Annotated in this window: 49 protein-coding genes and 1 pseudogene (1 of these 50 running past the window's edge); 30 read left to right on the forward strand and 20 right to left on the reverse strand. The window is 61.7% G+C overall.

Annotation, left to right across the window (positions count from 1 at the left end; all coding sequences use genetic code 11):
• The 6 genes from ACF8C6_RS14600 to ACF8C6_RS14625 all read left to right on the forward strand — a co-directional run.
• A partial coding sequence (locus ACF8C6_RS14600) for an Hcp family type VI secretion system effector (RefSeq protein ID WP_392499952.1) occupies positions 1-378 on the forward strand: 378 nt, incomplete at its 5' end.
• 197 nt (positions 379-575) lie between these two features.
• Entirely contained in the window at positions 576-2,681 is a 2,106-nt protein-coding gene (tssI, locus tag ACF8C6_RS14605) for a type VI secretion system tip protein TssI/VgrG (RefSeq protein WP_392499953.1), read from the forward strand.
• On the forward strand, positions 2,681-3,478 hold the full coding sequence (locus ACF8C6_RS14610; RefSeq protein WP_392499954.1) for a DUF4123 domain-containing protein: 798 nt from the start codon (positions 2,681-2,683) through the stop codon (positions 3,476-3,478). Before tssI ends, ACF8C6_RS14610 begins: the two co-directional genes overlap by 1 nt.
• Positions 3,475-7,284 carry a toxin VasX gene (locus ACF8C6_RS14615; protein WP_392499955.1) on the forward strand — a complete coding sequence of 1,270 codons (3,810 nt, stop codon included), beginning with the start codon at positions 3,475-3,477 and terminating at the stop codon, positions 7,282-7,284. The genes ACF8C6_RS14610 and ACF8C6_RS14615 overlap by 4 nt, the downstream gene beginning before the upstream one ends.
• A gap of 18 nt (positions 7,285-7,302) precedes the next feature.
• Positions 7,303-8,370, forward strand: coding sequence for a hypothetical protein (locus ACF8C6_RS14620; RefSeq protein WP_392499956.1), 1,068 nt, complete (start codon positions 7,303-7,305; stop codon positions 8,368-8,370).
• A gap of 89 nt (positions 8,371-8,459) precedes the next feature.
• Positions 8,460-9,140, forward strand: a complete 681-nt coding sequence (locus tag ACF8C6_RS14625) for a hypothetical protein (protein WP_392499957.1) — start codon at positions 8,460-8,462, stop codon at positions 9,138-9,140.
• Here the strand turns inward: ACF8C6_RS14625 and ACF8C6_RS14630 are convergent.
• Complete coding sequence (locus ACF8C6_RS14630) at positions 9,133-10,380, reverse strand: MFS transporter (protein ID WP_392499958.1); 1,248 nt, start codon at positions 10,378-10,380, stop codon at positions 9,133-9,135. The two genes, ACF8C6_RS14625 and ACF8C6_RS14630, sit on opposite strands and share 8 nt — an antisense overlap.
• Positions 10,381-10,601: 221 nt before the next feature.
• Between ACF8C6_RS14630 and ACF8C6_RS14635 the strand changes: the two genes are divergently transcribed.
• The 4 genes from ACF8C6_RS14635 (at position 10,602) to ACF8C6_RS14650 (ending at position 14,326) form a co-directional block, all read left to right on the forward strand.
• Complete coding sequence (locus ACF8C6_RS14635; protein ID WP_392499959.1) at positions 10,602-12,392, forward strand: SLC13 family permease; 1,791 nt, start codon at positions 10,602-10,604, stop codon at positions 12,390-12,392.
• A gap of 61 nt (positions 12,393-12,453) precedes the next feature.
• Positions 12,454-12,888: a thioredoxin TrxC gene (trxC, locus tag ACF8C6_RS14640; RefSeq protein ID WP_392499960.1), complete on the forward strand. Its 435-nt coding sequence runs from the start codon at positions 12,454-12,456 to the stop codon at positions 12,886-12,888.
• A gap of 90 nt (positions 12,889-12,978) precedes the next feature.
• Positions 12,979-13,422 (forward strand): YiiD C-terminal domain-containing protein, encoded by a 444-nt coding sequence (locus ACF8C6_RS14645; RefSeq protein ID WP_392499961.1) that lies wholly within the window; start codon positions 12,979-12,981, stop codon positions 13,420-13,422.
• A gap of 109 nt (positions 13,423-13,531) precedes the next feature.
• On the forward strand, positions 13,532-14,326 hold the full coding sequence (locus tag ACF8C6_RS14650; protein ID WP_277688348.1) for a universal stress protein: 795 nt from the start codon (positions 13,532-13,534) through the stop codon (positions 14,324-14,326).
• Positions 14,327-14,384: 58 nt separating this feature from the next.
• Here ACF8C6_RS14650 and ACF8C6_RS14655 read toward each other — a convergent pair whose 3' ends face one another.
• The 12 genes from ACF8C6_RS14655 to ACF8C6_RS14710 all read right to left on the reverse strand — a co-directional run bounded on the left by ACF8C6_RS14655 (position 14,385) and on the right by ACF8C6_RS14710 (position 31,115).
• Positions 14,385-15,152, reverse strand: a complete 768-nt coding sequence (locus ACF8C6_RS14655) for a ParA family protein (protein ID WP_392499962.1) — start codon at positions 15,150-15,152, stop codon at positions 14,385-14,387.
• A 119-nt stretch (positions 15,153-15,271) separates the two neighbouring features.
• Positions 15,272-16,339: a uroporphyrinogen decarboxylase gene (gene hemE, locus ACF8C6_RS14660; RefSeq protein ID WP_392499963.1), complete on the reverse strand. Its 1,068-nt coding sequence runs from the start codon at positions 16,337-16,339 to the stop codon at positions 15,272-15,274.
• A 356-nt stretch (positions 16,340-16,695) separates the two neighbouring features.
• Positions 16,696-18,114: an FAD-dependent oxidoreductase gene (locus tag ACF8C6_RS14665; RefSeq protein ID WP_392499964.1), complete on the reverse strand. Its 1,419-nt coding sequence runs from the start codon at positions 18,112-18,114 to the stop codon at positions 16,696-16,698.
• 33 nt (positions 18,115-18,147) lie between these two features.
• Entirely contained in the window at positions 18,148-22,596 is a 4,449-nt protein-coding gene (gene gltB, locus ACF8C6_RS14670; RefSeq protein WP_392499965.1) for a glutamate synthase large subunit, read from the reverse strand.
• 245 nt (positions 22,597-22,841) lie between these two features.
• Positions 22,842-24,434, reverse strand: coding sequence for an AAA family ATPase (locus ACF8C6_RS14675; RefSeq protein WP_392499966.1), 1,593 nt, complete (start codon positions 24,432-24,434; stop codon positions 22,842-22,844).
• 9 nt (positions 24,435-24,443) lie between these two features.
• Positions 24,444-25,547 carry a 3-dehydroquinate synthase gene (gene aroB, locus ACF8C6_RS14680; RefSeq protein WP_392499967.1) on the reverse strand — a complete coding sequence of 368 codons (1,104 nt, stop codon included), beginning with the start codon at positions 25,545-25,547 and terminating at the stop codon, positions 24,444-24,446.
• Positions 25,548-25,597: 50 nt separating this feature from the next.
• On the reverse strand, positions 25,598-26,116 hold the full coding sequence (gene aroK / locus ACF8C6_RS14685) for a shikimate kinase AroK (protein WP_392499968.1): 519 nt from the start codon (positions 26,114-26,116) through the stop codon (positions 25,598-25,600).
• A gap of 3 nt (positions 26,117-26,119) precedes the next feature.
• Positions 26,120-28,231 (reverse strand): type IV pilus secretin PilQ, encoded by a 2,112-nt coding sequence (pilQ, locus tag ACF8C6_RS14690; protein WP_392500080.1) that lies wholly within the window; start codon positions 28,229-28,231, stop codon positions 26,120-26,122.
• Positions 28,232-28,286: 55 nt separating this feature from the next.
• The gene (pilP, locus tag ACF8C6_RS14695; protein ID WP_392499969.1) at positions 28,287-28,814 is read right to left on the reverse strand and encodes a type 4a pilus biogenesis lipoprotein PilP; all 528 of its coding nucleotides are present in this window, start codon (positions 28,812-28,814) and stop codon (positions 28,287-28,289) included.
• Positions 28,811-29,434 (reverse strand): type 4a pilus biogenesis protein PilO, encoded by a 624-nt coding sequence (gene pilO, locus ACF8C6_RS14700; RefSeq protein WP_392499970.1) that lies wholly within the window; start codon positions 29,432-29,434, stop codon positions 28,811-28,813. The genes pilP and pilO overlap by 4 nt, the downstream gene beginning before the upstream one ends.
• Complete coding sequence (locus ACF8C6_RS14705; RefSeq protein ID WP_392499971.1) at positions 29,431-30,051, reverse strand: PilN domain-containing protein; 621 nt, start codon at positions 30,049-30,051, stop codon at positions 29,431-29,433. Before ACF8C6_RS14705 ends, pilO begins: the two co-directional genes overlap by 4 nt.
• Complete coding sequence (locus ACF8C6_RS14710) at positions 30,051-31,115, reverse strand: pilus assembly protein PilM (RefSeq protein ID WP_277688337.1); 1,065 nt, start codon at positions 31,113-31,115, stop codon at positions 30,051-30,053. Before ACF8C6_RS14710 ends, ACF8C6_RS14705 begins: the two co-directional genes overlap by 1 nt.
• Positions 31,116-31,299: 184 nt before the next feature.
• Between ACF8C6_RS14710 and ACF8C6_RS14715 the strand changes: the two genes are divergently transcribed.
• Positions 31,300-33,711 (forward strand): penicillin-binding protein 1A, encoded by a 2,412-nt coding sequence (locus tag ACF8C6_RS14715; RefSeq protein ID WP_392499972.1) that lies wholly within the window; start codon positions 31,300-31,302, stop codon positions 33,709-33,711.
• A 49-nt stretch (positions 33,712-33,760) separates the two neighbouring features.
• Here ACF8C6_RS14715 and ACF8C6_RS14720 read toward each other — a convergent pair whose 3' ends face one another.
• The 4 genes from ACF8C6_RS14720 to rpmE all read right to left on the reverse strand — a co-directional run bounded on the left by ACF8C6_RS14720 (position 33,761) and on the right by rpmE (position 37,573).
• Positions 33,761-35,029: a malic enzyme-like NAD(P)-binding protein gene (locus ACF8C6_RS14720; protein ID WP_392499973.1), complete on the reverse strand. Its 1,269-nt coding sequence runs from the start codon at positions 35,027-35,029 to the stop codon at positions 33,761-33,763.
• An 86-nt stretch (positions 35,030-35,115) separates the two neighbouring features.
• On the reverse strand, positions 35,116-36,555 hold the full coding sequence (locus ACF8C6_RS14725) for a M48 family metalloprotease (RefSeq protein WP_392499974.1): 1,440 nt from the start codon (positions 36,553-36,555) through the stop codon (positions 35,116-35,118).
• The gene (locus tag ACF8C6_RS14730; RefSeq protein ID WP_392499975.1) at positions 36,555-37,352 is read right to left on the reverse strand and encodes a thermonuclease family protein; all 798 of its coding nucleotides are present in this window, start codon (positions 37,350-37,352) and stop codon (positions 36,555-36,557) included. Before ACF8C6_RS14730 ends, ACF8C6_RS14725 begins: the two co-directional genes overlap by 1 nt.
• A gap of 8 nt (positions 37,353-37,360) precedes the next feature.
• Complete coding sequence (gene rpmE, locus ACF8C6_RS14735) at positions 37,361-37,573, reverse strand: 50S ribosomal protein L31 (protein ID WP_110683452.1); 213 nt, start codon at positions 37,571-37,573, stop codon at positions 37,361-37,363.
• A 162-nt stretch (positions 37,574-37,735) separates the two neighbouring features.
• On the opposite strand from rpmE, the gene ACF8C6_RS14740 reads away from it, so the two are divergent.
• The 10 genes from ACF8C6_RS14740 to ACF8C6_RS14785 all read left to right on the forward strand — a co-directional run bounded on the left by ACF8C6_RS14740 (position 37,736) and on the right by ACF8C6_RS14785 (position 50,470).
• Positions 37,736-39,955, forward strand: coding sequence for a primosomal protein N' (locus tag ACF8C6_RS14740; RefSeq protein ID WP_392499976.1), 2,220 nt, complete (start codon positions 37,736-37,738; stop codon positions 39,953-39,955).
• 145 nt (positions 39,956-40,100) lie between these two features.
• The gene (gene argS / locus ACF8C6_RS14745; protein WP_392499977.1) at positions 40,101-41,840 is read left to right on the forward strand and encodes an arginine--tRNA ligase; all 1,740 of its coding nucleotides are present in this window, start codon (positions 40,101-40,103) and stop codon (positions 41,838-41,840) included.
• The gene (locus ACF8C6_RS14750) at positions 41,841-42,512 is read left to right on the forward strand and encodes an SPOR domain-containing protein (RefSeq protein ID WP_277688330.1); all 672 of its coding nucleotides are present in this window, start codon (positions 41,841-41,843) and stop codon (positions 42,510-42,512) included.
• Between the two features lie 95 nt (positions 42,513-42,607).
• Positions 42,608-43,138 (forward strand): ATP-dependent protease subunit HslV, encoded by a 531-nt coding sequence (hslV, locus tag ACF8C6_RS14755; RefSeq protein ID WP_277688329.1) that lies wholly within the window; start codon positions 42,608-42,610, stop codon positions 43,136-43,138.
• Between the two features lie 27 nt (positions 43,139-43,165).
• Positions 43,166-44,506 (forward strand): HslU--HslV peptidase ATPase subunit, encoded by a 1,341-nt coding sequence (gene hslU / locus ACF8C6_RS14760; protein ID WP_392499978.1) that lies wholly within the window; start codon positions 43,166-43,168, stop codon positions 44,504-44,506.
• A 56-nt stretch (positions 44,507-44,562) separates the two neighbouring features.
• Positions 44,563-44,934: a DUF971 domain-containing protein gene (locus ACF8C6_RS14765; protein ID WP_277688327.1), complete on the forward strand. Its 372-nt coding sequence runs from the start codon at positions 44,563-44,565 to the stop codon at positions 44,932-44,934.
• Between the two features lie 303 nt (positions 44,935-45,237).
• Positions 45,238-46,917, forward strand: a complete 1,680-nt coding sequence (phaC, locus tag ACF8C6_RS14770; RefSeq protein ID WP_392499979.1) for a class II poly(R)-hydroxyalkanoic acid synthase — start codon at positions 45,238-45,240, stop codon at positions 46,915-46,917.
• A gap of 175 nt (positions 46,918-47,092) precedes the next feature.
• Positions 47,093-47,950, forward strand: a complete 858-nt coding sequence (gene phaZ, locus ACF8C6_RS14775; RefSeq protein ID WP_277688325.1) for a poly(3-hydroxyalkanoate) depolymerase — start codon at positions 47,093-47,095, stop codon at positions 47,948-47,950.
• Between the two features lie 156 nt (positions 47,951-48,106).
• The gene (gene phaC / locus ACF8C6_RS14780; protein WP_277688324.1) at positions 48,107-49,789 is read left to right on the forward strand and encodes a class II poly(R)-hydroxyalkanoic acid synthase; all 1,683 of its coding nucleotides are present in this window, start codon (positions 48,107-48,109) and stop codon (positions 49,787-49,789) included.
• 69 nt (positions 49,790-49,858) lie between these two features.
• The gene (locus ACF8C6_RS14785; RefSeq protein ID WP_277688323.1) at positions 49,859-50,470 is read left to right on the forward strand and encodes a TetR/AcrR family transcriptional regulator; all 612 of its coding nucleotides are present in this window, start codon (positions 49,859-49,861) and stop codon (positions 50,468-50,470) included.
• A gap of 64 nt (positions 50,471-50,534) precedes the next feature.
• Here ACF8C6_RS14785 and ACF8C6_RS14790 read toward each other — a convergent pair whose 3' ends face one another.
• The 3 genes from ACF8C6_RS14790 to ACF8C6_RS14800 form a co-directional block, all read right to left on the reverse strand.
• Complete coding sequence (locus ACF8C6_RS14790) at positions 50,535-51,323, reverse strand: phasin family protein (protein ID WP_277688322.1); 789 nt, start codon at positions 51,321-51,323, stop codon at positions 50,535-50,537.
• Between the two features lie 10 nt (positions 51,324-51,333).
• The gene (locus ACF8C6_RS14795) at positions 51,334-51,780 is read right to left on the reverse strand and encodes a phasin family protein (RefSeq protein ID WP_277688321.1); all 447 of its coding nucleotides are present in this window, start codon (positions 51,778-51,780) and stop codon (positions 51,334-51,336) included.
• Positions 51,781-51,888: 108 nt separating this feature from the next.
• Positions 51,889-52,167, reverse strand: coding sequence for a polyhydroxyalkanoic acid system family protein (locus tag ACF8C6_RS14800; RefSeq protein ID WP_277688320.1), 279 nt, complete (start codon positions 52,165-52,167; stop codon positions 51,889-51,891).
• Between the two features lie 114 nt (positions 52,168-52,281).
• Here ACF8C6_RS14800 and ubiE point away from each other — a divergent pair, with 114 nt between their 5' ends.
• From ubiE to ACF8C6_RS14845, 9 genes and pseudogenes are all read left to right on the forward strand, one after another.
• A complete protein-coding gene (gene ubiE, locus ACF8C6_RS14805) occupies positions 52,282-53,052 on the forward strand; it encodes a bifunctional demethylmenaquinone methyltransferase/2-methoxy-6-polyprenyl-1,4-benzoquinol methylase UbiE (RefSeq protein ID WP_392499980.1) in 771 nt (256 codons plus the stop codon).
• A complete protein-coding gene (locus ACF8C6_RS14810; protein WP_392499981.1) occupies positions 53,052-53,666 on the forward strand; it encodes an SCP2 domain-containing protein in 615 nt (204 codons plus the stop codon). Before ubiE ends, ACF8C6_RS14810 begins: the two co-directional genes overlap by 1 nt.
• Complete coding sequence (gene ubiB / locus ACF8C6_RS14815) at positions 53,663-55,252, forward strand: ubiquinone biosynthesis regulatory protein kinase UbiB (protein WP_392499982.1); 1,590 nt, start codon at positions 53,663-53,665, stop codon at positions 55,250-55,252. The genes ACF8C6_RS14810 and ubiB overlap by 4 nt, the downstream gene beginning before the upstream one ends.
• Before the next feature lie 59 nt (positions 55,253-55,311).
• Positions 55,312-55,710 (forward strand): phosphoribosyl-AMP cyclohydrolase, encoded by a 399-nt coding sequence (hisI, locus tag ACF8C6_RS14820; protein WP_392499983.1) that lies wholly within the window; start codon positions 55,312-55,314, stop codon positions 55,708-55,710.
• On the forward strand, positions 55,703-56,035 hold the full coding sequence (locus ACF8C6_RS14825; RefSeq protein WP_392499984.1) for a phosphoribosyl-ATP diphosphatase: 333 nt from the start codon (positions 55,703-55,705) through the stop codon (positions 56,033-56,035). The genes hisI and ACF8C6_RS14825 overlap by 8 nt, the downstream gene beginning before the upstream one ends.
• A 24-nt stretch (positions 56,036-56,059) precedes the next feature.
• A complete protein-coding gene (gene tatA, locus ACF8C6_RS14830) occupies positions 56,060-56,296 on the forward strand; it encodes a twin-arginine translocase TatA/TatE family subunit (RefSeq protein WP_392499985.1) in 237 nt (78 codons plus the stop codon).
• A gap of 4 nt (positions 56,297-56,300) precedes the next feature.
• Positions 56,301-56,526, forward strand: a pseudogene (gene tatB / locus ACF8C6_RS14835) (Sec-independent protein translocase protein TatB); the annotation flags it as partial.
• 73 nt (positions 56,527-56,599) lie between these two features.
• Positions 56,600-57,379 (forward strand): twin-arginine translocase subunit TatC, encoded by a 780-nt coding sequence (gene tatC / locus ACF8C6_RS14840; protein WP_392499986.1) that lies wholly within the window; start codon positions 56,600-56,602, stop codon positions 57,377-57,379.
• On the forward strand, positions 57,376-57,671 hold the beginning of the coding sequence (locus ACF8C6_RS14845; RefSeq protein WP_392499987.1) for a 16S rRNA (uracil(1498)-N(3))-methyltransferase. Its footprint extends 412 nt past the window's final position; 296 of the gene's 708 nt are visible here — the first part of the coding sequence; the start codon lies at positions 57,376-57,378; the stop codon falls past the right edge of the window. The genes tatC and ACF8C6_RS14845 overlap by 4 nt, the downstream gene beginning before the upstream one ends.

A 57,671-nucleotide genomic window follows, 5' to 3' on the forward strand; every position in this document is an offset into this window, starting at 1 on the left:
GTCATCATCCCGCGCGACCCGCAGTCCGGCCAGCCGACCGGTCAGCGCGTGCACAAGCCGCTGATGATCACCAAGGTGTTCGACAAGTCCTCGCCGCTGATCTTCAACTCGCTGACCTCCGGTGAGCGCCTCTCCAAGTGCCGCCTGGAGTGGTACCGCACCAGCTCCACCGGCACCCAGGAGCACTACTTCACCATCGAGCTGGAAGACGCCGTGATCGTCGACGTGCAGTCGCGCATGCCGAACTGCCAGGACCCGAACATGGCTCACTTCACCCACCTGGAAGACGTCTACTTCACCTACCGCAAGATCGTCTGGACCCACGAAGTGTCCGGCACTTCCGGTTCGGATGACTGGCGTTCGCCGATCTCGGCCTAAGATAAGCCCCGCTCGGGCCGCGGCCTGAGCCCCCTCTCCCATTTATGGGAGAGGGCTGGGGAGAGGGACGCATTTTTGCCCCGCGCGTCACGGCAAAACCGCGGCACATCCCCGACAATGCCCTGGCTCGCAGGTACGCGAGCTGCCCCATCGGCCAGCGCGACTGGCCGATGCCCGTTCGGCAGAAGGAAACACGGATGTTCGCGCCCGCCAATCAGACCCATTTCAGCCTGAGCCTGCCTGCTGTCGACCACGACCTGCAGGTGCTCGAATTCACCGGCCATGAAGCGCTGAGCCAGCCCTTCGTGTTCGAGCTGACCCTGGTCAGCGAACGCCCCGATCTCGACCTCGACGCCCTGCTCGGCCAGACGGCATTTCTCGCTCTGGATGCCCAGGACAACGGCATCCACGCCCTGGTGCACAGCGCCGCGCAAGGCGACTCCGGCCAGCGTCTGACCCGCTACCACCTGACCCTGCGCCCGCAGCTGGCCTGGCTCGGTCACCGGGTGAACCAGCGCATCTTCCAGCACCTGACGGTGCCGGAGATTGTCGCGCAAGTCTTGAGTGAGCACGGCATCCTCGACGGCAGCGGCCAGCGCTTCCAGCTCGGCGCGATTTATCCCAAGCGCGACTACTGCGTGCAGTACGACGAGACGGACCTGCACTTCATCCAGCGCCTGTGCGAGGAAGAAGGCATCCACTATCACTTCCAGCACAGCCAGGAGGGCCATGTGCTGGTGTTCGGCGACGACCAGACCGGTTTTCCCAAGCTGGCCACGACCGCCTACCAGCAGGACAGCGGCCTGGTGGCGGACGAGCCAGTGATCAAGCGCTTCGCCCTGCGCCTGGCCACCCGCACCAGCCGCGTCACCCGCCGCGACTACGACTTCGAGAAGCCGCGCCTGCAGCTCGAAGCCGCCCACAAGGGCGACGCCAAGCCCGACCTGGAAGACTACGACTACCCCGGCCGCTTCACCGAGCGCGCGCGCGGCAAGCATCTGTCCCAACGCGCCCTGGAGCGCCACCGCAGCGACCATCAGCTGGCCGAGGGCGAGAGCGACCAGCCGCTGCTGCGCACCGGCCACTTCCTCAACCTCGGCGAGCATCCGCGCAGCGACTGGAACCAGCTGTGGCTGCTCAACGAAGTGCACCACGAAGGTAAACAACCGCAGGTGCTGGAAGAGTCCATCACCAGTTTTCTCGGTGGCCGCAAGGAAGAAGGCCAAGCCGACGACGGCTTCAACCAGGGCTACCGCAACCGCTTCAGTGCCACGCCCTGGGACATCCCCTACCGCCCGCCGCTAGACCACCCCAAGCCACGCATCCTCGGCAGCCAGAGCGCCGTGGTCACCGGGCCGAAGGGGGAAGAAATCCACTGCGATGAATATGGCCGCGTGAAAGTGCAGTTCCACTGGGACCGCGAGGGCCAGGCCGACGACAGCACCAGCTGCTGGCTGCGCGTCAGCTCCAGCTGGGCCGGCGACCGCTACGGCGGCATCGCCATCCCGCGCATCGGCATGGAAGTACTGGTCACCTTCCTCGAAGGCGACCCCGACCAACCGCTGGTCACCGGCTGCCTGTACCACGCCGAGCATGTGGTGCCCTACGACCTGCCGGCCAACAAGACCCGCACGGTATTCAAGACCCTCAGCTCACCCGGCGGAGGCGGCTACAACGAACTGCGCATCGAAGACCGCAAGGGCCAGGAACAGATCTACATCCACGCCCAGAAGGACTGGGACGAGAACGTCGTGCACGACCAGAAGATCCGCATCGGCCACGAACGCCACGACACTGTGGAGGCCAATAGCTATACCGAGCTCAAGGCCGAGGAACACCGCACCACCCACAAGGACCGCAAGACCGAAATCCGCGCCAACGACCACCTCACCGTGGCCAGCATCCAGCATGTGAAGCTGGGCAAGGGACAATTCGTCGAGGCGGGTAACGAGATCCACCTCTCCAGCGGCCTCAAGGTCGTCCTCGAAGCTGGCGCCGAACTCACCTTCAAGGCCGCCGGCAGCTTCATCAAACTGGACGCCAGCGGCGTCACCCTGGCCGGCCCGCAGATCAAGATCAACTCGGGCGGCGCACCAGGTAGCGGTACCGGTGCGGCCCCCATTTTACCGGGCAAGGTGAAGGCAGCGGATGCAGATGTGCCGGGCGCACTGCTTCGCCAACGGTTACGTGAAGAACTACCTATCGTCGAACTCTGCCAGAAGCCCAAAGGCGGCACACCGCAGCAGTGCCCTCTTACCGACTGCCCATGTCGCAATGCCATGAAGGCTGGAGGTAATGCCTGATGGGAGGCCATTGGCTATTGCTAGAACGAACGGAACAGCTGCTCATCCAGCTCTACCGCTTGGGCGAAGACCCCAATCCAATCCGTCTGTTCGACGACACCGAACTGGCGGATTGCGAGGAAGAAAGCCCGCTTCTAATCGACGCTAAAACCAACCCTTCCTTGCTATCAGCAATGCGCAGCCAACCTAATGATTGGCCTGGCCTGATACTAGAAAGCTTCGGAGAGCTGCCGGATCTGCTATCCCATCTGCGCCACATACTCTTCATCCGCTTCGAGGGTGAGCGCCGCGGTGTACTGCGTTACTCCAGGCCACGCACGGCCAGCTACTTCTTCCCGGCCTGCGATTTTAAAACTCTGGCGCTTTGGCTGGGCCCCATTCAAGCCGTTAACTGGTTCGGCGGCACTTGGCGCGACAGCGCCAGCGACCGCGAAGCCTGGCATCGCCTGGAGAACCATCAGGCAAGCCAATGGCACCCTGACAAGATGCCCCAAAATTTCGCCCTGGCCGCAGCACATGAGCAGGCCTTGCAACGCCAGCAGGGCGAGCATTTTCTCTACCAATGGTGGCAACAAAAGAACGGCACCGGATTTGAAACTGCCTGGCAATACCTGACGGAAGGCATGCAGGCAGGCTTCGTTTCCTCCGAGTCACTGAGCAGCTACCTCGGCCTGCGCAACGCCAACCCGCACATCCATCCACCAGCCTCTCTGCCTCACGGCAACGACAAGGAACGCCTGCAGATACTCGCCCAGTACATGGCCTCGAGTTCGCATGACAAGGAAGTCACCGCATGAGCAACAACGTATGCGCCCTGAGCAAAGGTGCCGCCTGTGAGGCCGGCAAGCTCATCGTCCAGGTAGTCGGCAAGAACCATCCAACTACCCAGAAGTTGGTCATCTACGACGAGGCCAACCAGGTCCAGCAGGAATGGCTGACCCAGCAGGACAAGCCCGAGATTCAGACCAGCGACAGCTTCAGCAGCGTGCTGCATGTCTGGGACTGGGAAAACCAGCCTAAGCGCAATCTCTGGCTGGAGATCGCCGTCAGCGAGGGCGGCCCCATTCGTCTGCCTTTGTTCGAAGGGCTGCAGGTCACCCCCCGACAGCCCGCACACCACATACAGTGGAACCAGATCGTACCCGTCGTGCCCATGACGGCCCTGCCTGGCAGCAAGAACCGCTATGACCTGGGCACGCCGGTCGGCCTGCGCAACGGCTATGTGTACGTTTTCTATCGCGGCAGGCTGTGGCGCGAGCTGGAAGTGCAGGTAACGGGTCAAAAAACCACCTTCCGCGACATTCACGTCGAGCACTATCGACAAGGCGAAGGCTTCAGGAAGGCCCCGCGCAAAGTCATCGGACAGCCTCTGGACGATATCTGGCTACCCGCACAGTGGAACAACACACAACGAGCCGAGCTGCAGCTGTGCTTTTCAGAAGTACAACTGAGTGCGGCTCGTCTCAAACGTCTGGAGCAGGACAAGGTCCTGCGCGGGCAGCGCTGTCAAAGCCCGGATCTGCGGGTCTCGCAGCATGGTCTCAAGCGCATGTTCGGCGGACAACCTGATGGCCAGGACATGCTAGAGGCCTTTGCCGCATTCGATGTGCGGGACTATGCCAACCAGAACGCAGTGGGCAAAGCACGAGCTGTGCGTCTTAATCTGGAGATCAACGCCTTTCCTGTGAACCTGGCTGCGCCGCAGCGCGCTCGTGAACCCGGATATGAGCGACTGCTGGATCACCCAGGCCGCTATATCTGCGACCTCAGCGGTCAATTCCCGATCAAGAGCCGCCAGGTCGCCCAGACGTATGTCGACAGCTGCGAAAGCGGTATTCCCCAGGAAGACACTCGCCTACTTGAACTTGAAGCGTGGAGTGGTTGCCTGACAACGCTTATAGCATCCAAGCAACCCGCCAGTAGTCAGAACAACGCGCCGGGTGAGTCTGCGCTTTGGGAAGCCCAAGCCGCTGCGACCGACATACTGAGCAGCGCACGCAGCCGCCAGCTCTGTAGTGTGCTATTGGATGACCACATGCATCGCATGCGCCACCTGCTTTCACGCATCAATGGCCTGCAGGATGCCCTGGCGCTCTGCGCGCAACGGGCCACCCTGCACAGCAATCATGGTAGTGCCTTGTTGCTGCAACAGTTGGTGGTGCCGAAGAGCCTGCAGGGGCAGCGCAACCCCTTGCACCAGGCTCTGGACAAGATCAACGAACAAGGCAAGCGAGATATCAACCGCTACACCGCGACCCCTGAGCGCATCATGCTCTGGCGCGAGCTGGCTTACATGCAGGACAACCTCAGCGACTACCTGGGCAAGAGCGAATACCAACAAACCCTGGCCGACCACCTGAGCCTGGATGGCTTCGACTACCTGGCGGCCTCCTTCGCCACAACCAGTCTGCTGGCCGCACTCGCCACCAGCCCCGCGCAAGTCGACCCACTGGCTGTTAACAGCGACCTGACCGATGCGCTCAAGGGCTATAGCCTCTACAGCCCGAAAGCCAGCCAGGGTCAGGTGTTCCTCAGCAAGTTGGCCAATGATCCCCAGCACCCGCTGTACGGCATGCTCTGGCCGAGCCTGGAGCTGAACACCCTATACGCCCCCTACCAAGCACCGGCAAAAAAGGAAGAAAACCTAGGCGACGGGCGATTCCGAGCAACGGAGTTGGCCCAGTTCGAAACTCAAGGTGCTCCGGCAGAAAAGCCCGGCGACACGCTGGACACCAGCATGCTGATCGGCCTGATGGCCGCCGGCAGTCTGAACAGCACCCTGACAGTGCAGCTCAAGGCGGGAGCAAGCACCCTGGTCAGTATTTATGAACGCTTGCAGGGTGCGATCGATACAGCTCAAGCAGCCGTGGACAATGCCAACACCGCATTAAGGCCTCTGCAGGCAGATGCCCAGGCCAGCGCCCGCACCCATGCCCAGACAGCTCAAGCCTATGAGCAGCAGCGCGCAGCGCTCGCCAACCAGGGCCGCCGCATCAACCTGACCCTGCATGGCCAGGGGCTTGGCCTGCTGCGCAGCACCATGCCGCAAACATTTGGCGGTGCCGTGTTTATTCGCCGTGGCCGCGTCAATGTGCGGGAACATTACGTGTTCGGCCTGGAAGACCTGCCGACTACCCCACCGGGACGTACCACGCGTTTCTATGGCGAGTTTCTGGATGCCGAGGGCAACCTGCTGGCCAGCACCAATGGTCGCCAGGCGGCCCGAGCCGGCCTGGATCAGACTAGCGACCATGTACTGGTGGCCGTACCGCGCAATAGCAGCACCGCCCGCATGATCAGCGCCCTGAATCAGCAGTTCAATCAGGCCGGCCAGGCGGCAGCCCAGGAGCAGGCCGCCCAAGCCCGGCTGGTACGCGCCGAAGGCGTTCTACAGGAAGCGGTCGATGATCTGAACACGCAAAATGGCTCCAAGACATATCGAGTGCTCAACTCCACGCCCTTTGCAGCTGGGGTACTGATGTTGGAGCTTTGGAATGTAAGGACAGAGTGGACAGGCAGAACACAGACATCCAATGAGAAAGGTGCAACAAGAGAGCATGCCGGGCTTATAGGGGCAGGTATTGACCTCGCAATTGCCATGGAAGCCCTGACCGTCAAATTCGTCAGCAATCAGTCCATTCTGGCTTCGGCGCGCAGGGTGTTGTTCACCGTGCCTGACGAAGCCGCCGGTCGTTTCTGGGGCTCGACTCTCGGCCCGAAATTCAACAAGCAATTTACTGGCCGCTTGATTGGTCAAACCTTCGCGGGCCTTATATTCCTCGGCCTTAACCTGTACGACGCGTGGTACGCCTGGCAATGGGGCGATCAGGCCATGTGGGGTTACCTGCTGATGGCCGGTGGCGGCGCCGTGGGGGTAGCTGCCGGGCTGTTTACCGCCACGCCAGTGCTGGGCCTTACGCCACTGGGCTGGGTAGCCCTGATCATGATCGTCGCGGGCGCCGGAGTAGCCTATTGGCTCACCAGCAGCCCGGTTGAGGACTGGATGGCCAATGGCCCCTTCGGCACCGGAGATAAGGTCGCCACCGCGCACTTGCGTGACCCGCAGGAGGCCTTCTACCGCCTGCTCGGCCTGTTTGCCGGCATCCGCATCGAGGTTGGCCCGAACCCCGACTACAACCCAAAGGCAAAGTTGGATGCCACCTCCGTTCTGCCGTACAGCATCCTCACGGCCACCACTCGGGTGCGTATCGAAAGCAACCTGCCGGGGCTGGTCGCGCAACTGGGTAGCCTCAACCTCAAGAGCGAAGTCCGCCTGCGCACCACCTTTTCGACCTCCAGCCACGGAGGCACGACAACAAGCTCACGTATCGGTGCTCCAGCGAAGCCGGTAGCCCAACGTCCGTGGCCCAACGCATTGGAGCTTTACTTCAATACGCCGGCGACGCAGCAAAGCACGGGGCTGGGTTACCTGCATCGCACCACCTACAGCTGGGCGGTCAAAGCACAGTTCCGCTTGACCGATGCGCAGAAGAAAACCTGGTACTTCCCGGCCCCATCACCCAAAACCCTGATGCTGACAAGCGAAGCACACAAACGACCCGACTTTAGTAACAACGGGCAACCCTTCTGGGCCAGCGAATAAGCTTTGGATACATGACACGTGACGCAAGACAACGCCTACTACGCCAGCACCGCCTATAACCCGGCGTGTATCCCCGACCAACCCGCCTCAGCCGAACGAGCCTGGTGGCGCAAGCTGGGCGGCAGCCGCTTGCCTTGGGGTAATACACAAAACGTGGCGCCGGAAAACATCATGACCGACCCAACCCCCAAGAGCATGCGTTTCTGGGAGGCGTTCGATAAGAAGCGGGAAGAAGAAAAGGCCCTGGGTACTTATAAGAAACGGCCCATGGAAGGTATCGACCTGCACGCCGTGTATGACCACGAACGTTATCGTTATGCTGTGCTATCCAAACGTTCGCATTTTTGGATGTATTTATGTGGGGGGGGGCGCTTCATATTTTTCTTGGTTACAACAATTCTATTGATCCTATTTTTACTTGAATTGCTTGATAGCAGGTACTCCACATCTTTAGAGATAGCAATCTCTTATGCCCCTACATTTTTAATTTTTTCTGGCTTGCCACTGGCCTGCTGGAGTATCGGCTCATTAGTTATCAACCACTTCCCCCGTCTATGGTTCAAACCTTCCCGCGGCCCTCTCTGGGAGCTTAATCGGCGCACCGGCCTAGTAACCCTGTTCGATTACAACAATAACGGCGAGTACAAGAGGAACGGCATCATTGGCGAGATCACCGCGCCCTTCCACGAGTTCGACGCCTACCTCGCCACCTCGCCAGATCGCCAGGGGCTGCCAATGAACTTTCTCTACCTGGCCCACCGCTACCGCGACATCACCATCAACTTCGCCTCCCTACTGGCACCGGATCGCCTCCCACAACCACCGCTCGCCCTGTGGGACTTCTTCCAGAACTACATGGACGCCAGCCGCCCGTTGCCGGAGTTGCCCTGCTTCGAGAAATACCGTCACCTCGACCCGGTATCTGCCGAGCACGACCGCCAGACAAACCGTAACCCTCGCTACTGGATCGACATGGACGATGAGACCTTCGCCGAAAAGCTCAGCGACATGGAAAACCGTATTCGGCTTATCGACACCATGCACCGCTCCAACCTGATGGCCCGGTATGTCGAGTATGTAGATTGATGGACACAGATGGGGCTAGCCCAGTATCGGCACCCGCATCTTCGGCAGCCGCCCGAGGTATGTCCTACCTGAGTCCGTAAGCAAAATTGATGGCTGGCAACTACAGCACTAGGAAAAACCAAGGAATGGTGATGCGACAGCATCGAGTTAGACTCTTCGCAAACAACGCCCACTTTACCGACGACAAGTTCGATCGTTTCGCTCCACTGGTTCGCCAGCCAAACACTCACAGAGGGAAAATCTTCAGCGCATGCGCCCTGGTCCCGTTTGGACTGTTCCTGATGAGTCTTCCAGCAGAGCAGGGCTGGTTAACTTGCCTCATGCTAATGACGACGCTGGTTCTTCCCTTCTCAACCTTATGGTGGCTTGAGCACGGTATACCACCGGACAAGGTCGAGGCCTATGCAGAGGCAGATGGACTTCTGCTGAAGTTCGAATGCGGTCACTTTCCAGAGCTGAGTACCGATATTCGGATTCCGTCTTGCGAAATAGAGTCGATCACTCTTGAGTCAAAGGCGGTCCGGGAAGGAGGATACGGAACGCACCGCTGGAGGCAATACCGCATCAAGACCTCTCGCTCAGATGAGTACCCGAACTTGCTAATCAATACCTTTCGCCCACTGCACTTAGCGATAGGCGATTTGCAGCGAATAACCACTCTGCTACCTCACCGAGTAGACATACAACTCATCAGCACTCAGAAAGAAATGGCCATATTCGATCCCCACTGGAAAAACGAATACTCACCGGAGAAACAAGAATCTAGATAGCTTTGGCCTGCCAGCAACTCCGAAAAAAACCAACGACTAGCACGAGCACTGTTACCCCTAACAGCGCGGCCCCGACAAACACCCCCTGATACCCCGCCACCTGAGCCAGTAATCCACTACAAGCCCCTACCAGCCCCGCCAATAAAAGCTGCGCACTCGCCTGCAGGGTGAAGTCGGCGCCTTCGTGTTCCGGACGGCACATACGCATCATCACGGCGAAGAGGGCGACGGTGGACATGCCGTCGGCGATCTGTTCGAACAACGCAATCGTGTAGACCAAGGCCGTATCGGCACCGCGCCCCACCAGTAGCGCCATACCAGCGATACCCAGTGCCTGCAGTGCGCCGAAGATCAGCAGCGAGCGCAGCGCGCCGATGCGGGCATAGAGCAATCCGCCGAGCAGCGCGCCGCCGATGCCGGCCAGGCTGCTGATCAGGGTCAGTTGGCCGAGCGCCGCGGTGCTCCAGCCCTGATCCACCAGCATTGGCTTGATCATCGGCGAACCCAGCGCATCGCCGAGTTTGAAGGTCAGCACCACCGCCAGCCAGGCGAACATACCGGGCTGAGCCAGCAGGCCCTGGTAATGGCGCCAGAGCAAACCGGGACCGGCGGGCTCAGCTTGCTCGATGTGCTGCGGCAACAAGCGTTTTTCCGGAAAGAGCAGAATTGGCAAGGTCAGCAGCACCAAGGCTCCCGCCAGCAGGCTGATGGACAGGTTCCAGCCCAGCCCGCCGATCACCAGCAGCAGACCGCTGCCGCTGGCCAGCATGCCGACCTTATAACCCCCTACCTGCAGGCTGTTGCCCAGGCCGCGCCAGCGTTCCGGCAGCAGGCGTACGGCCAGGCCGTCGGTGGCCACGTCCTGACTGGCGGCGGCGAGGTTGATCAGCAGCAAGGTGCCGAGCAGCAACCAGAACGCCGAGCCGAACAACGCCTGCGGCTCGATCAGCGCCAGCCCCGCCAGGCAGCCGATCACCAGGGCCTGCAGTGGCAGGATCCAACCCCGGTGATGACCGAGGCGGCGCGAGCCGATGCGGTCGATCCATGGCGCCCACAGCACCTTGAGCAGCCAGGGCAGCGCCAGCAACTTGAGCAACCCGATCAGCGCCAGGTCGACACCGCTCTGCCGCAACAGCACCGGCAACGAATGCGCCACCAGGCCGGAGGGCAACCCCTGGGCGCAATAGAGGGACGCGAGGAGCACCAGGGAGGTGTTGCTGGGGCGATCCGAAGCAGTCATGGGAGGCCTATCCGAAAGAAGTCGCCAAGAGTAGCGAAAGAGCCCAAAAAGGGGCTAGCAAGGCGCATTTCGGCGCCCGCGAAACCTTTAAAAATAGAATATAAACCTCTGAAAACATTCTTAGACTATCTAAGCAGCAAGCCTTATCTTCTCGCCCCTGTGCGGCTGCCTGCGGGCGCCCGATACCTCACCTGAGATTCGCACGCGTTTTAAGGATGCCCATGCCCTGGGATTCATTGCCCCTGCTATTCGTCGCCGCCCTGCTGCTGTGGGTGCTCTACGCCTTCATTCGTGAAAAGTGGAGCCCGGACGTGGTGGCAGCGATCGCCGTGGCGGCACTACTGATCAGTCAATTGCTGACCCCAGGGGAAGTCCTCAGCGTGCTGAGCAACTCGGCACCGGTGACCATTGCCTGCATGTTCGTGCTCTCCGCCGCCCTGGAGCGCACCGGCTGCATCGACGCCCTCGGCAACTGGCTAGGCGATCTGGTCGGCACCAGCCCGATTCGCGTACTCACCGGCCTGACCGTCACGGCGTTGGTGATCTCGGCCTTCCTCAACAACACCCCGGTGGTGGCCATCCTCACCCCGGTGGCGATCTCCCTGGCGCGCCGCGCCGGCACCCTGCCCTCCAAGCTGCTGATCCCGCTGTCCTATGCCACCATCCTCGGCGGCACCCTGACCATGATCGGCACCTCGACCAACATCCTGGTCGACGGCGTCGCGCGCAAGGCCGGCCTTGAACCCTTCGGCATGTTCGAAATCACCGGCGCAGGCCTGATCCTCGCGGCCGCTGGCATGCTCTATCTGCTGACGATTGGTCGCCATCTTTTGCCGGAGCGCGAAACCCTGTCCAAGCAGCTGCGCCCGGATCTGGGCCGCACCTTCATGAGCGAGCTGCTGGTACCCCACGATTCGCCGATGATCGGCAAGACCCTGTCCGAGGCCAACCTCAACGGTGGCAGCGGCATGCAGGTGCTGAAGATCTTCCGCGACCAGCTGGAGTTTACCGAGCCCAGCCACGACACGGTGCTGATGGCCGGCGACCAGCTGGTGATCCATGGCCAGGTGAAGGATGTGGTCGAGCTGCGTGGCAGCGGCCACCTGAGCTTCAGCCGTAGCGAAGCCTTCGAGACCATCAGCAACCATGACGTAGTGCTGGCCGAGGCCATCGTCGGGCGCAACTCGCGCTTCAGCAACCGACCGATGCGCGACCTCGACCTCACCGCGCGCTATGGCATCGCCGTCCTGGCCGTGCACCGCCAGGACGAGAACATCTCCGGCAACCTCGACGACTTCCACCTGCAGTTTGGCGACGTGATGCTGGTGGAGGGCACGCCGACGCAGATCAAACGCTTCGCCGACAACGGCGAGCTGATCAGCCTCAACACCGTGCAAGAGCGCTCGTACCGCCGCGACAAGGCGCCCATCGCAATCATCGCCACCCTGGCCGTGATGGTGCTGGCCGCCTTCGGCGTGATGCCGATCGAGGGCCTGGCCATCATCGGCGCCGTCACCGTCCTGGCCACCCGCTGCCTGGACGTCGAGGACGCCTACAAGGCGGTGGATTGGCGCGTGCTGGGGCTGATCTTCGGCATGCTGGCGATCAGCATCGCCATGGACAAGGTCGGCCTGGTCAAGCTGCTGGTGGAGAACGTCATGGGGCTGCTGCCCTGGGCCGGCCCGCTGTTGATGCTGAGCTTCATCTACCTGTTCACCTCGATCCTCACCGAGATGCTGTCGAACAACGCCGTGGCGGTGCTGGTCACCCCCATCGCGATTGGCGTGGCCCAACACCTGGGGGTCGACCCACGCGCCTTCGTGGTCGCGGTGATGTTCGCCGCCAGCGCCAGCTTCGCCACGCCGATCGGCTACCAAACCAACACCTTCGTCTACAACGCCGGCGGTTATCGGTTTGCCGACTTCTTCCGGGTTGGCGCGCCGCTCAACCTGATCCTCTGGGTCGTGGCGACGCTGGTAATCCCGCTGTTCTGGCCGCTGACACCGCTGTGAACCTTGATATGTCGGCGTGATGGCTCCATCTACTCAGTCTGAGCCAATGGAGCCGCCCGACATGTCTGCCCCCCTGCTGATTCCCTGCCCGTCCTGCAACGGCCTCAACCGCATCCCTGGCGAGCGCCTGGGCGACAGTCCACGCTGCGGGCGCTGCAAAAGCGCGGTCGTACCCGCCACGCCGTTCACCCTGAGCCAAACCAACTTCGCCAGCCAGCTCAAGGGCGACCTGCCACTGCTGGTGGATGTCTGGGCCAGTTGGTGCGGGCCCTGTCGCAGCTTCGCGCCGACATTCGAGCAAGCTGCCGCGCAACTGCAGGGGCGCTGCCGCCTGGCCAAGCTGGACAGCGAGGCCAATCAGCAACTGTCCGCGCAACTCGGCATCCGCTCCATTCCCAGCCTGATCCTGTTTCGCGGCGGCGTTGAAGTCGCCCGTCAGAGTGGCGCCATGCCGCTACCGCAACTACTGGCCTGGCTGCGAGGCCAGGGCATCTGAGCGGATCGGTCAGCGTCAGCGAGCGTCCGCGTCATTGCTCACGGGCGTCGCCAGGCTAGGCTCGATGGCTCTATCGCCAGGAGCCTCGCCATGCCCCTACCCGCCGAATTGGCCCGTGTACTGACCGAAGAAAAAATCGATTTCGTCAAACGCTGCGGTCTCAAGGCCGAGATCCTGGAACCTGGTCGCGTTTGCCTGCACATGCCGCTGGCCGGCAACCAGAACCATATCGGCAGCATGTATGCCGGAGCCCTGTTCACCCTCGCCGAAATTCCTGGCGGCGCACTGTTCCTCACCAGTTTTGACAGCCAGCGTTTCTACCCGCTGATCAAGGACATGCACCTGCGTTTTCGCCGCCCCGCCACCAGCGATATTCGTATCCAGGCATGTCTGTCGAATGAGGACGTCGTGCGCATTCAAGAGGAGGCCGAACAGCACGGAAAAGCCGACTACCGGCTGGAGTTGCAGCTGCTCGACGCAGCAGGCGAAGTGGTGGCCGAATCAAGTGCGCTGTACCAATTGCGCAAGCACTGACGCATGGGACTTGCCGTGGATCAATTGCGGGTCTATTTAGAAAGCTCATTCTAAAAACCCGCAGAGGTTTCACGTCGCCGCGCCAACCCGCGGCGCAAAGGGGAGAGCAATGACCAGACACATCCTTATCGCCCATGACCTACGTGACACCGCGGACCTGGCACTACGCCGTGCCGCTCAGCTGGCGCGCCAGCACGATGCCAAACTGACCCTGCTGCATGTCTTCGACCCACGCCTGGATCAGGCCGAGCGCGAACGCATCGAGCAGAGCCTGGATCGCAGCCTCACCCAGTTCGCACCCACTGGCAGCCAGCTGCGCCTGACTCAGGGCAAGCCGGCCGATGCAGTGCTGGAACAGGTGCAACAGTGCGGCGCCGATCTGCTGGTCCTGGGTGCCCATCATCAGCGCCACGAATTCTTCTCCGGCACCACGCTGGACCGTATCGCTCGGCGCTGCCCGGTGCCGCTGCTGCTGGTGGCGCGCGACGAGGCCAGTCCCTACCGCAGCGCGGTGGCCGCCATCGACTTCTCCCTGTGCGCCTGCACCGCCCTGCACGAGGCCTGCCTGCTACTGCCTGGTGACGCCGGCATCCACGCCTTGCACGTATTTGAACCGCAGAAGAACAGTGCCCTCGCCGAAGCCGAACTGCTCACTCAGCGCGCACTCATCGATCAACTGCTCCACGACGAGGCCCAGCGCCTGCCTGCCAACGCCCCCAAACTCAGCCACGAAGTCAAGGTTGGCGGCATCCTGCGCTCCCTGCAGGAATACATCAGCAGTCGCCAGCCTCAGCTGCTGGTGCTGGGCAGCCATGGCCGCAGCGCAATCTCACAGGCGCTGCTCGGCAGCCTGGCCCAGCACTACCTGCACAAAGCACCCTGCGACGTGTTCGTCGTGCGCTGAACCGCCCAGGCAGAAACGACAAAGGCGCCTTCTGGCGCCTTTGTCTTGTGTGCAGACCTCAGTTATCCAGCAGCTTGTGCAGCTCGACAAACTGCTGGGTCAGTTTGTGGCTGCGATCCAGATGGATCAGCGGCAGGCAGGCCTGGTGGGACTCGCGCATTTTCACCGAACTCATCAGATTGACCGGCAGCACCGGCAGCCCCTCCTCGATCAGCTCGTCGAGCAGCTGCTGCGGCAGGGTCGCGCGCGGCTGGAACTGGTTGACCACGATACCCTCGACTTCCAGGTCTTCGTTGTGGTCGCCCTTGAGCTCCTCGATCTCGGCCAGCAGGCCGTACAGGGCATTGCGCGAGAAACTATCGCAATCGAAAGGAATCAACACGCGATCAGCGGCGATCAGCGCAGAAACCGTATAGAAGTTCAGCGCTGGCGGCGTATCCATGTAGATCCGGTCGTAATCTTCGGAGATTTCTTCCAGCAGTTTGCGCAGCTTGTTGATCTTGTGCTTCTGCTCCAGCTTCGGCTGCAACTCGGCCAGCTCAGCGGTGGCGGTCACCACATGCAGATTGTCGAAGGGCGTCTCATAGATATCCACCCCACCCTTCTTGCCGAAAGGCCCCGAAGACAGCGTGCCCTTGAAGAACTCGGCGATACCCATCGGTATTTCCTCGCCAGTCAACCCGGTGAGGTAGTGCGTCGAGTTGGCCTGAGCATCCAGATCAATCAACAGGGTGCGATACCCTTCGGCCGCACTCACCGCCGCCAGATTGCAGGCAATGCTGGACTTGCCCACCCCACCCTTCTGATTGAAGACCACTCGCCGCATGACATACCTCCCTGATCGCAGATGACCGAATTCTATGCAAAGCCCATGACAAGGGCGAGGAAGCATTCTGGTTCAGATGCCGCAGAAATACGCAGGGCCGCATTCGCGGCCCTTTTAAGTTACTGATGGTACTGCGCAGACAGTTCGTGCACTGCCTCGAAGAAGGCCTTGGCGTGCTCCGGCGGTACTTCCGGGGTGATGCCGTGGCCGAGGTTGAACACCTGGCCATTGCCCGGGCCGTAGGCGGCGAGGATACGCGCCACCTCGGCGCGGATGGCCGCCGGCTTGGCGTGCAGCACGGCCGGGTCCATGTTGCCCTGCAGGGCGACCTTATCCCCCACGCGCTGACGCGCGCTGCCGATGTCGCAGGTCCAGTCCAGGCCCAGGGCCTCGGCGCCGGTCTCGGCCATGGACTCCAGCCACAGGCCGCCACCCTTGGTGAACAGGATCACCGGCACACGACGACCGTCGTGCTCGCGAATCAGGCCATCGATGATCTGCTTCATGTAGCGCAGGGAAAACTCCTGGTAGGCCGCCGAAGACAGGGCGCCGCCCCAGGAATCGAAGATCTGCACCGCCTGGGCACCGGCCTGGATCTGACCATTCAGATAGCCAGTGATGGAGCGGGCCAGCTTGTCGAGCAGGGCGTGCATGGCCTGCGGGTTGTCGTAGAGCATCGCCTTGGACTTACGGAAGTCGCGGCTGGAGCCGCCCTCGACCATGTAGGTGGCCAGCGTCCAGGGGCTACCAGTGAAGCCGATCAGCGGCACGCGACCGTTCAGCTCGCGGCGAATGGTACGCACGGCATCCATCACGTAGCCCAGGTCCTGCTCGGCATCGGGAATCGGCAGGGCCTCGATATCCGCCATGCTCGATACCACCTTCTTGAAGCGCGGGCCCTCGCCGGTCTCGAAGTACAGGCCCTGGCCCATGGCATCGGGAATGGTGAGGATGTCGGAGAAGAGGATCGCGGCGTCGATCTGCGGGTAGCGATCCAGCGGCTGAATCGTCACCTCGCAGGCCAGCTCGGGGTTCTTCATCAGGCTGACGAAGTCACCGGCCTTGGCGCGGGTGGCACGATACTCCGGCAGGTACCGACCGGCCTGGCGCATCATCCACACGGGCGTGACGTCGACGGGTTGCTTGAGCAGGGCGCGCAGGAAACGGTCGTTCTTCAGGGCGGACATCGGCAGGGTTCCTGGATAATCGGCAGGGAAGCGTTGCGGCGGGAGTATGCGACTGCCGCTCGGCGGCGGCCCCCTTCCTCCGGGCGGGCTCCCGGATCACAGGAACACCGCGCGCCTTGGCGCAGAAAAAGTGCGGGCATTTTCGCAGACCGCAAAACAAAAGGCACGGCGAGTGCCGTGCCTTTTGTCCATCGCGACGATTTGCCGCGAGCAACCTTTGATCTAAGCGTCGCGAGCGAAGGTCAGGCTAGGCGCTACGTTAGTAACAGCCTCCGGCTGGTCAAGCAGGCAAGGAAGCGCAGTTTACAAGTGCATTCCGAGCCGGTTTTCAACAACGCCTGGCCGAGCGCAGCAGCTTAGACGCCCAGGTAGTCGAGGATGCCTTCGGCGGCGTTGCGGCCCTCGAAGATCGCCGTCACCACCAGGTCGGAACCGCGGACCATGTCGCCGCCGGCGAAGATCTTCGGGTTGCTGGTCTGGTGCTTGAACTGGTTCTTCTCCGGCGCCACCACACGGCCCTGGCTGTCGGTGTCGATCTTGAAATCGCTGAACCAGGCAGCCGGACTCGGACGGAAACCGAAGGCGATCAGCACGGCTTCGGCCGGGATGATTTCCTCGGAGCCCGGGATCGGCTCGGGGCTGCGACGACCACGGGCGTCCGGCTCGCCGAGACGGGTCTCGACCACCTTGACGCCTTCCACCCTGTCCTCGCCGACGATGGCGATGGGCTGGCGGTTGAAGAGGAACTTCACGCCCTCTTCCTTGGCGTTCTTCACTTCCTTGCGCGAGCCCGGCATGTTCTCTTCGTCACGGCGGTAGGCGCAGGTCACCGCCTTGGCGCCCTGGCGGATCGAGGTGCGGTTGCAGTCCATCGCCGTGTCACCGCCGCCGAGCACGACCACGCGCTTGCCCTTCATGTCGATGAAGTCTTCCGGGGACTTCTCGAAGCCGAGGTTGCGGTTGACGTTGGCGATCAGGAAGTCCAGCGCGTCGGTGACGCCCGGCAGGTCTTCGCCCGGGAAGCCACCCTTCATGTAGGTGTAGGTACCCATGCCCATGAACACGGCATCGTACTCATCCAGCAGCTGCTGCATGGTCACGTCCTTGCCGATTTCGGTGTTCAGGCGGAACTCGATACCCATGCCGGTGAAGACTTCGCGACGACGGCTCATCACGGTCTTTTCCAGCTTGAACTCGGGGATGCCGAAGGTCAGCAGGCCGCCGATTTCCGGGTTCTTGTCGAAGACCACCGGGGTCACGCCATTGCGCACCAGCACGTCGGCGCAACCCAGGCCGGCCGGGCCGGCGCCGATCACGGCAACACGCTTGCCGGTCGGCTTGACCTTGGACATGTCCGGGCGCCAGCCCATGGCGAAGGCGGTGTCGGTGATGTACTTCTCCACCGAGCCGATGGTCACCGCGCCGAAGCCGTCATTGAGGGTGCAGGCACCCTCGCACAGACGATCCTGCGGGCAGACGCGGCCGCAGACTTCCGGCAGGGTGTTGGTCTGGTGGCTCAGCTCAGCAGCGGCCAGGATGTTGCCTTCCGACACCAGCTTGAGCCAGTTCGGAATGAAGTTGTGCACCGGGCACTTCCACTCACAGTACGGGTTGCCGCAGCCCAGGCAACGGTGTGCTTGGTCGGCGGCCTGGGCCGGCTTGAAGGCTTCGTAGATTTCCACGAACTCCTTCTTGCGCTGGCGCAGCAGCTTCTTCTTCGGGTCTTTGCGCCCGACTTCGATGAACTGGAAGTCGTTGTTCAGACGTTCAGTCATTTCAAAACCTCATCAAACCACTTCAGGCGCAAGTTATTGCGGGTTGGCACGGGTGCTGGACAGCAGCGAACCGAGGCTCGCGGCCTTCGGTTTGACCAGCCAGAACTTGCGCAGGTAATCGTCCAGGTTTTCCAGCAAGTGAGTACCCCACGGGCTGGCAGTTTCCGCCACGTACTCGGCGAGTACGCCGTGCAGGTGGTTACGGTAAGCCTCCATGGACTCATTGCTGATGCGCTGGATTTCCACCAGCTCGTGGTTAACGCGGTCAACGAAACTGTTGTCCAGATCCAGCACATAAGCGAAACCGCCGGTCATGCCGGAACCGAAGTTGTAGCCGGTCTTGCCCAGTACGCAGACGAAACCGCCGGTCATGTATTCGCAGCAGTGGTCACCGGTCCCTTCCACCACGGTATGAGCACCGGAGTTACGCACGGCAAAACGCTCGCCGGCAGTACCCGCAGCGAACAGCTTGCCGCCGGTGGCGCCGTACAGACAGGTGTTACCGACGATGGCCGACTCCTGGGTCTTGAATGGGCTACCGGCAGGCGGAGTGATCACCAGCTTGCCGCCAGTCATACCCTTGCCGACGTAGTCGTTGGCATCGCCTTCCAGGCGCAGGTGCAGACCACCGGCGTTCCACACACCGAAGCTCTGGCCCGCAGTGCCCTTGAAGGTGAAGGTGATCGGCGCGTCTTTCATGCCCTGGTTGCCGTGGACTTTGGCGATCTCGCCGGAAACACGGGCACCGATGGAACGGTCGCAGTTGCAGATATCGAGTTCGAACTCGCCACCGGTCTTGCCGGCAATCGCGTCCTTGGCCAACTCTACCATCTTCTCGGCCAGCAGGCCCTGGTCGAACGGCGGGTTCTTTTCCACTTCGCAGAACTGCGGCTTGTCGGCCGGGATGTGCTCGCTGGCCAGCAGCGGACTCAGGTCGAGGTTACCCTGTTTGGCGGTCTCGCCTGGCAGCATCTCGAGCAGATCGGTACGCCCAATCAGCTCGCCGAGGCTGCGCACGCCCAGCTTGGCCAGCCACTGACGGGTGTCTTCGGCGATGTAGGTGAAGTAGTTCATCACCATCTCGACGGTGCCGATGAAGTGATCCTTGCGCAGCTTGTCGTTCTGAGTCGCGACGCCGGTGGCGCAGTTGTTCAGGTGACAGATACGCAGGTACTTGCAGCCCAGCGCGACCATCGGGCCGGTGCCGAAGCCGAAGCTCTCGGCGCCGAGGATAGCGGCCTTGATCACGTCAAGGCCGGTCTTCAGGCCGCCGTCGGTCTGCACCCGCACCTTGCCGCGCAGATCGTTGCCACGCAGAGTCTGGTGGGTTTCGGCCAGGCCGAGCTCCCAAGGGCTGCCGGCGTACTTGATCGAGGTCAGCGGCGAAGCACCGGTACCACCGTCGTAGCCGGAAATGGTGATCAGGTCGGCGTAGGCCTTGGCCACACCGGCGGCGATGGTGCCGACACCGGCCTCTGCCACCAGCTTCACCGACACCAGCGCGGCCGGGTTGACCTGCTTGAGGTCATAGATCAGCTGCGCCAGGTCTTCGATCGAATAGATGTCGTGGTGCGGCGGCGGCGAAATCAGGGTCACGCCCGGCACCGCATAGCGCAGTTTGGCGATCAGGCCATTGACCTTGCCACCCGGCAGCTGGCCGCCCTCACCGGGCTTGGCGCCCTGGGCGACCTTGATCTGCAGCACTTCGGCGTTGACTAGATACTCAGGAGTTACACCGAAACGGCCGGTGGCCACCTGTTTGATCTTCGAGCTGCGCACGGTGCCGTAACGGGCCGGGTCTTCGCCGCCCTCACCGGAGTTGGAGCGCGCGCCCAGGCGGTTCATCGCCTCGGCGATCGCCTCGTGAGCCTCCGGAGACAGGGCACCGAGGGAGATACCGGCAGAGTCGAAACGCTTGAGCACTTCGCCCAGTGGCTCGACCTCATCCAGGCTCAGCGGCTGCTCGGCCAGCTTGACCTGCAGCAGATCGCGCAGCATCGACACCGGGCGCTGGTCGACCAGCGCCGCGTACTCCTGGTACTTCTCGTAGCTGCCCTGCTGGACGGCAGCCTGCAGGGTGTTGACCACGTCCGGGTTGTAGGCGTGGTACTCGCCACCGTAGACGAACTTGAGCAGACCGCCCTGCTGGATGGCCTTGCGGTTGTTCCAGGCCTCGGCGGCCAACAGCTTCTGCTCGGCCTCGATGTCGACGAAACGCGCACCCTGGATACGGCTGGCGACGCCACGGAAGCACACTTCGGTGACCTCATCGGCCAGGCCGACGGCTTCGAACAGCTGGGCACCACGGTACGAGGCGATGGTGGAGATACCCATCTTCGACAGGATCTTCAGCAGGCCTTTGGAAATGCCCTTGCGGTAGTACTTGAACACCTCGTAGAGGTCGCCCAGCACTTCACCGGTACGGATCAGGTCACCCAGTACTTCGTAGGCCAGGAACGGATACACGGCAGAAGCGCCGAAGCCGACCAGCACGGCGAAGTGGTGCGGGTCACGCGCGGTGGCAGTCTCGACCAGGATGTTGCAGTCGCAGCGCAGACCTTTCTCGGTCAGGCGATGGTGCACGGCACCGGTAGCTAGCGCGGCGTGCGCCGGCAGCTTGCCCGGGGCGATGTGCCGGTCGGAGAGGACCAGCAACACCTTGCCGCTGCGCACCGCCTCTTCCGCCTGATCGGCGATGTTGCGCACCGCGGCTTCCAGGCCGATGGCCGGGTCGTAGTTGAGGTCGATGACCTGGCGCTCGAAGCCCGGCGTGGCCAGGTTCATAAGCGCGCGCCACTTGGCCGGGGAGATCACCGGGCTGCTCAGCATCACGCGGCTGGCGTGGGCCGGGGATTCCTCGAAGATGTTGCGCTCGGCACCCAGGCAGACTTCCAGGGACATGACGATGGACTCGCGCAGCGGGTCGATCGGCGGGTTGGTGACCTGGGCGAACTGCTGGCGGAAGTAGTCGAACGGCGAACGCACGCGCTGCGACAGCACGGCCATCGGCGTGTCGTCACCCATCGAACCGACGGCTTCCTGGCCCTGCTCGGCGAGCGGGCGCAGCACCTGGTCACGTTCCTCAAAGGTGACCTGGAACATCTTCATGTACTGCTTGAGCTGGTCGCTGTCGTAGAACGGCGAACCATGGTCGCGGTCTTCCAGGCTGGCCTGGATACGTACCGCGCCCTGACGCAGCCACTGCTTATAGGGATGGCGCGACTTCAGGCGATTGTCGATGGCGTCGGTGTCCAGCACCTGACCGGTCTCGGTGTCCACCGCGAGGATCTGGCCCGGGCCGACACGGCCTTTGGCGATCACATCTTCAGGCTTGTAGTTCCACACGCCGATTTCCGACGCCAGGGTGATGTAGCCGTTCTTGGTGGTGACCCAGCGCGCCGGGCGCAGGCCGTTACGGTCGAGCAGACAGACGGCATGGCGACCGTCGGTCAGCACCACGCCGGCGGGGCCATCCCAGGGCTCCATATGCATGGAGTTGTACTCGTAGAACGCGCGCAGATCGGCGTCCATGGTCTCGACGTTCTGCCAGGCCGGCGGAATGATCATGCGCACGCCACGGAACAGGTCGATGCCACCGGTGACCATCAACTCGAGCATGTTGTCCATGCTCGAGGAGTCGGAACCGACGCGGTTGACCAGCGGGCCCAGTTCTTCCAGATCGGGGATCTGGTCGTTGGCGAACTTCAGGCGACGGGCCAGGGCCCAGTTGCGGTTGCCGGTGATGGTGTTGATCTCGCCGTTGTGGGCGAGGAAGCGGAACGGCTGCGCCAGCGGCCATTTCGGCAGGGTGTTGGTGGAGAAGCGCTGGTGGAATACGCAGATTGCGGTCTGCAGGCGCTCGTCACCGAGGTCCGGATAGAACTGCTGCAGATCCGCCGGCATCATCAGACCTTTATAGATGATGGTCTTCGCCGAGAAGCTGCAGATGTAGTGATCGCTGTCGGCGGCATTGGCCACCGAGGAACGGCGACGGGCGCTGAACAGCTTGATGGCGAACTGCTGGTCGTCCAGACCTTCGCCACCGATGAACACCTGCTCGATGATCGGCAGACGCTCCAGTGCCAGACGGCCGAGCACGCTGGTATCGACCGGCACCTTGCGCCAGCCGATCAGCTCCAGGCCGGCCGCGAGGATCTCGCGGTTCATGTTCTCGCGAGCGGCTTCGGCCTTGGCCGGATCCTGATTGAAGAACACCATACCCACGGCGTACTGCTGCGGCAGCTCACGCGCGAACTCGTCCCGGGCCACTGCGCGCAGGAACAGATCCGGCTTCTGGATCAACAGACCACAACCGTCACCGGTCTTACCGTCGGCGTTGATGCCGCCGCGGTGGGTCATGCAGGTCAGCGCTTCAATAGCAGTATTCAGCAAGTGATGGCTCGCCTCGCCCTGCATGTGGGCGATCAGGCCGAAGCCGCAGTTATCCTTGAACTGATCAGGATGGTACAGACCTGCTTTCATAGACACTCTCACCAGGCTTGCCTCGAGGGCAAATAGCTTTCTAATTCATTGACCTAGCTGCCGACCGCGCAGGGCAACGCACCAGCTTGGCGCAGGCAAAGGGGGGTCATTGTACATATCGACCCTGGCCGTCACAAATTTTCGTGACGGCCAGATGAAAACTTCTGTCGCTTGAACGAAAGGCAGCGACCAGAGGCCCGTGCTAGGACCATCCGGTCACCAAATGACAGGCAAATCACAGGCCATCAACGCGCCTGGATTGCTTCCTGCTGAATGCTGGCAAAGCTGCGCGGCCAGGGCTTGCCGGCTTGCACATCGGCCGGCAGCGTTTTGATCGCCGCCTGCGCGGCTGCCCGACTGGAGAACTGGCCGAAAGTCACAACATACAACGGCTGCCCCTGGTGCAGCTTCTTGAAGTAGCGGTATTCAGCACCGTGCTTGCCGACGAAAGCCTTGGCACTACTCTCTGAGCGAGTACCGAGAATCTGCAGCGCATAGCCGCTTGCAGGTCGCGCCGCATACCAGTCACCGGCCCCGGCACTGGCAGCCGCCTTGGCGACGACCGGCGCCGGCTTCTCCGCCACTACGGGCTTGGACACAACAGGCTTGGGGGCCGGAACAGGTACGGGCGGCGCCTTTACTTCCGGAGCCTTGACCTCAGGCGCAGGTGTCGCGGGCTGTGCAGGAGCGCTCGCGATGGTCGACACCACAGGCGCAGGAGCTGGAACTTCCACTATGGCCGGCGCGCTAGTTGTCGCCCCCTGCTCGTCCTCCATTCCCGACGCCTGCGCCAGCGGCTCACGAATCACCGGCTGTGCCTCACCCACCAAAGGCAACGGCAATGGTTGAGCAGTACCAGAAAACTCAACCTGCGCCTGTGCGCGAGCATTGGCCGCCTCTGCTTCAGCTGAAGACGCATCCACCTGCGCCGAGGAAGACTCCTGAGCGATCAACTCGATGGGTTTCTCGACTGCCACGACAGGAGCAGAGCCGCTCTCACCCTGCATCAGCCATGCAGCGCCTAATGCAACAGCCACCACAGCCAGCGCCAGCAGGTGCTTTTTCGGCAACCCCTTCCCAGCGACAACGCCAGCATTGCGCTGAGCCAGCATGGCCTCAACCAGTACATCGCGAGCCACCTGATTGATCGCACCCGGCCAGCCGCCAGAGCCGATATAAATTTCCTCGACCTGCTCATCAGTTAACAGATCAATACCTTGCCCAGCCCCATCCAGACGCTGCGCCAGATACTGGCGCGTCTCTTCCTCGTCATAAGGCTGCAGCTCAATAGCATGAAAGCGCTCCTCGCCATCCGCCTGCTGCTCGAGGCGCTCAAGAAAATCGCTTTGCGCAAAGAGGAAAACATGAGGGCGAGCACCATCTGCCCCTACCGCCAGGGTAAACAGGGTATCCAGAGCAGGATCGGCCAGTTGCTCGGCATCATCCACCAGCAGATAGACCTCCTGCCCGGTGAGCGCCAACTGCGCAACATGCGCGAGAATGCTCGGCACATCTGCCTGCTGCACGCCAAGCCCCTGAGCAACCTGTCGCAAAATGCCAGCCACATCACCCGCACCGCGGGCAGACACAACGACGGACTGAACCGCCTGCTTGTTGGTACTGGCAACCAGGGCCTGGCGCAGCAAGGTCTTGCCGCTACCCTGAGGGCCCGCAACGACCAGAAGCAATTGACTGTAGCGAGCCAAATGATGGAGCTGCCCAAGTACTGGCTTGCGCTGTGCCGGATAGAAACGAAAGCCCGGAACCCTCGCAGCAAAGGGATCGTGGCTGAACTGATAATGCGCGAGAAACGCCTCGTCGGCATGCAAACTGGTCATGGAGCTCTCTTATTGTCCAAGCTGATCCGCTAGCGCGCGGTAATCCGCACGCAGCGTGGCATTCAAAACTTCCCGTGGAAAGTCATCGGTGATCACCGCCTCGCCCAGCTTGCGCAGCAGAACCAGACGTAAACGACCATCAAGCACCTTCTTATCGACAGCCATGTGCTGAAGGAAATCCTCGGGAGCCATATCCAGCGGAGGAACGACAGGCAGCCCAGCACGCAATAACAAGCGCAGGCCGCGATCACGCTCAGCTTCACTGATCCAGCCAAGTCGAGCCGACATATCCAGAGCCATGGCAGTGCCCGCAGCCACCGCTTCACCATGCAGCCATTCGCCATAACCCATGTGGGTTTCGATGGCGTGCCCAAAAGTGTGGCCAAGATTGAGAATCGCGCGAAGACCGGACTCCCGCTCATCCATCCCGACCACACGAGCCTTGGCCGCACATGAACGCTCGATCGCCTGCACCAGCGCATCCGGCTGCAATGCGCGCAACTGATCAATGTGCAATTCAAGCCAGCCCAGGAAATCCAGATCGCAGATCAGGCCGTATTTAATCACTTCAGCCAGTCCGGCCGAGAGCTCACGCGCCGGTAACGTATTCAGCACCAAGGTATCGATCAGCACAGCATTAGGCTGATAAAACGCACCCACCATATTCTTGCCAAGCGGATGATTGATACCCGTCTTTCCACCAACCGAAGAGTCGACCTGAGAGAGCAATGTGGTAGGCACCTGGATGAAATCCACACCGCGCTGGTAACAGGCAGCAGCGAAACCAGCCATATCACCGACGACACCGCCCCCCAGGGCAACAATAGTGGTCTTGCGGTCATGCCGTGCCTGCAGCAAACCATCGAAGATCAGCTGCAATGTTTCCCAGTTCTTGAAACTCTCGCCGTCCGGCAGTACTACCGAGACCGATTCACACCCAGACAGAGACTGCTCGATCTGCTCCAGATAGAGGGGCGCAACGGTTTCGTTGGTAACAATTGCGACTTGCCGCCCGGCCAGGTGACGCTTGAGCAAGTCGGGCTGTGAGAGGATGCCAGCACCGATGTAGATGGGATAACTACGCTCGCCCAGATCAACAGTAAGAGTCTGCATGAAGCCCCCGATTAGAAAGGGCCATAGAATAGCGCAGTTGGCCCCTGTCTTTAACGGGGCGCAAGCGCCTCAAAGCGCTCGATGATTTCCTGCACGACCAATCGCGGCGGGCGCTCATCGGTCTCGATGATCACATCGGCGATCTCGCGATAGAGTGGATCGCGGATCTCCATCAAGGCTCGCAGCACCTTACCCGGTTCAGCAGTGCGCAACAGGGGACGATTGCGATCGCGAGAGGTGCGCTCCAGCTGCTGCTCAACAGACGCATGCAGATAGACAACCCGACCACCTTCTCGCAATGCCTTGCGATTCTCCGCCCGGAGAACCACACCACCGCCAGTCGCGATCACAACGCCTTGCAACTCACACAGCTCCGCGACCATGAGTTGCTCACGCTCGCGAAAACCCTGTTCTCCCTCAACATCAAAAATCCAGGGAATATCGGCTCCAGTTCTTTGCTCGATTTCCTTATCCGAATCCTTGAACTGCAGCCGCAACTCTTTCGCCAACAATCGCCCGATGGTGCTTTTACCTGCCCCCATCGGGCCTACCAAGATCACGTTCTGCACGATTTAGTTGCTTACCGCGATAGCCTGATTATTCATGATGCGGGGAGTGATGAAGATGAGCAGCTCATTCTTGCTTTCAGTCACGGTATCACGACGGAAGAGACGACCAACAAACGGGATATCGCCCAGCAGCGGCACCTTCTCCACAGATTTGCTCTGGGTATTGGAGAACACACCACCAATGACGATCGTTTCACCATCATTTACTAGGACCTTGGCATTTACCTCATTCTTTTTGATTGGCGGCACACCAAGAACAGCATTCTCGTAGTCAGGCTCATCCTTATTGACCTTAACTTCCATGATAATCCGGTTATCCGGAGTTATCTGCGGAGTGACCTCAAGCGCAAGAGCAGCCTCTTTGAACGAGACAGTAGTAGCGCCACTCGAACTGGCTTCCTGATAAGGCACCTCAGTACCCTTCAGGATTTTCGCGGTCTCTTTGTCAGAAGTGACCACTTTAGGCTGAGAAATCACTTCACCGTTGCCCGTTGCTTCCATAGCTGACAGCTGAAGATCCAGAATCACGTTGTCAGTAAGAAAGCCAATACCGATGCCCGAGGTACTATTGGCAGCGCCCATATCGACAAAGGGGACATTCGTGGTTGCATCATCCAAAGTGAAAGAGCCAACGGTATCGGTACCAGGCAGCCTCAGAACGCCGTCATCATCGACGCCACGAGCACCATCTTTGCCATAGAAACTCCAGTTATTGTCGCCAACGAAGGCGCCACCCCAACGAACACCCAAGCTCTTGTCATAACCGACGCTGGCCTCAACCAGACGCGCCTCAATCATGACCTGGCGCACCGGGATGTCTAGCTGAGCAACAATCCTACGCAGCTCATCCAAGCGCTCCTGAGTTTGGTAGGCAATGATGCTATTGGTGCGATCGTCTACGGTGACAGTGCCACGCTCTTGAACATCGCTGCCCTCAGTCGCCGCAACGGACTGGAACAAAGCAGCTATATCTGCGGCCTTGGCATAGTTCACCTGAATCAGCTCACGACGCAAAGGAGCAAGCTCAGCAATCTGATTCTGCGCCTCCAGTTCCTGACGCTCACGGGCTGCAATCTCGTCAGCCGGCGCTACCAGAAGAACGTTACCGACCTTGCGCTTATCAAGTCCACGCGTCTTCAAGACCAGATCCAGCGCCTGATCCCAAGGTACATTCTGAAGGCGCAATGTGATGTTGCCTTGCACGGTATCGCTGGCCACAAGGTTCAGATCAGTGAAATCAGCAATAAGCTGCAGCACCGAACGCACATCGATGTCCTGGAAGTTAAGAGATAGTTTTTCACCGGTATAAGCAAATCGCTCCGCACGACGCTTTTCCACATCGTCTTGAGTCAACGGCTTGACGCTAATTGTTAGCTTGTTATCTGTCTGAAACGCCAAGTAGTCATAAAAACCTACTGGTTCAATATCAATGCTCGCGCGCTCCTGACTGGAAGAAGCACTCACGAACTGAACAGGCGTAGCGAAATCCTTGACGTCTAAACGTACACGCAGGTTCTCAGGCAGCTGGGTTTTAGCAAAGCTAACGCGAATTTTTCCACCCTGCTCCTGGATATCTGCCGTCACCGACGGATCAGAAAGCTGGATGACCACATTACCCTCACCAGCCTCACCACGCTGAAAATCGATTCCACTTACAGCACGACCTGACGCCACTGCCATAGAAGGTTTCGAAAGCGTCGGAACACTGGATGCAGATGACTTGCTAGCCTGGGCTGCAGTGCCACCTACTACTACGAGCACGTTATTGCCATCGACACGGGTGCTGTAGGGCGCAAGAGTCGAGAGATTAATGATGAGCCTGGTTCTGTCCTTGGCCTCAACGACAGTGACACTGCGCGCATTGCCGACACCAAGCTCTTTATTCTTGACACCTAATTTATTGGCAACCCCTGGCAGATCCAGAGCAATCCGGGCAGGTTGCTCGATCGTGTAACCCCGAGGAGCGGTCACGGCCTCATCAAAACCAAGCTTCAACTCAATTTTGTCGCCCGGCAACGCAGCAACATCAAGCGACTGCAAGTTGGCTGCCAACAGTGCCGGAGAAAACATGGCAAGCGCCAAGGAAATACTGAAGCGGTGTTTATTAGATTTCATCAGCTTGCTCCAACCAGCACGCCCGTAGTTATTCTTCATTTCCTGGCCCGCCATCTTATGAACGCTCCTTGAGCATCAGTGTACGAGGACGCTCCAGCCATCCCCCCTCACCGTCAGGAACAATTTCTACAACATCAATTTTGGATTCATCGATCGAGATGATTCGCCCATGGTTACGACCAAGGTAGTCTCCAGCCTTAACCCGATGAACACCACCAGCGCCCTTGATCAGACCAAACTTCGAACCATCATTTGCCAGAGTCCCAACCATCTCAAAGGTTTCTATATTGAAGCCCTCAAGAAACTGCTTGACCCTCGCCTCATCAGGCTTGACGTCTTTCGAGCCCTTCCGACCGCTGTTCAAGTCCACCTTGACCGGGGGTTGAAATGGCGACCGAAGAGCAGCGGCACTGTAGGTAAAGGCCTCATACGGCTGAAATTTTGGAAGCGGTTCGATAGAACCTTTAGGACGCGCCCGAACCTCATCCATATATGACTGAAGATCAGCAAAATCACTACCGGCGCCGCAGCCATAAAGCACAACAGCCAGCAACGACAGAAACATCAGACGAAAAGCTTTCATTTCTTCAGCCCCTCATCATTGTAGCGATAGGTTTTAGCCAAAATACTCATGCGCAGCTTTGAAACACTGTCCTCATCGACAGACTTAATCTCAAAGTCATGCAGAGTCACAATCCGAGGGAGACTTGCAACACCACTTACAAAAGTCGCCAGATCATGGTAGCCGCCAACAACAGAGATCTGTATTGGCAACTCAATGTAAAACTGCTGCACCACCTCCGGCTGAAGCTTGATCTCCTCAAACTCCAAACCACTACCCAGACCGGTACGAGTGATGTCCTCCAATAGACCGGGAACCTCAGTATCACTGGGAAGCTGACGCAACAAGGTACCAAAGGACTCTTCCATCTCCTTCATCTGGACCTTGTAAGCATCCAGATTTGCTGCCTGAAAGGCTTTAGAGGAAAACTGCTCTTTTAAAGCAACCTCTTCAGCCCTCCGCTGATCAAGTGAACCCTGAAGATCCTTGAGATAAAAGTTATAACCAAGGACTAATGCAGCAACCAGAAGCAGCACACAAGTTATAAATTTAACCGCAGAAGGCCAAGAACCCAGGTTATTCAGGTCCAATTCAGCCAGATCAACCTTTTTTAGAGACTCTATAGACTCAGCAAGACTCATGACTTCTTACCACCGTTCTGCTTTGGCAACTCTTTCTTATTGGGCAGAGCCTTGGGATCAACGACGTCCTGACCAGGTTGCACTTGCTGGACGGTTAACTGAAAGACATTCGCCTGATCCACAGCGCCCGCAGTTATTGCCTTAACCTCTGTTAGGTTAGGGGAAGTCAACCACTCGGATGCATCCAGGTTGCGCATAAGTCCTGAGACTCGATTATTCGACTCGGCGGAACCGACAATCGCAATGGTCTTATCAGTACGTTTAAGCTCAGTGAAGAACACGCCATCAGGCAAAGTCCGTACCATCTGATCGAAAATACGACCACTGATCGGCCGATTACCCTGGAGATCCTGGATGATTTTCATCCTCTCCAGAAGCTGCGCACGACGCTCCTTGAGCTCACTGATTTCTTTGATCCGAGCATCCAGAACGGCAATTTCCTTTTTAATGAAATTATTCCGTGCATTCTGCTGCTCAATAGCACCATCAAGGTATTGCCCAGCAAGAAACACCAACCCAGCCGCAATAACCAAGGTGCCACCCATGGCAACCAAGAACCGCTGTTTGCGCTCTTCGCGCAGCTGTTCGCGCCATGGAAGTAAGTTGATCCGGGCCATTAGTCGAAACTCCTCATCGCCAGACCACAGGCAATCATCAACGACGGGGCATCACTGGCGAGCGCACCCGCATTGACCTTGCCACCCAGCGCCATATCAGCGAAAGGGTTGGCCACCAAGGTAGGAGTGCCGATTTTCTGCTGGATCAGACGATCCAGATCAGGAATGGATGCAGTGCCGCCTGCCAGCAGGATGTAGTCAACATCATTAAACTGCCCCGCCGCGAAGAAGAACTGCAGCGAGCGGGAAACCTGCTGAACTACAGCCTCCTTGAAGGGCTGCAACACTTCGCTCTCATAGTCATCAGGAAGGCCGCCCTGCTTCTTCGCAAGACCAGCCTCTTCCACGGACAGACCATAGCGGCGCTGAATCTCTTCGGTTAGCTGGCGACCACCAAACAGCTGTTCACGCGTGTAGATCGTGCGCCCATTGTGCAGCACGCTCAGCGTGGTCATGGTCGCACCAATATCGACGACCGCAACTGTCAACTCTTCCCCATTACCGCCAAGCTGAGACTCGAGCAGTCCATAAGCTCGCTCAAGGGCGTAAGCCTCGACATCGACTACTTTCGCGGTCAGCCCGGAGAGGCCAAGAGCGGCCTCGCGCACCTCGACGTTCTCCTTACGGCAAGCCGCAAGCAGAACCTCAACGCGTTCGGGGTTTCGCGCAGAGACACCCTGAACCTCGAAGTCGATGGCGACCTCTTCCAGGGGGTAAGGAATGTATTGATCGGCCTCGATCTTGAGCTGATTCTCCAGCTCATCGTCATTGAGACCCGCTTCCATTTCGATGGACTTGGTGATCACCGCCGAGCCAGCAACAGCCACTGCAGCTGTCCGCACCCCCGTCTTGGCCTTGGCCAAGACACGGGACAGCGCCTGCCCGACACCTTCCAGCTCGGCAATATTCTTTTCGACCACTGCATTTGGCGGGAGAGGCTCAACGGCATAAGCCTCTACCTTGTAGCGGCTTCCCGAGCGACTCAATTCAAGGAGCTTGACCGAGGTCGAACTGATGTCGATCCCCAGAAGCGTGTTCGCTTTCTTATTGAAGAGCCCTAGCACGACCGATTTCCTATTGGCATCCGCGACTTACGGACTATTTATGTTTTTCCACATTAAATAACAGTCTTGACAGAAGCGCAAATGGCGACCCCGCAAAAAAACCGCTTATAATGTGATCAGTTTTCCCCTTTTCGCACTGCGCAACTCTTAACCCATTCTTTTACTTGGAATTCCACAAGCCTTGATGCGTCTGCTGAAGTTTATCTGGTGGTCCTTTGTCGCCACTTTTTGTGGCTTGCTCCTCAGTTTCAGCGGAGCCTTCCTCTATCTTAGCCCCGGCCTACCCTCCGTCGAGTCGCTGCGCAGCATCCAGCTGCAGATCCCCTTGCGGGTGTATAGCAGCGACGGAAAGCTGATTGCTGAGTTCGGCGAGATGCGTCGCTCCCCGATCGCCTTCGCGGATATCCCCCAGGATTTCATCCACGCACTGCTGGCCGCCGAGGACGACAATTTCGCCAATCATTATGGCGTTGACTTCACCAGCCTTATGCGCGCTGCCACACAGTTATTGTCGAGCGGCCACATCCAAACGGGCGGCAGCACCATCACCATGCAGGTGGCGAAGAACTTCTTCCTCACCAACGAGCGCAGCTTCTCGCGCAAAATCAACGAAATCCTCCTGGCACTGCAAATTGAACGCGAACTGAGCAAGGATGAGATCCTCGAGCTGTATGTCAACAAGATCTATCTGGGCAATCGCGCCTACGGAATCGAAGCAGCCGCGCAGGTCTACTACGGCAAGTCGATCCATGATCTCAGCCTTGCGCAAATGGCGATGATTGCCGGTCTACCCAAGGCACCTTCGCGCTATAACCCATTGGTCAACCCGCAACGTAGCAAGGAGCGTCGCGACTGGATTCTTGGCCGCATGCTCAAGCTAGGAGCCATCGACCAAGCCCGTTACGACAGCGCAATGGCGGAGCCCATTGACGCCCGTCACCATGTACAGCCAATTGAGCTAAGCGCTCCCTACATCGCCGAAATGGCTCGCGCCGAAATGGTTGGGCGCTACGGCAGTGATGCCTATACCGAAGGCTTCCGCGTGACCACCACTGTGCCAAGCCACCTGCAGATGGCCGCCAACGCAGCACTCCATGACGGCCTAATCAGCTATGACCAGCGCCACGGATTCCGCGGTCCAGAAACGCGACTTCCAGGCCTGACCCGAGAGGCATGGCTGGAAGAGCTGAGTAAATACCGCAGCATTGGCGGCCTTGAACCAGTGATCGTCAGCCAGGTGGAAAAGAGCGGCATCATGGTGCTGCTCCGCAACGGAGAAGAACACCCTGTCACCTGGGACAGCATGAAATGGGCCCGTCCGTTCCTTAACACCAACAGCCTGGGGCCTCGCCCACAGAAACCGGCAGATGTCGTTCAGATAGGCGATTTGGTACGCGTTGAAATCAGCGCGGAAGGAGCACTTCAACTACGCCAGATCCCGAGCGCACAGAGCGCCCTGGTCTCGCTGGATCCGCAGGATGGCGCCATAGTGTCACTGGTCGGCGGGTTCTCTTTCGAACAGAGTAACTACAACCGTGCCGTGCAGGCCAAGCGCCAACCCGGATCCAGCTTCAAGCCCTTCATCTATAGCGCAGCACTGGACAGCGGCTTTACCGCCGCCACACTGGTCAACGACGCCCCTATCGTCTTCCAGGAAGCCGGTATGGAAGAAGCCTGGCGCCCGAAGAACGACAACAACACCTTCCTTGGTCCGATTCGCTTACGCGAGGCGCTGTATAAGTCTCGCAATCTGGTGTCTATCCGCCTCCTTCAGACCATCGGCATCGACTACACGATCAACTACATCAGCGAGTTCGGCTTCAATAAGCAGGACTTGCCACGCAATCTGTCACTTGCCCTTGGCACCCCCGGCCTCACCCCGATGGAAATCGCCACCGGCTGGAGCACCTTTGCCAACGGCGGATACAAGATTCAGCCTTACTTGATTCAGCGCATCGAAAGCCGCGACGGAAAGCCACTATTCATAGCCAACCCGGCGCGCACCCCAGAGCGTGCCGAGTTGGTCGAGGAGCAGACTACGGCGCTACACAACGATGAGCCCAATGCCGAACTGCCGGAGCCCATACCGGCCGAGCAAATCATTGATGAGCGCACCGCCTACATCATGACCAGCATGCTGCAGGACGTAATCAAGCGCGGCACCGGACGCCGCGCCCTGGCCATGGGCCGCGGTGACCTGGCCGGCAAGACCGGCACCACCAATGAGTCCAAGGACAGCTGGTTCTCTGGTTACAACGCCGACTATGTAACTACCGTCTGGGCCGGCTTTGATCAACCGGAAAGCCTAGGTCGCCACGAGTATGGCGGCACAGTAGCGCTACCCATCTGGATGAACTTTATGGGCGCTGCACTCAAGGACAAGCCCGAACACCTGCCTCCAGAACCATCCGGCATGCTCAGCCTACGCGTTGACCCAGTGAGCGGCCGCGCCGCCTCACCGGACTCGCCGAATGCCTATTTCGAGCTTTTCAAGAGCGAAGACTCGCCTCCCCCCATGAGCGAACTGGAACCAGGCCTCGGCATTCCAGGCAGTCCACTGCCCGCCGACGAGATGGCGCCCATCGACTTGTTCTGAGCCCACAAAAAAGCCCCGCCGAAGCGGGGCTTTTTTGTGGTTACCAGCCTCAGCTGTTGAACACATCATCCACAGACTTCAGCGGATAGTGCTTCGGGTACGGTAGCGTGGCAACACCAGTCTCGATAGCGGCCTTGGCTACCGCGTCGGCCACTACGGTGATCAGACGGGCATCCATGGGCTTGGGAATGATGTACTCACGACCGAAGCTCAGCTCGATACCGCCATAGGCATCGCAGACTTCCTGCGGCACCGGCAGCTTGGCCAGATCACGCAGCGCGTGAGCGGCGGCGATCTTCATTTCTTCATTAATGCGGGTCGCGCGCACATCCAGCGCACCACGGAAGATGAAGGGGAAGCCGAGCACGTTGTTGACCTGGTTCGGGTAATCCGAACGACCGGTGGCCATGATCACGTCCGACCGGGTCTCGTGAGCCAGTTCCGGCTTGATCTCCGGATCCGGATTGGAGCAGGCGAACACGATCGGGTTGGCCGCCATGCGCTTGAGGTCTTCCGGGCTCAACAGGTTGGCACCGGACAGGCCGACGAAGACGTCCGCCCCTTCCAGCGCATCGGACAGGCTGCGCTTGTCGGTCGCGTGAGCGAACACGGCCTTGTACTGATTGAGGTCGTCACGGCCGGCGTGGATCACACCCTTACGGTCGAGCATATAGATGTTCTCGACCTGTGCGCCCATGCTCACCAGCAGCTTCATGCAGGAAATGGCCGCGGCACCGGCGCCGAGACAAACGATCTTGGCCTGTTCCAGAGACTTGCCGGCGATTTCCAGTGCGTTGAGCATGCCGGCCGCGGTGACGATGGCGGTGCCGTGCTGGTCATCGTGGAATACCGGAATATCGCACTGCTCGATCAGCGCACGCTCGATCTCGAAGCACTCGGGCGCCTTGATGTCTTCCAGGTTGATGCCGCCGAAGGTGATGGAGATGCGCTTGACGGTGTCGATGAAGGCCTGCGGACTCTCGGAATCGACCTCGATATCGAACACGTCGATGCCGGCGAAGCGCTTGAACAGCACACCCTTGCCTTCCATCACCGGCTTGGAGGCCAGCGGACCGAGGTTGCCCAGACCAAGAATGGCAGTACCGTCGGAGATCACTGCCACCAGGTTGCCCTTGCCAGTATAGCGGTAGGCCAGTTCGGCGTCGCGAGCGATTTCCCGTACTGGCTCGGCAACCCCCGGGCTATAGGCCAGGGACAGGTCGCGCGCAGTGGCGGTCGGCTTGGTCAGCTCGACGCTGAGTTTTCCCGGGCGGGGTTGAGCGTGATACTCGAGAGCGGCAGTTTTCAGATCGGACATTTCGGCGATTTCCGCTTTGCTATGAAGGCAGGCGGCCGAGGATACGCAAGAAGGTCGAGCCCCACAAGACTGGGGCTTGCAGGGAGTTAGCGGACGACCTTGAGCCAATCGCCAGGTTGTGGCTGACCGGTCGGATACAGACCATTCAACAAACGCAAGCGCCGCAAGCGGTCACCCTCGCCCGGCATCTGTTCGCTCAGTTTCTCTAGGCTCTGCCCGCTCTTGAACTGCACCAAGCGCAGACGGTAGGCCTCGGCCAGAGCCTGCTCATTAGCCTGTAGCGGCCGCACACTGCGCACGATTTCCATGAAACGCGGATCGGCAGCGTCCAATGCGCCACCATTTTTGACCGCACCCACGAACAGGAAGGCTTCGCGCTCGCGCATCAACACCACCACCCGCTTGGCCGCGCTGCCCGGCACCACGCCACTGACCCCATCCATACCTGCCTGCTGGAAGCTTTGCTCCTGGGCCAGCGCACGCCCACCGGTTAGTTGGCGCACGAACGCCTGCGCACTCATCGACTGCTGCACGGGCTCCATGCTCATGACCAGAAACGCCTGCTGATCTGCGCTGTGCACGATTAACGCGTCGGGCCGATTGATCAACCCCCACCCCTGCGGAATGCCCAGGATGAAATCGAGCCCGCGGTGATAGAAGCGCTGCCCCCGGCGCACACCGGCTTCGGTCGAATCGCCAAACGGCATACCGTCGATCTGGCGCAGGTAGGTATCGCGCCCGATCTCGCCCTGGCCGTTGGCCAGAGGCGTGGCAGCCGCCACCACCTGACGCAGCCGGGTATCGTTGTCCGGGTGAGTATCGAACAGGCCGTGATAGCCCCTCGGCGCAACCTCTTGCCCCTTGGCGCGCGCCTCGTCGCGTGCGAAGTCCTCCTGACTCTTGAGCACTTCGACCACCTCGATCATCGCCTGCGGATCGTAGCCGGCGCGCGCCAGGTACTGGGCGCCCAGGCCATCGGCTTCCAACTCCATGTCGCGGCCATAGCCACTGACAATCGCGCCGCCCAGCACATTGGTCAGATCACCGGCCGCGCCGACGCCTGTACCGATGGCCACGGCTTGCCCAAGGATGTTCCACGCCGTGGACTGGCTCTGTTGCCGTACGCTGTGCCGCGCGGTGACGTGCCCTACCTCATGACCCAATACGGCTGCCAACTGCGCCTCGGAGTCGAGGTAAGCCATCAGCCCACGATGGATATAGATGTGCCCACCGGGGATGGCGAAGGCGTTGATGTCCGGAGAATCAATGACCGTGAAACGGTAGTCCAGGTGACTGCGATGCCCATGACGGGCGACCCGTTCACCAACACGCTGCACATAGGCCTGCAGCTTCTCATCGGCATAGCGCGGGTATTGCCGGGCAATCTCCTGGGCATAGTTGCGACCCAGCTCGATCTCCTGCCGCTCACTCATCATCACAAAGTCGGTTTTGCCGGTCGCCGGGTTAACCGCACAACCGCTCAGCTGGACGAGCAGAGGCAACAGCAACAAAAAACGCAGCTTCATCAGAGCACCTCGAGCATCGCCGCATGACTCAGCGGCAGCATCCAGCGGGCCTGGCCCGGTTGTAAGCCGCCGCGCCGGGTGCGGTCAATTACCCAGCCACGCACCTCCACCTCACGCCCGACCAGGTCCTGCAACGATTCCACATTGAAATAACGCAGCAACTTCGGCTCCACACGCAGCACCAGCGGCCCGTCCAGTTCAATCCACAGGCCACCACGATTGCGCTGTACCTGGTCTACGCGCCCGCGCACCAGGGCAAAACCGCCGCCACGCAGATCAAAGGGGCTGACAACCTGTCGCTGCTGCCACAAGCCCCGGCGCTGCTGCCGCGCGACCTGCTCGGCGCTGCGCTGGCAGCCCTCCAGCCCATTCGCCGGCTCGAAAGCGACCCGGTAGCCGAGCCCCTCGGCCAGCAGCTGCGCCTCCAGATTGTGGCCGCTGCGGTCATAGGCATGCGCCAGGGTGCGCCCGTAGTGGTCGCGCGGTTTGGCGCCGACACGCAGGCCGACGCGGCCGTCATTGGCCGCCACCAGGGCCTGCAGACGCTTGGTCGCCGCCTCCGCATAGGGCTCCGCCGGGCGGCCGTCACGCGCGCGCTCCGGCGCATTGATACCGATCAGGCGCACGCTGCGCCCGTCTCGCAGACGCAGGGTATCGCCATCCACCACCTTGCTTACCGGCAGCTGCGCCAGCCCCGCGGCCAGCGGGCAGAACGCCTGCACCGGCGCAACCAGGCCGACAGAAACGAAAAAGGCGCCCACTAGGGACGCCTTTTTCAGCAGTGTGGAGCGAACCACGCCTCGGCTTACTTGCTGCCGAACACACCGAAACGCTGCTTGAAGCGATCGATACGGCCGCCAGTGTCCAGCACTTTCTGCTTACCGGTGTAGAACGGGTGGCATTCGGAGCACACGTCCAGGCTCAGCGGCTTGCACAGGGTGGAGCGGGTCTTGATGACGTTGCCACAGCTGCAGGTAGCGGTGACTTCTTCGTACTGCGGATGGATATCGGCTTTCATCGCGTTTTCCTCGGTTGGGCGTGCCGCCACCCGGCCATTCGCCGAGCACCGCACATAAATAGGCCGCGCACTATACCAGACCTCCACCTTCACGCAAGCCAAGGGGCAAACGTGGCGACGTGCGGCCGTGCTAGCATCGCGCCTTCGCTTCCGGAGCCCGCCGTGCCTGACACCATCCTGCGCCTCGCCTTGCCCTCGCCCTTGCGCCGCCTGTTCGACTACCTGGCGCCAGCAGGCGTGCCGCGTGCCGCGCTGCAGCCAGGCATGCGCCTGCGTGTGCCGTTCGGCAACCGCCAGGTGATCGGCGTGCTGGTGGCGCTAGCGCAGACCACCGATGTGCCGAGAGACAAGCTCAAGCCGGCCCTGGACCTGCTCGATCGCACCCCGCCGCTACCGGCACCGCTGTTCAAGCTATGTCTATGGACCGCTCAGTACTACCAGCACAGCCTCGGCGACACCCTGAGCTGGGCCCTGCCGGTACTATTGCGCCAGGGCGAACCAGCTGAAGCACGCCAGGAGCGCTACTGGCACGCCTGCGAAGGCGCCAGCCCGGAAGACCCTCGCCTGGCACGCGCGCCACGCCAACGCGAGGCCCTGCGCGCCCTGGCCCAGCACCAGCATGGTGTGGCGCACAGCCTGCTGAGCAAGCTGCAACTGAACAAGGACAGTCTCGACCTGCTACTGGACAAGGGCCTGGCCCGCGTCGAGGTGCGCCGCAGCGCGCCGCTGCAGCGCCACGGCGGCTGGCTGGCGCAGCCGGAGCTGCCGCTCAATGCCGAACAGCGTGCCGCCTTCAATGCCGTGCAGTCCGGCATGGGCGAGTTCGGCGCTTACCTGCTCCACGGCGTGACCGGTAGCGGCAAGACCGAAGTTTACCTGCAGCTGATCCGTCACTGCCTGGAGGCCGGCCAGCAGGCCCTGGTGCTGATCCCCGAGATCAACCTGGGGCCGCAGACCGTGGAGCGCTTTGCCCGCCGCTTCAATGCGCGCATCGCCCTGCTGCATTCCGGGGTCAACGACCGCGAACGCCTGGATGCCTGGCTGGCCGCCCGCGACGGCGAGGCCGATATCATCATCGGCACCCGCTCGGCGCTGTTCACGCCGATGAAAAACCCGGGCCTGATCATCGTCGACGAGGAACACGACGCCTCCTATAAACAGCAGGAAGGCCTGCGCTACCACGCCCGTGATCTGGCCCTGGTGCGCGCACGCCAGGAAAACCTGCCGATCGTGCTCGGCTCCGCCACGCCGTCACTGGAAAGCCTGCATAACGCCCACGCCGGGCGCTACGCCCTGCTCAAGCTCGGCCAGCGCGCCGGCAACGCCCAGCCGCCGCGCTTCCTGCGCCTGGACGTGAAGAGCCTGCCGCTCGATTCCGGCATCTCCGGCCCGCTGCAACAGGCCATTCGCCAGACCCTGGAGGCTGGCCAGCAGGTACTGGTGTTCCTCAATCGGCGTGGCTTCGCCCCCACCCTGCTGTGCCACGACTGCGGCTGGATCAGCCAGTGTCCGCGCTGCGACGCGCGCATGACCCTGCACCAGCGCCACCACGAGCTGCGCTGCCACCACTGCGGCCATGTCGAACGGCCTCCGCGTAACTGCCCGGACTGCCAGAAGGTCGACCTGCGCCCGGTCGGCGCCGGCACCGAACGCGCCGAGGAGCGCCTGGGTATCCTCTTTCCGCAGTTCCCGGTGCTGCGTATCGACCGCGACACCACGGCGCGCAAGGGCGCCATGGACAAGTTGTTCGCCACCATCAACAAGGGCGAGCCGTGCATCCTGGTCGGCACCCAGATGCTCGCCAAGGGCCACCACTTCCCCCGCGTCACCCTGGTCGCCATCCTCGACGCCGACGGCGGGCTGTTCTCCGCCGACTTCCGCGCCAGCGAGCGCATGGCCCAGTTGATCGTGCAGGTCGCCGGGCGTGCCGGGCGCGCCGAGGAAGCAGGCAAGGTGATCGTACAAAGCCACATGGCCGACCACCCGCTGCTGGTGCAACTGACCGAGCAGGGCTACCCGGCCTTCGCAGAGCAGGCCCTGAGTGAGCGCCGCAGCGCGGGGTTGCCACCCTTCTCTCATCTGGCCCTGTTGCGTGGCGAAGCGCACAAGCCAGGCCAGGCCGAAGCCTTTCTCGACCTAGCCTGCACCTACGCCGAACAGTTGCGCGATGAGCAGAAACTCGCCGGCATCGAATTGCTTGGCCCGGTTCCGGCGCCCATGGAACGCCGGGCTGGTCGCTTTCGCGCGCAGTTGCTGTTGCAGGGCAGCAGCCGCGCGGCCCTGCACAAGCTGCTGGCGCACTGGCTGCCAATACTCGAAGCCATGCCTGAAGGCCGCGCGGTGCGCTGGTCACTGGATGTCGACCCCATCGATCTGTTCTGAGGCGTAGCCCGAATGCAATTCGGGATGACCTACCCCGGATGCATCCGGGCTACGAAGGGAACGGCTCCGCATGCCGGTGGCTAGCCGTCGATGGCTACCTCTATAATGCGCAGTTTTCGACCAGCCGCGGCCGACCGAGCAGACCATGAAAGACACTATTCGCCACCTGATCCAGCAAGCCCTGACCCGCCTCACCGCCGACGGTGTGCTGCCCGAGGGCCTGACGCCGACCATTCAGGTGGAGAACACCAAGGACAAGAGCAACGGTGACTTCGCCAGCAACATCGCCATGATGCTGGCCAAGCCGGCCGGCATGAAGCCGCGCGACCTGGCCGAGAAGCTGGTCGCCGCGATGCCGAGCGATGCCGGCATCAGCAAGGTGGAAATCGCCGGCCCGGGCTTTCTCAACTTCTTCCAGAACAGCGACGCCCTGGCCCAACGCCTGGAGGCAGCGCTGGCCGACGCCAAGCTCGGCGTCAGCAAGAATGGCGCGGCGCAGCGCGTGGTGGTCGACCTCTCCGCGCCTAACCTGGCCAAGGAAATGCACGTCGGTCACCTGCGCTCGACCATCATCGGTGACGGCGTGGCACGCGTGCTGGAGTTCCTCGGCGACGAAGTGATCCGCCAGAACCACGTGGGCGACTGGGGCACCCAGTTCGGCATGCTGCTGGCCTACATGCAGGAAAATCCGGCCGCAGCCGAGAGCGAGCTGGCCGACCTCGAAGGTTTCTACCGCGCTGCCAAGAAGCGCTTCGACGACAGCGCCGAGTTCGCCGAGCGCGCCCGCCAGCTGGTCGTCGAGCTGCAGGCCGGCGATGCCGAGTGCATGCGTCTGTGGCACCGCTTCAATGACATCTCGCTGAGCCACTGCCAGGCCCTCTACGACCGTCTCGGGGTCAAGCTGTCGATGGCCGACGTCAAGGGCGAGAGCGCCTACAACGATGACCTGGCCAACGTCATCGCCGACCTCGCCGCCAAGGGTCTGCTGACCGAGGACAACGGCGCCCAGTGCGTGTTCATGGACGAGTTCAAGAACGCCGAGGGCAACCCGCTGCCGCTGATCGTGCAGAAGGCCGGCGGCGGCTATCTGTATGCCACCACCGACCTGGCCGCCACCCGCTACCGCGCCAATGTACTCAAGGCCGACCGCGCCCTGTACTTCGTCGACCAGCGCCAGGCCCTGCACTTCCAGATGGTCTTCGCCTGCGCGCGCCTGGCCGGCTTCGTGCCGGCGAGCATGGAGCTGGAGCACATGGGCTTCGGCACCATGAACGGCCCGGACGGCAAGCCCTTCAAGACCCGCGACGGCGGCACCGTAAAGCTGGTCGAACTGCTCGACGAGGCCGAGCAGCGCGCCTACGCCCTGGTCAAGGAGAAGAATCCGGAGCTGGGTGAAGACGAGCTGCGCCAGATCGCCCGCGTGGTCGGTATCGCCTCGGTGAAATACGCCGACCTGTCCAAACACCGCACCAGCGACTACCGCTTCAACTTCGAGCTGATGCTGAGTTTCGAGGGCAACACCGCACCCTACCTGCTGTACGCCTACACCCGTGTGGCCAGCGTGTTCCGCAAGCTGGGCAAGGACGTCAGCCAGATCGGCGGCCAGATCCGCATCGAGGCGCCGCAGGAGCAGGCCCTGGCCGGCAAGCTGGCGCAGTTCGCCGACACCCTGGGCAACGTCGCCAGCAAGGGCGAACCACACCAGCTGTGCGCCTACCTGTACGACCTGGCCGGGCTGTTCTCCAGCTTCTACGAGAACTGCCCGATCCTCGCCGCCGAGGACGAAGCCACCCAGCAGAGCCGCCTGCGCCTGGCTGCCCTTACTGGCCGCACCCTCAAACAGGGTCTGGAACTGCTCGGCCTGCCGACCCTGGAGCGCATGTAAGTGGCGGCGAAGAAGAAGCCGGCTCCCAAGCGCGGCGCCAGCCGTTACCAGGCCCCCGCGAAGAAACCCGTGCCCGGCTGGGTATGGCTGGCGTGCGGCCTAGTCATCGGCGGTTTCTTCATGTTCCTGTTCAGCCTGGAGCCGGGCCGCGACGAGGTGAAGCGCGCCAAGCCCGAACAGGCCAAGAAGACCGTACAACAAAAGCCGCAGGCCCAGCCCGAGGCGAACAAGCCCAAGTACGACTTCTACACCCTGCTGCCGGAGTCCGAGGTCATCGTGCCGCCGGAGGCGATACCCGATACGCCCAAACCGCCTGCGCAGAAGCCGGTAACGCCCGAGGAGGCGGCGAAGATCGACGCCGCACGCGCCCAGGCCGCGCTCAATGGCGAAACGCCGCCGCCCCCGCCCGTGGTAGCCCAGGCACCGCTGACCACCCAGTACTTCCTCCAGGCCGGCTCGTTCCGCAAGCGCGAAGACGCCGACAAGGTGCGCGCGCAGATCCTCCTGCTCGGCCAGAACGTGCAAGTGGAGTCCGGCAAGGTGCGTGAGGAAACCTGGCACCGCGTGCTGGTCGGCCCCTTCGCCAGCCGCGAGCAGCTTGGCGGTGCGCAGAAACAGCTGGCCGGCAGCGGCTTCAGCAACCTGCTGTTACAGCAACGCCAGGTCCGTTGATCCGCGATCTGCCCTTGCCCGGTTGAAAAGCCGGGCAGGCTCCCCCATCTGATTCTCCATTCGGGCACTTCGCCCCGCTGCGTGGAGATTCACCTTTGACCACCATCGTTTCAGTCCGCCGCAACGGCAAAGTCGTCATGGGCGGCGACGGCCAGGTTTCCCTCGGCAACACCGTGATGAAAGGCAACGCCAAGAAAGTCCGGCGCCTGTACCACGGCCAGGTGCTGGCCGGCTTCGCCGGCGCCACCGCCGACGCCTTTACCCTGTTCGAGCGCTTCGAAGGCCAACTGGAAAAACACCAGGGCCACCTGATCCGCGCCGCCGTCGAGCTGGCCAAGGACTGGCGCACCGACCGCAGCCTGAGCCGCCTGGAAGCCATGCTGGCAGTGGCCAACAAGGACGCCTCGCTGATCATCACCGGCAACGGCGACGTGGTCGAACCCGAACACGGCCTGATCGCCATGGGCTCCGGCGGCGGTTTCGCCCAGGCCGCCGCCCTGGCCCTGCTGCAGAAAACCGAACTGTCTGCCCGTGAAATCACCGAAACCGCGTTGAACATTGCCGGCTCCATCTGTGTCTTCACTAACCAGAACCTGACTATCGAGGAAGAAGACTGCGCTGAATAAGCGCGGCTTCCGTTGGAGTATCGCTGCATGTCCATGACACCCCGCGAGATCGTTTCCGAGCTCAACCGCCACATCATCGGCCAGGACGACGCCAAGCGCGCCGTGGCCATCGCCCTGCGCAACCGCTGGCGGCGCATGCAGCTGCCGGCCGAGCTGCGCCAGGAAGTGACGCCGAAGAACATTCTGATGATCGGCCCGACAGGCGTCGGCAAGACCGAGATCGCCCGTCGCCTGGCCAAGCTGGCCAACGCCCCGTTCCTGAAAGTTGAAGCGACCAAATTCACCGAGGTCGGCTATGTCGGCCGTGATGTCGAGTCGATCATCCGCGACCTGGCCGACGCCGCCCTGAAACTGCTGCGCGAGCAGGAAGTGCAGAAGATGCGCCACCGCGCCGAGGACGCCGCCGAGGAGCGAATCCTCGACGCCCTGCTGCCGCCGGCGCGCGCCGGCTTCAACGAAGACCCGGCACCGAGCCAGGACTCCAACACCCGCCAGCTGTTCCGCAAGCGCCTGCGCGAAGGCCAGCTGGACGACAAGGAAATCGACATCGAAGTTTCCGACACACCGGTCGGCGTCGAGATCATGTCGCCACCGGGCATGGAGGAGATGACCAACCAGCTGCAGAGCCTGTTCTCCGGCCTCAACAAGGGCAAGAAGAAGACCCGCAAGCTCAAGGTCAAGGACGCGCTCAAGCTGATTCGCGACGAAGAGGCCGCGCGCCTGGTCAACGAGGAAGAACTCAAGGCCCGTGCCCTGGAAGCAGTGGAGCAGCACGGCATCGTGTTCATCGACGAGATCGACAAGGTCGCCAAGCGCGGCAATGTCGGCGGCGCCGATGTCTCCCGCGAAGGCGTGCAGCGCGACCTGCTGCCGCTGATCGAAGGCTGCACGGTCAACACCAAGCTGGGCATGGTCAAGACCGACCACATCCTGTTCATCGCCTCCGGCGCCTTCCACCTGTCCAAGCCCAGCGATCTGGTGCCCGAGCTGCAGGGCCGCCTGCCGATTCGCGTCGAGCTCAAGGCCCTGTCGCCGCAGGACTTCGAACGCATCCTCACCGAGCCACATGCGGCGCTCACCGAGCAGTACCGTGAGCTGCTCAAGACCGAAGGGCTGAACATCGAGTTCGCGCCGGACGGCATTCAGCGCATCGCCGAGATTGCCTGGCAGGTCAACGAGAAGACCGAGAACATCGGCGCCCGACGCCTGCACACCCTGCTCGAACGCCTGCTGGAGGAAGTCTCCTTCAGTGCCGGCGACCTGGCGGGCCAGCAGAACGGCGAGCCGATTCGCATCGACGCCGCCTACGTCAACGGCCACCTCGGCGAGCTGGCCAAGGACGAAGACCTGTCGCGCTATATCCTGTAATCAGGCACTACCAGCCCGGAGCGATCCGGGCTGTTTCACCGCAAGCGGAACCGAACATGCCCACGCCCAGCGCGATCAAACTGCACAAGCTGTCAAAGACCCTGGAGCTGCGCTACGGCGAGCAGAGCTACTCGCTGAGTGCCGAGTTCCTGCGTGTGCATTCGCCCTCGGCCGAGGTGCAGGGCCACGGCAAACCTATCCTGCAGACCGGCAAACTCAAGGTCGGCCTGGAGCGGATCGAGCCCGCTGGCAACTATGCACTGAAATTGTGCTTCGACGATGGCCACGACAGTGGCCTGTACACCTGGGACTACCTCTACCAGCTCGCCACCCGCCAGGACGCGCTGTGGGCCGACTATCTGGCCGAACTGGCCGCCGCCGGCAAATCCCGCGACCCGGACGAATCCGTAGTTCGCCTGATGCTTTAACCCTCCCCTGGCCAAACGCCTAAGCCAGAGCCTCGCGCAATATTCCCTTCATACCTAGAGCGCATTTTCTAATCGCGCCCGGCATACTCGCGCCCGCTTGCAGCCTGCATCGGCGAGCTTGCGCAAAAATGGAAACTCGGGTAACCAAGGAACTGGCAGGTTCCATGCATTTAGCAGCGCTAGATGCGAAGAAAGCGCGGAAGTATTCCGCACCCGGTAACCCGAGCAGTACCAGCCCTTCGCCCTGTGTCCGCGTTGCACAGCTGCAGTTGGTATTCGTCTCTGGACAATGGAGTGTTGTAGATGACCCAGAAGAACAATGAAGACCTGCATCGCCAAGCCTCGGAAAACACCTTGGGGTTGAACCCGGTGATCGGCTTGCGCGGCAAGGATCTACTGACCTCTGCCCGCATGGTGCTGGCCCAAGCCATCAAGCAGCCTTTGCACAGCGCCAAGCACGCAACCCACTTTGCCCTCGAACTCAAGCGCGTGATGCTCGGCCAATCAGAGCTGACCCCGGAAGACGGCGATCGACGCTTCGCCGACCCGGCCTGGTCGCAAAACCCGCTGTATCGCCGCTACCTGCAAACCTACCTGGCCTGGCGCAAGGAACTGCACGACTGGATCGAGGACAGCAACCTCACCGACCAGGACACCAGCCGCGGCCACTTCGTCATCAACCTGATGACCGAGGCCATGGCCCCGACCAACAGCATGGCCAACCCGGCGGCGGTGAAACGCTTCTTCGAGACCGGCGGCAAGAGCCTGCTCGACGGCCTCTCCCACCTGGCCAAGGACATCATCAACAACGGCGGCATGCCCAGCCAGGTCAACATGGACGCCTTCGAGGTCGGCAAGAACCTGGCCACCAGCGAAGGTGCCGTGGTGTTCCGCAACGACCTGCTGGAGCTGATCCAGTACAAGCCGACCACCGAGCAGGTCCATGAGCGCCCGCTGCTGGTGGTGCCTCCGCAGATCAACAAGTTCTACGTCTTCGACCTGTCGCCGGAGAAAAGCGTGGCGCGCTTCCTGCTGCGCAGCCATGTACAGACCTTCGTGGTGAGCTGGCGCAACCCGACCAAGGCCCAGCGCGAGTGGGGCCTGTCGACCTACATCGAGGCACTCAAGGAAGCCATCGACGTGGTCAGCGACATTACCGGCAGCAAGGACGTCAACATGCTCGGCGCCTGCTCCGGCGGTATCACCACCGCCTCGCTGCTCGGCCACTACGCCGCCATTGGCGAGAAGAAGGTCAACGCCCTGACCCTGCTGGTCAGCGTGCTGGACACCAAGCTGGACACCCAGGTCGCCCTGTTCGCCGACGAGAAGACACTGGAAGCCGCCAAACGCCGCTCGTACCAGACCGGCGTTCTGGAGGGTAAAGACATGGCCAAGGTGTTCGCCTGGATGCGACCCAACGACCTGATCTGGAACTACTGGGTCAACAACTACCTGCTGGGCAACGAGCCGCCGGTATTCGACATCCTCTACTGGAACAACGACACCACGCGCCTGCCGGCCGCCCTGCACGGCGACCTGATCGAATTGTTCAAGACCAACCCGCTGACCCGGCCCAATGCCCTGGAAGTCTGCGGCACGCCCATCGACCTCAAGCAGGTCACCAGCGACATCTACTGCGTGGCCGGCACCACCGACCACATCACGCCCTGGGAGGCCTGTTACAAGTCATCCCTGCTGTTCGGCGGCAAGGTCGAGTTCGTGCTGTCCAACAGCGGCCACATCCAGAGCATCCTCAACCCGCCGGGCAACCCCAAGGCGCGCTTCAATACCAATAGCGAGCCGGCCGCCAATGCCCGTGAGTGGCAGGAGAACGCCACCAAACATGCCGACTCCTGGTGGCTGCATTGGCAGCAATGGCTGACCGAGCGCTCCGGCAAACTGAAGAAAGCGCCCGCCAGCCTGGGCAACAAGAAACATCCGGAAGGCGAAGCCGCTCCGGGCACCTATGTGCACGAGCGCTGACAGGCGCTCGGACAACAACAGCAACGCTGCACCTTGCGCAGTACTGCCCCGCGGCACCCGGATGTGCCGCACACGCTCCGGCGCCCAGGCGTCCGGCGCGTGCCCGCCACGGCGGGAGATTGGCGCGCGGCCGCGGACGGCCGCTCTCCACGGATCCATGTATAGGGCCTAGCGCATGTCGCAACCATTTGCATTCCGTAGCATCGAACTGGATGGCCAGATCATCCGTACCGCAGTTCGCCCGGGCAATAGCAGCCTGCCACCGCTGCTGATCTTCAATGGCATCGGTGCCAACCTGGAGTTGGTGATGCCTTTCGTCTCGGCACTCGACCCGGATCTGGAAGTGATCGCCTTCGACGTGCCCGGGGTCGGCGGCTCCTCAACGCCAAGCACGCCGTATCGTTTCCCCGGCCTGGCCAAGCTGGCCGCGCGCATGCTCGACTACCTCGACTACGGCCAGGTCAATGCCATCGGCGTGTCCTGGGGTGGTGCACTGGCCCAGCAGTTCGCCCACGACTATCCCGAGCGCTGCAAGAAACTGGTGCTGGCCGCCACCTCGGCCGGCGCCGTAATGGTGCCGGGCAAGCCCAAGGTGCTCTGGCGCATGGCCAGCCCGCGACGCTACATCCAGCCGTCCTATGGCGTACACATCGCTCCGGATATCTACGGCGGCGCCTTCCGCCGCGACCCCAAGCTGGCGCTGTCACATGCCAGCAAGGTGCGCTCAGGCGGCAAGATGGGCTACTACTGGCAGCTGTTCGCCGGCCTCGGCTGGACCAGCATCCACTGGCTGCATCGCATCCGTCAGCCCACCTTGGTGCTGGCCGGCGACGACGATCCGATCATCCCGCTGGTCAACATGCGCCTGCTGGCCTGGCGTATTCCCAATGCGGAGCTGCATGTGATCGACGATGGTCACCTGTTCCTCGTGACCCGCGCCGAAGCCGTGGCGCCGATCATCATGACTTTCCTTCAGGAGGAGCGGCAGCGCGCCGTCATGCATCCACAACCGATGCCCGCACGCAGCCACTGATCGCACAACTGTAGTGCTACTCCGGCAGGCTCGCCCCAAAGCGAGGCCCGCCGGTCACGGAAGAGATTTTGCGCGGCAGTCTGGAATGCACCCCGGCGCGCCTTGGTACAAGCCTTGCTGTCATGCCTATGACAGTTTGACGACGGAGCCTGCCCCATGCGTGAAAAGACTGCATCAGGATCATTACCGGTACCCGCAAACTTCATGAACGCGCAAAGCGCCATGGTCGGCGTGCGCGGACGTGATCTGTTCTCCACCTTGCGCACCCTGGCCTTTCAGGGCCTGCGCCAACCGGTGCACAGCACACGTCATCTGCTGGCCTTCGGCAAGCAGCTCGGCCGCGTGATGCTCGGCGACACCCCCTACCAGCCCAACCCGCAGGACAGCCGCTTCAGCGACCCCACCTGGCAGCTCAACCCCTTCTACCGGCGCAGCCTGCAGGCCTACCTGGCCTGGCAGCGCCAGCTCAAGGCCTGGATCGACGAGAGCGACCTGTCGCCGGACGACCGCACCCGCGCACATTTCCTGTTCTCCCTGCTCAACGACGCGTTCGCTCCGTCCAACACCCTGCTCAATCCGCTGGCACTCAAGGAGCTGTTCAACAGCGGTGGTACCAGCGTGCTGCGCGGTGCCCGCCATCTGCTCGATGACCTGCTGCACAACGGTGGCATGCCACAGCAGGTGGACAGGCGCGCCTTCGAAGTTGGCGGCAACCTGGCGATGACGCCCGGATCGGTGGTGTTCCGCTGCGAGATGTTCGAGCTGATCCACTACAAGCCGATGAGCGAAAAGCAGTACGCCGTGCCTCTGCTGATGGTGCCGCCGCAGATCAACAAGTTCTACATCTTCGACCTGTCGCCGGAGAAGAGCTTCATCCAGTACTGCCTGAAGAACGACCTGCAGGTATTCATGATCAGCTGGCGCAATCCGGATGCTCGCCATCGTGAGTGGGGGCTGTCCAGCTATGTGCAGGCGGTGGAGGAAGCCAGTGACGTCTGCCGTGCCATCACCGGCAGCAAGGAGGTCAACCTGCTGGGCGCCTGTGCCGGCGGTCTGACCATCGCCGCCCTGCAAGGTCACCTGCAGGCCAAGCGCCAGCTGCGCAAGGTCGGCTGCGCCACTTATCTGGTCAGCCTGATGGATGCCCAGGTGGAAAGCCCGGCGATGCTGTTCGCCGATGAGCAGACCCTGGAGTCGGCCAAACGCCGCTCCTACCAGAGCGGCGTACTGGACGGCGGCGACATGGCCCGGGTGTTCGCCTGGATGCGCCCTAACGACCTGATCTGGAACTACTGGGTCAACAACTACCTGATGGGCAAGGAACCGCCGGCCTTCGACATCCTCTACTGGAACAACGACAACACCCGCCTGCCCGCCGCGCTGCACGGCGACCTGCTCGACCTGTTCAAGCACAACCCGCTGACGCGCAGCGGCGGCATGGAAATCTGCGGTACGCCGATCGACCTGTCCAAGGTCAACACCGACAGTTTCAGCGTGGCCGGCATCAACGACCACATCACCCCCTGGGACTCGGTCTACCGCTCAGCCCTGCTGCTCGGCGGCAACCGCCGCTTCGTGCTGTCCAATAGCGGGCATATCCAGAGCATCCTCAACCCGCCGGGCAACCCCAAGGCCACCTACTTCGAGAACGGCAAGCTGACCAGCGATCCACGTGCCTGGTATCACGACGCCGAAAAGAAGACCGGCAGTTGGTGGCCACAGTGGCTGGAATGGATTCAGCAGCACTCTGGCGAACAGCGCGAGAGTGTATTCAGTGTGGGCAACAAACAGTACCCAGCCATGGAAGCCTCCCCCGGCACCTACGTGCACGTGCGCTAGAAAACACTGGCCGGGTTTCGCCCCGGCCAGTTATCGTCAGCGCTCCTGCGGCCATAACAAGATCACGGAATGAAGACGCGCGACCGCATCCTGCAATGCGCCCTGCAGCTATTCAACGAGCAGGGCGAGCCCAATGTCTCCACCCTGGAGATCGCCACCGAGATGGGCATCAGCCCAGGCAATCTCTATTACCACTTCCACGGCAAGGAGCCGTTGATCCTCGAATTGTTCGAGCGCTTCCAGGCCGAACTGGCGCCACTGCTCGACCCGCCCGATGATGTCGATCTGGGCGCGGAAGACTACTGGCTGTTCCTCCACCTGATCGTCGAGCGCCTGGCGCAATACCGCTTCCTGTTCCAGGATCTCTCCAACCTGGCTGGCCGCTTGCCCAAGCTGGCCCGTGGCATTCGCCTGTGGCTCAACCAGCTCAAACGCACCCTGGCCAGCCTGCTGGCGCGCCTTAAAACTCACAATCAGCTGCGTAGCGATACCGCAGCCCTTGGCCAACTGGTCGAACAGATCACACTGACGCTGCTGTTCTCCCTCGATTACCAACGCATCATTGGCGTCCAGGGCGAGAGTCGCCTGGTGGTCTTCCAGGTAATGATGCTGGTTGCCCCACACCTGAGCGAAGATGCCCGGCAAGCTGCCGAGCAGTTGGCACAGCGCTATCTCGAATGAGTCCCCAAAGCCCGAAATGAAAAACGCCCGGCACTAGGCCGGGCGTTTTTTTGTCCCGTTTGAATCAGGACGATGTAGCAGGCGTAGCCGGGGCAGCCGCCGGAGCCGGCGCAGCTGGAGTTGCCGAAGCCGCTGCTGGAGCCGGCGCAGCAGGCTTGGCAGCGGCCGGTTTCTTCGCTGCAGGCTTCTTGGCTGCGGGTTTGGCCGCAGGCTTGGCAGCGGGTTTCGCCGCAGCTTTGGCCGCTGGCTTCGCGGCAGGCTTGGCAGCCGGTTTTACCGCAGGCTTAGCTACTGCTTTGGCAGCGGGTTTTGCCGCAGGCTTCGCAGCAGGTTTAGCGGCGGCTTTGACCGCAGGTTTGGCGGCAGGCTTGACCGACTTGACCGAAACGCCGGTGAGCTTTTCGATCTGCTTGGTCAGGCTGTCGACCTTGGTCTGCAGCGCCTTCACCTCATTGCGGCTCGGCACGCCCAGACGCGAGATGGCACTGTTCAGACGCTTGTCGAAAGCCTCTTCCAGCTCACCCCACTTGCCCATGGCCTTGCCCTTGACCTCATCGACCTTGGACTTGGCGGTGCCAACGGTGGTGCCGACGCTGGACTTGACCACGTCGAGTTGCTTGTCGACTTCGGTCTTGGCCTTCTTCTCGGCCTTCTCGCCATCCTTGACCAGACCGTCGAACAGCTTGTTGCCGTCGCTGCTGATCTTGGAATAGGCGCCGAGGCCGGCCAGCCAGATCTGCCGCGAGTACTTCTCGATCTCGCCGATCCAGGAACTGCTTTCCTTCTTGGCAACCGACTTCTTCGCTGTCGGTTTTGCCGCCGGTTTTGCTGCGGTAGGTTTCTTGACTGCCATCCTGCTCTCCTTATTGGGTACGGGCCACTCGCTCAAGCAACGCATTCAACTCATCGAGCTTAGCAGAGAGTGCCTCAACGTCCTGTTTGGAAGGAATACCCAGGCGGTTCAGGGCGGACGCTACGCGCGAGTCGAAGGCCTTCTCGATCTTGTCGAGCTGCACTTCGGCCTTGCCCTTCACTTCGGCAACGCGGCTCTTCACACCGCTGAGCTGGCTTTCGATCTGGCTGTTGGCGGCCTCGACCTGCTCGTTCACCAGCTTCTTGCCCTGTTTCTCGACGCCTTCGCCGGCCTTGACCAGCTCCTTGAAGTACTCGGCGCCTTCGGCACCGGCCTTGGCATAGGCACCCAGACCGGCCAGCCAGACCTTGCGGGCGTAGACCTTCACGTCGCTCAGAACAGCGGCTTTGCTTTCAACGGCTTCGACTTTCTTCTTGACGGCGGCTTTAGTGGCCATGGTGCACCTCACGCTCACAGTGATGTTGGGTTCGCCCTTTGCCAGGGCTTGAGCGCAAGGTAGTGGGAAAAATTAGAAATCACATACTAGGGTACGCACCTCGCGGCTTCAGGCCTTGAGGTGCTTGTCGAGGGTCTGCTCAATCTCGCGCTTGATGGTGCCACCCAGCGCCGAGAGCAGCAGCCCCAGCTTGAGCTCCACCCGCACACTGTCGGCAGCGACCGCAATCTGCCCATCGGCGCCACTGCGCTTGAACTCCAGCGTGTCGCCGCTCCAGCGGTACTTCACGTCGTACTCGCTGGCCAGGCGTTGAGCCAGCGCTTCGGCCTTGTCGCGAGCGACGGCAAGACCAAGGGAATGGGAACGCTCGACGGTGATGCGACTCATGCTGACTCCAGCTGCGACCTGATGTCACGCGACTATAACAGCTCCGCCCAGTGCCAAGACAAAGACAGGCCGCGGGTTTAGAATGGCCGCCACTTCGATTCAGGTGCCCGCGACATGAACGACCCTCGGCAAAACCCAGAGCAGGAAAAGACCACCCACTTTGGCTTCCAGGATGTGCCGGAAAGCCAGAAGGCGGACAAGGTTGCCGAAGTTTTCCACTCGGTGGCGGCCAAGTACGACCTGATGAACGACGTGCTCTCCGGCGGCCTGCATCGCCTTTGGAAGCGTTTCACCATCGAGCTGTCCGGTGTGCGCCCAGGCAATCGCGTGCTGGATATCGCCGGCGGCACCGGCGATCTCACCCGCAAGTTCTCCAGCCTGGTCGGCCCGAGCGGCGAGGTGGTGCTGGCCGACATCAACGATTCGATGCTCAAGGTCGGCCGTGATCGCCTGCTGGACAAGGGCGTGGCCGGCAACGTGCAGTTCGTTCAGGCCGACGCCGAGGCGCTGCCCTTCCCGGACAACCACTTCGACGTGGTCACCATCGCTTTCGGCCTGCGTAACGTGACGCGCAAGGAAAACGCCCTACGCTCCATGCTGCGCGTACTCAAGCCAGGCGGTCGCCTGCTGGTCCTGGAATTTTCCAAACCGGGCAACCCATTGCTGGCCAAGGCCTACGACACCTATTCGTTCAGCTTCATGCCGCTGGCCGGCAAGCTGATCACCAACGACTCCGAGAGCTACCGCTACCTGGCCGAGTCGATCCGCATGCACCCGGATCAGGAGACCCTCAAGGCCATGATGGTCGAGGCCGGTTTCGAGCGCGTGACCTTCCACAACATGACCGGCGGCATCGTCGCCCTGCATCGCGGTATCAAACCCTGATGCTGCTGAGCGGGCTTTTAGCCGGCGTCGAACTCGGCCTCAATCGCGTGCTGCGGATGGACAGCACCGCATTGCCGCGTCTGGCCCGGCTGGAAGGCAAGCTGATCGAAGTCGACTGCCAGAGCCCTGCCCTCAAACTATTTATCCTGCCCAGCAGCGAAGGCCTGCAACTGGCCAGCCACTGGGAAGGCGCCGACTGCGTGTTGCGTGCCCCGGCCAGCAGCCTGCTGAAACTGGCGCTGGCCAAGGACAAGACCGCCATCCTGCATCGTCCGGAAGTGCAGCTGGAAGGCGATAGCGCCGTACTGCTGGAACTGGCAGGCATCCTTCAGGATCTGGAGCTGGACTGGGAATATGAACTGTCGCGCTGGCTCGGCCCGGTGGGCAGCCAGCTGCTCGCCGGCCACCTGCGCAGTCGGGTGAACTGGGCCAGTGACAGTGTCGACAGCCTGCGCCAGACCCTGGCCGATTACCTGGCTGAAGAATCGCGCAGCCTGGTCGGCGAGCGCGAGGCTCAGGCCCGCTTCGCCGAACTGGATGACCTCAAGCTCGCCCTCGACCGCCTCGATGCCCGCATCGAGCGCCTCGCCCAAGACATGAACAAGAAAGCATGAAGCTGCTCGCCACTCGCCGCCTGTTGCGCATTCTGCGTGTGGTCGTCCGCTACCGCCTGGACGATCTGCTGCTGACTCTACCCCTGCCGGCCTGGATGCGCGTCCTGCGCTTCGCCCTGCCCTGGCGCTGGCTGCCGCGCAAGCCACAGCAATTGAACCGCGGCGCCGCCCTACGCCTGGCCCTGGAAGACCTGGGGCCAATCTTCATCAAGTTCGGCCAGTTGCTGTCCACCCGCCGCGACCTGCTGCCGCCGGACATCGCCGATGAACTGGCGCGCCTGCAGGATCAGGTTCCACCCTTCGATCCGCAGCATGCGGTCGCGCGTATCGAGGAGCAGCTCGGTGCCAAGGTCAGCGAGGTGTTTGCCCGCTTCGACGTGGCGCCGTTGGCCTCTGCCTCCATCGCTCAGGTCCACGCCGCGCAACTGAAGAGCGGTGAGGAAGTGGTGGTCAAGGTCATCCGCCCGGGCCTCAAGCCAATCATCCGCTCGGATATCGCCTGGCTGTTTCTTGCCGCGCGCATGGCCGAGAAGGCCTCGGCGGACGCCCGCCGCCTGCGCCCGGTGGAAGTGGTCAGCGACTACGAGAAAACCATCTACGACGAGCTCGACCTGCTGCGCGAGGCGGCCAATGCCAGCCAGCTGCGGCGCAATTTCCAGGATTCGCCGCTGCTCTACGTGCCGCAAGTGTACTGGGACTGGTGCCGGCACAAGGTGCTGGTGATGGAGCGCATCTACGGCGTGCCGGTGACCGACCTCGACACCCTGGCCGACCAGCGCACCAACATGAAACTGCTGGCCGAGCGTGGCGTGGAGATTTTCTTCACCCAGGTGTTCCGCGACAGCTTCTTCCACGCCGACATGCACCCGGGCAACATCTTCGTCGCCACGCGCACGCCGTGGAGCCCGCAGTACATCGCCATCGACTGCGGCATCGTCGGCAGCCTCACGCCCGAAGACCAGGACTACCTGGCACGCAACCTGATCGCCTTCTTCAAGCGTGACTACCGCCGCGTCGCCCAACTGCACATCGACTCCGGCTGGGTGCCGGCGGAAACCAAGGTCAACGAGTTCGAAGCGGCGATCCGCACCGTATGCGAGCCGATCTTCGAGAAGCCGCTGAAGGACATCTCCTTCGGCCAGCTGCTGCTGCGCCTGTTCCAGACCGCGCGCCGCTTCAACATGGAAGTGCAGCCGCAGCTGGTGCTGCTGCAGAAGACCCTGCTCAATATCGAAGGCCTGGGCCGCCAGCTGTACCCGGACCTGGACCTGTGGAGCACCGCCCAGCCCTTCCTCGAACGCTGGATGCGCGAGCGGGTCAGCCCGCTGCACCTGCTGCGCAACCTGCAGCAGCAGGCCGAGCAGGTGCCGCACCTGTCGCAGATGGCCCGCGACACCCTGGAAAGGCTCAATCAACCACGCGCCAGCCAACCGCAGCATGAAGCCCCCACCAGCAACTGGCCATGGCGCCTGCTCGGCGCGGGGCTGATCGCGGCCGGCGTCAGCCAGGGTTTGCTGCTGGCCCCGGCAGCCTGGAGCGCCTGGCTCAGCCTGGGCGCCGGCCTGCTGCTGATCCTGCGCCGATAGCCAGTGCCGGCCGCGGCTGGCACACTAGACCGTTATTACCACCGACTTAGCGCCACGCAATGACTAACTGGCTCGACGACATCAACTGGAACGAAGACGGCCTGGTACCGGCCATCGCCCAGGACCACCAGACCGGCCGCGTGCTGATGATGGCCTGGATGAACCGCGAGGCCCTGGCCCTGACCGCCAGCGAGGGCCGTGCCATCTACTGGTCACGTTCGCGCGGCAAGCTGTGGCGCAAGGGCGAGGAGTCCGGCCATGTGCAGAAACTGCACGAACTGCGCCTGGACTGCGATGCCGACGTGATCATCCTGCAGGTCGAGCAGCTGGGCGGCATCGCCTGCCACACCGGCCGCGAAAGCTGCTTCTACCGGCTCTACGAGAACGGCGCCTGGCAGACGGTCGACCCCGTACTCAAAGACCCGCACGCCATCTACCAAGGGCACAAACATGAGTGACACCCTCACCCGCCTGGCCGAGGTGCTGGAGTCGCGCAAAGGCGCGGCGCCGGACAGCTCCTATGTGGCCAGCCTGTACCACAAGGGGCTGAACAAGATCCTGGAAAAGGTCGGCGAAGAGTCGGTGGAAACCATCCTCGCCGCCAAGGACGCCGCCACAAGCGGCGACTGCAGCGACCTGATCTACGAAACCGCGGACCTGTGGTTCCACAGCCTGGTCATGCTCGCCGCTCTCGGCCAGCATCCGCAGGCCGTGCTGGACGAACTGGATCGTCGTTTCGGCCTCTCCGGGCATGCGGAAAAAGCCGCACGCCCACAATCCTGATCACACCTCAGCGGAGACTTCCCCATGGGTATCGGCGGCATCAGCATCTGGCAACTCCTGATCATCCTGCTCATCATCGTCATGCTGTTCGGCACCAAGCGCCTCAAGGGCCTGGGTTCGGACCTGGGCGATGCCATCAAGGGCTTTCGCAAGTCGATGAACCAGGGCGAGGAGGAGAGCAAGCCGGCGGTAGAGGAGCCCAAGGGCCAGACCTACCAGGCCGAAGTGCACAAGGTCGAAGAGCCGGTAAAGAAAGACTGACACCATGTTCGACGTCGGTTTTTCCGAACTGCTGCTGGTCGGCCTGATCGCCCTGCTGGTGCTCGGCCCCGAGCGCCTGCCGGTGGCCGCGCGCATGGCCGGCCTGTGGATCGGTCGGCTCAAGCGCAGCTTCAACAACATCAAGAGCGAAGTGGAACGCGAGATCGGCGCCGATGAAATTCGCCGCCAGCTGCACAATGAACGCATCCTCGAACTGGAGCGCGAAATGAAGCAGAGCATCCAGCCGGAAACCAAGCCTAGCGCCGACGCAACGCCGCCCTCCCAGGACAAGACCAGCCAGCCATGAGCGCGACTTCCTCCGACGACCAGGAAATGCCCCTGGTTGCGCACCTCACCGAGTTGCGCAATCGCATCCTGCGCTGCGTGATCGCCGTGCTGATCATCTTCGGCGGGCTGTTCTACTTCGCCCAGGACATCTACGCCCTGGTCGCCGCGCCACTGCGCGCCTACCTGCCGGAAGGCGCGACCATGATCGCCACCGGCGTGGCCTCGCCTTTCCTGACGCCATTTAAGCTGACCCTGGTGGTAGCACTGTTCCTCAGCATGCCGGTAATCCTGCAACAGATCTGGGGCTTCATCGCGCCAGGCCTGTACCAGCACGAGAAACGCATCGCCATCCCGCTGCTGATTTCCAGCATCTTCCTGTTCTACGGCGGCATGGCCTTCGCCTACTTCGTGGTGTTCCCCATCATGTTCGGTTTCTTCGCCAGCGTGACCCCCGAGGGCGTGGCGATGATGACCGACATCGGCCAGTACCTGGACTTCGTCCTCACCCTGTTCTTCGCCTTCGGCGTGGCCTTCGAGATTCCGGTGGCCACCTTCCTGCTGATCTGGGTCGGCATCGTCGACGTCGCCACCCTGCGCAAGAGCCGCCCCTACGTAGTGGTCGGCTGCTTCGTGGTGGGCATGGTGCTGACTCCGCCGGACGTGTTCTCGCAGACCCTGCTGGCCGTGCCCATGTGGCTGTTGTTCGAATCCGGGCTGCTGTTCGGCAGCCTGGTGCGCAAGCGCAGCGAACATGAAGCCGAACCGGACGATCAGCCGCCCGCGCCTTTGCCATGAACCTGCTGCTACTGGAAGACGCCGACTTCGTCGCGGCGGATCGTGCCGTGCTCAGCGGGCGGCGCCTCAAGCACCTGCATGAGGTGCACGGTGCCGAGAACGGCGACACCCTGCGTGTTGGTCACATCGGCGGCCTGATGGGGCGCGGCACCCTGCTGACGCTGGATGCGCAACACGCCGAACTGCAGGTAGAACTGGACCAGCCGCCACCGACCAAACTGCCGCTGACCCTGCTGCTGGCCCTGCCGCGACCAAAGATGCTCAAGCGCACCCTGCAGACCATTGCCGCCAT

It is taken from the genome of Pseudomonas sp. zbq_18, from assembly GCF_043102245.1.
Classification (GTDB): domain Bacteria; phylum Pseudomonadota; class Gammaproteobacteria; order Pseudomonadales; family Pseudomonadaceae; genus Aquipseudomonas.

What these genes read in the sequence shown, in the direction of transcription:
- ACF8C6_RS14665 (WP_392499964.1), bottom strand. Translation starts at nt 18,114, where the DNA reads ATGACTGAACGTCTGAACAACGACTTCCAGTTCATCGAAGTCGGGCGC.
- pilO (WP_392499970.1), bottom strand. Translation starts at nt 29,434, where the DNA reads ATGAGTCTTGCTGAGTCTATAGAGTCTCTAAAAAAGGTTGATCTGGCT.
- phaC (WP_277688324.1), top strand. Translation starts at nt 48,107, where the DNA reads ATGCGTGAAAAGACTGCATCAGGATCATTACCGGTACCCGCAAACTTC.
- phaC (WP_392499979.1), top strand. Translation starts at nt 45,238, where the DNA reads ATGACCCAGAAGAACAATGAAGACCTGCATCGCCAAGCCTCGGAAAAC.
- pilP (WP_392499969.1), bottom strand. Translation starts at nt 28,814, where the DNA reads ATGAAAGCTTTTCGTCTGATGTTTCTGTCGTTGCTGGCTGTTGTGCTT.
- hisI (WP_392499983.1), top strand. Translation starts at nt 55,312, where the DNA reads ATGACTAACTGGCTCGACGACATCAACTGGAACGAAGACGGCCTGGTA.
- phaZ (WP_277688325.1), top strand. Translation starts at nt 47,093, where the DNA reads ATGTCGCAACCATTTGCATTCCGTAGCATCGAACTGGATGGCCAGATC.
- ACF8C6_RS14615 (WP_392499955.1), top strand. Translation starts at nt 3,475, where the DNA reads ATGAGCAACAACGTATGCGCCCTGAGCAAAGGTGCCGCCTGTGAGGCC.
- ACF8C6_RS14720 (WP_392499973.1), bottom strand. Translation starts at nt 35,029, where the DNA reads ATGTCCGATCTGAAAACTGCCGCTCTCGAGTATCACGCTCAACCCCGC.
- gltB (WP_392499965.1), bottom strand. Translation starts at nt 22,596, where the DNA reads ATGAAAGCAGGTCTGTACCATCCTGATCAGTTCAAGGATAACTGCGGC.
- ubiE (WP_392499980.1), top strand. Translation starts at nt 52,282, where the DNA reads ATGAACGACCCTCGGCAAAACCCAGAGCAGGAAAAGACCACCCACTTT.
- ACF8C6_RS14810 (WP_392499981.1), top strand. Translation starts at nt 53,052, where the DNA reads ATGCTGCTGAGCGGGCTTTTAGCCGGCGTCGAACTCGGCCTCAATCGC.
- ACF8C6_RS14655 (WP_392499962.1), bottom strand. Translation starts at nt 15,152, where the DNA reads ATGCGGCGAGTGGTCTTCAATCAGAAGGGTGGGGTGGGCAAGTCCAGC.
- trxC (WP_392499960.1), top strand. Translation starts at nt 12,454, where the DNA reads ATGTCTGCCCCCCTGCTGATTCCCTGCCCGTCCTGCAACGGCCTCAAC.
- hemE (WP_392499963.1), bottom strand. Translation starts at nt 16,339, where the DNA reads ATGTCCGCCCTGAAGAACGACCGTTTCCTGCGCGCCCTGCTCAAGCAA.
- ACF8C6_RS14800 (WP_277688320.1), bottom strand. Translation starts at nt 52,167, where the DNA reads ATGAGTCGCATCACCGTCGAGCGTTCCCATTCCCTTGGTCTTGCCGTC.
- ACF8C6_RS14715 (WP_392499972.1), top strand. Translation starts at nt 31,300, where the DNA reads ATGCGTCTGCTGAAGTTTATCTGGTGGTCCTTTGTCGCCACTTTTTGT.
- tssI (WP_392499953.1), top strand. Translation starts at nt 576, where the DNA reads ATGTTCGCGCCCGCCAATCAGACCCATTTCAGCCTGAGCCTGCCTGCT.
- ACF8C6_RS14635 (WP_392499959.1), top strand. Translation starts at nt 10,602, where the DNA reads ATGCCCTGGGATTCATTGCCCCTGCTATTCGTCGCCGCCCTGCTGCTG.
- ACF8C6_RS14650 (WP_277688348.1), top strand. Translation starts at nt 13,532, where the DNA reads ATGACCAGACACATCCTTATCGCCCATGACCTACGTGACACCGCGGAC.
- ACF8C6_RS14765 (WP_277688327.1), top strand. Translation starts at nt 44,563, where the DNA reads ATGCCCACGCCCAGCGCGATCAAACTGCACAAGCTGTCAAAGACCCTG.
- rpmE (WP_110683452.1), bottom strand. Translation starts at nt 37,573, where the DNA reads ATGAAAGCCGATATCCATCCGCAGTACGAAGAAGTCACCGCTACCTGC.
- ACF8C6_RS14675 (WP_392499966.1), bottom strand. Translation starts at nt 24,434, where the DNA reads ATGACCAGTTTGCATGCCGACGAGGCGTTTCTCGCGCATTATCAGTTC.
- ACF8C6_RS14610 (WP_392499954.1), top strand. Translation starts at nt 2,681, where the DNA reads ATGGGAGGCCATTGGCTATTGCTAGAACGAACGGAACAGCTGCTCATC.
- ACF8C6_RS14645 (WP_392499961.1), top strand. Translation starts at nt 12,979, where the DNA reads ATGCCCCTACCCGCCGAATTGGCCCGTGTACTGACCGAAGAAAAAATC.
- ACF8C6_RS14795 (WP_277688321.1), bottom strand. Translation starts at nt 51,780, where the DNA reads ATGGCCACTAAAGCCGCCGTCAAGAAGAAAGTCGAAGCCGTTGAAAGC.
- argS (WP_392499977.1), top strand. Translation starts at nt 40,101, where the DNA reads ATGAAAGACACTATTCGCCACCTGATCCAGCAAGCCCTGACCCGCCTC.
- pilQ (WP_392500080.1), bottom strand. Translation starts at nt 28,231, where the DNA reads ATGAAATCTAATAAACACCGCTTCAGTATTTCCTTGGCGCTTGCCATG.
- ACF8C6_RS14785 (WP_277688323.1), top strand. Translation starts at nt 49,859, where the DNA reads ATGAAGACGCGCGACCGCATCCTGCAATGCGCCCTGCAGCTATTCAAC.
- ACF8C6_RS14705 (WP_392499971.1), bottom strand. Translation starts at nt 30,051, where the DNA reads ATGGCCCGGATCAACTTACTTCCATGGCGCGAACAGCTGCGCGAAGAG.
- tatA (WP_392499985.1), top strand. Translation starts at nt 56,060, where the DNA reads ATGGGTATCGGCGGCATCAGCATCTGGCAACTCCTGATCATCCTGCTC.
- hslU (WP_392499978.1), top strand. Translation starts at nt 43,166, where the DNA reads ATGTCCATGACACCCCGCGAGATCGTTTCCGAGCTCAACCGCCACATC.
- ACF8C6_RS14625 (WP_392499957.1), top strand. Translation starts at nt 8,460, where the DNA reads ATGGCTGGCAACTACAGCACTAGGAAAAACCAAGGAATGGTGATGCGA.
- ACF8C6_RS14790 (WP_277688322.1), bottom strand. Translation starts at nt 51,323, where the DNA reads ATGGCAGTCAAGAAACCTACCGCAGCAAAACCGGCGGCAAAACCGACA.
- aroB (WP_392499967.1), bottom strand. Translation starts at nt 25,547, where the DNA reads ATGCAGACTCTTACTGTTGATCTGGGCGAGCGTAGTTATCCCATCTAC.
- tatC (WP_392499986.1), top strand. Translation starts at nt 56,600, where the DNA reads ATGAGCGCGACTTCCTCCGACGACCAGGAAATGCCCCTGGTTGCGCAC.
- ACF8C6_RS14725 (WP_392499974.1), bottom strand. Translation starts at nt 36,555, where the DNA reads ATGAAGCTGCGTTTTTTGTTGCTGTTGCCTCTGCTCGTCCAGCTGAGC.
- ACF8C6_RS14825 (WP_392499984.1), top strand. Translation starts at nt 55,703, where the DNA reads ATGAGTGACACCCTCACCCGCCTGGCCGAGGTGCTGGAGTCGCGCAAA.
- ubiB (WP_392499982.1), top strand. Translation starts at nt 53,663, where the DNA reads ATGAAGCTGCTCGCCACTCGCCGCCTGTTGCGCATTCTGCGTGTGGTC.
- ACF8C6_RS14630 (WP_392499958.1), bottom strand. Translation starts at nt 10,380, where the DNA reads ATGACTGCTTCGGATCGCCCCAGCAACACCTCCCTGGTGCTCCTCGCG.